Annotated in this window: 32 protein-coding genes and 3 pseudogenes; 15 read left to right on the top strand and 20 right to left on the bottom strand. The window is 40.4% G+C overall.

The window, feature by feature from the left end:
• Nucleotides 1-549: 549 nt before the first annotated feature.
• The 3 genes from A4S05_RS10440 to A4S05_RS10430 all read right to left on the bottom strand — a co-directional run bounded on the left by A4S05_RS10440 (nt 550) and on the right by A4S05_RS10430 (nt 2,945).
• On the bottom strand, nt 550-1,080 hold the full coding sequence (locus A4S05_RS10440) for a hypothetical protein (protein WP_069069762.1): 531 nt from the start codon (nt 1,078-1,080) through the stop codon (nt 550-552).
• A 944-nt stretch (nt 1,081-2,024) separates the two neighbouring features.
• A complete protein-coding gene (locus A4S05_RS10435) occupies nt 2,025-2,447 on the bottom strand; it encodes a hypothetical protein (RefSeq protein ID WP_069069761.1) in 423 nt (140 codons plus the stop codon).
• 165 nt (nt 2,448-2,612) lie between these two features.
• On the bottom strand, nt 2,613-2,945 hold the full coding sequence (locus tag A4S05_RS10430; RefSeq protein WP_069069760.1) for a winged helix-turn-helix transcriptional regulator: 333 nt from the start codon (nt 2,943-2,945) through the stop codon (nt 2,613-2,615).
• A 102-nt stretch (nt 2,946-3,047) separates the two neighbouring features.
• On the opposite strand from A4S05_RS10430, the gene A4S05_RS10425 reads away from it, so the two are divergent.
• From A4S05_RS10425 to A4S05_RS10415, 3 genes are all read left to right on the top strand, one after another.
• Nucleotides 3,048-3,785 (top strand): SDR family oxidoreductase, encoded by a 738-nt coding sequence (locus tag A4S05_RS10425; protein WP_069069759.1) that lies wholly within the window; start codon nt 3,048-3,050, stop codon nt 3,783-3,785.
• Between the two features lie 110 nt (nt 3,786-3,895).
• Nucleotides 3,896-4,564, top strand: a complete 669-nt coding sequence (locus A4S05_RS10420; RefSeq protein WP_069069758.1) for a DUF1294 domain-containing protein — start codon at nt 3,896-3,898, stop codon at nt 4,562-4,564.
• Between the two features lie 181 nt (nt 4,565-4,745).
• Nucleotides 4,746-5,354, top strand: coding sequence for a Uma2 family endonuclease (locus tag A4S05_RS10415; protein WP_370684421.1), 609 nt, complete (start codon nt 4,746-4,748; stop codon nt 5,352-5,354).
• Between the two features lie 82 nt (nt 5,355-5,436).
• Here A4S05_RS10415 and A4S05_RS10410 read toward each other — a convergent pair.
• Nucleotides 5,437-6,537 (bottom strand): annotated as a pseudogene (locus tag A4S05_RS10410) (nickel-dependent hydrogenase large subunit); the annotation flags it as partial.
• Between the two features lie 115 nt (nt 6,538-6,652).
• On the opposite strand from A4S05_RS10410, the gene A4S05_RS10405 reads away from it, so the two are divergent.
• From A4S05_RS10405 to A4S05_RS10385, 4 genes are all read left to right on the top strand, one after another.
• Entirely contained in the window at nt 6,653-8,140 is a 1,488-nt protein-coding gene (locus A4S05_RS10405) for a site-specific integrase (protein ID WP_069069757.1), read from the top strand.
• Between the two features lie 339 nt (nt 8,141-8,479).
• Nucleotides 8,480-8,953 (top strand): RICIN domain-containing protein, encoded by a 474-nt coding sequence (locus tag A4S05_RS10395; protein ID WP_069069755.1) that lies wholly within the window; start codon nt 8,480-8,482, stop codon nt 8,951-8,953.
• A gap of 282 nt (nt 8,954-9,235) precedes the next feature.
• The gene (locus A4S05_RS10390; protein WP_256090917.1) at nt 9,236-9,568 is read left to right on the top strand and encodes a DUF5674 family protein; all 333 of its coding nucleotides are present in this window, start codon (nt 9,236-9,238) and stop codon (nt 9,566-9,568) included.
• Nucleotides 9,565-9,912, top strand: coding sequence for a hypothetical protein (locus A4S05_RS10385; protein ID WP_069069754.1), 348 nt, complete (start codon nt 9,565-9,567; stop codon nt 9,910-9,912). The genes A4S05_RS10390 and A4S05_RS10385 overlap by 4 nt, the downstream gene beginning before the upstream one ends.
• Nucleotides 9,913-10,141: 229 nt before the next feature.
• Here the strand turns inward: A4S05_RS10385 and A4S05_RS10380 are convergent, their stop codons facing one another.
• Nucleotides 10,142-10,360, bottom strand: coding sequence for a hypothetical protein (locus A4S05_RS10380; protein WP_069069753.1), 219 nt, complete (start codon nt 10,358-10,360; stop codon nt 10,142-10,144).
• 576 nt (nt 10,361-10,936) lie between these two features.
• On the opposite strand from A4S05_RS10380, the gene A4S05_RS10375 reads away from it, so the two are divergent.
• The gene (locus tag A4S05_RS10375) at nt 10,937-11,794 is read left to right on the top strand and encodes a hypothetical protein (RefSeq protein ID WP_069069752.1); all 858 of its coding nucleotides are present in this window, start codon (nt 10,937-10,939) and stop codon (nt 11,792-11,794) included.
• A gap of 249 nt (nt 11,795-12,043) precedes the next feature.
• Here A4S05_RS10375 and A4S05_RS10370 read toward each other — a convergent pair whose 3' ends face one another.
• The 14 genes and pseudogenes from A4S05_RS10370 to A4S05_RS10305 all read right to left on the bottom strand — a co-directional run bounded on the left by A4S05_RS10370 (nt 12,044) and on the right by A4S05_RS10305 (nt 30,915).
• The gene (locus tag A4S05_RS10370) at nt 12,044-13,600 is read right to left on the bottom strand and encodes an ATP-binding protein (protein ID WP_069069751.1); all 1,557 of its coding nucleotides are present in this window, start codon (nt 13,598-13,600) and stop codon (nt 12,044-12,046) included.
• Nucleotides 13,601-14,121: 521 nt separating this feature from the next.
• Nucleotides 14,122-14,631, bottom strand: a pseudogene (locus tag A4S05_RS10365) (nickel-dependent hydrogenase large subunit); the annotation flags it as partial.
• A 197-nt stretch (nt 14,632-14,828) separates the two neighbouring features.
• On the bottom strand, nt 14,829-15,791 hold the full coding sequence (locus A4S05_RS10360; RefSeq protein ID WP_069069749.1) for a hydrogenase small subunit: 963 nt from the start codon (nt 15,789-15,791) through the stop codon (nt 14,829-14,831).
• 638 nt (nt 15,792-16,429) lie between these two features.
• Nucleotides 16,430-17,293 carry a DUF928 domain-containing protein gene (locus A4S05_RS10355; RefSeq protein WP_069069748.1) on the bottom strand — a complete coding sequence of 288 codons (864 nt, stop codon included), beginning with the start codon at nt 17,291-17,293 and terminating at the stop codon, nt 16,430-16,432.
• Nucleotides 17,294-17,465: 172 nt separating this feature from the next.
• Complete coding sequence (locus A4S05_RS10350) at nt 17,466-19,862, bottom strand: CHASE2 domain-containing protein (protein ID WP_069069747.1); 2,397 nt, start codon at nt 19,860-19,862, stop codon at nt 17,466-17,468.
• A 92-nt stretch (nt 19,863-19,954) separates the two neighbouring features.
• A pseudogene (locus A4S05_RS10345) lies at nt 19,955-20,838 on the bottom strand (Rpn family recombination-promoting nuclease/putative transposase).
• A gap of 18 nt (nt 20,839-20,856) precedes the next feature.
• Nucleotides 20,857-23,589: a two-partner secretion domain-containing protein gene (locus A4S05_RS10340; RefSeq protein ID WP_069069746.1), complete on the bottom strand. Its 2,733-nt coding sequence runs from the start codon at nt 23,587-23,589 to the stop codon at nt 20,857-20,859.
• Nucleotides 23,590-23,608: 19 nt separating this feature from the next.
• Nucleotides 23,609-24,376, bottom strand: a complete 768-nt coding sequence (locus A4S05_RS10335) for a hypothetical protein (protein ID WP_069069745.1) — start codon at nt 24,374-24,376, stop codon at nt 23,609-23,611.
• A 291-nt stretch (nt 24,377-24,667) separates the two neighbouring features.
• A complete protein-coding gene (locus A4S05_RS10330) occupies nt 24,668-26,170 on the bottom strand; it encodes a beta-barrel domain-containing protein (RefSeq protein ID WP_069069744.1) in 1,503 nt (500 codons plus the stop codon).
• A 20-nt stretch (nt 26,171-26,190) separates the two neighbouring features.
• Nucleotides 26,191-28,419: a peptidase domain-containing ABC transporter gene (locus tag A4S05_RS10325; RefSeq protein WP_069069743.1), complete on the bottom strand. Its 2,229-nt coding sequence runs from the start codon at nt 28,417-28,419 to the stop codon at nt 26,191-26,193.
• A 512-nt stretch (nt 28,420-28,931) separates the two neighbouring features.
• Complete coding sequence (locus tag A4S05_RS10320; protein WP_069069742.1) at nt 28,932-29,120, bottom strand: hypothetical protein; 189 nt, start codon at nt 29,118-29,120, stop codon at nt 28,932-28,934.
• Between the two features lie 115 nt (nt 29,121-29,235).
• Nucleotides 29,236-29,421, bottom strand: a complete 186-nt coding sequence (locus A4S05_RS10315; protein ID WP_069069741.1) for a hypothetical protein — start codon at nt 29,419-29,421, stop codon at nt 29,236-29,238.
• Nucleotides 29,422-29,478: 57 nt separating this feature from the next.
• Nucleotides 29,479-30,504, bottom strand: a complete 1,026-nt coding sequence (locus A4S05_RS10310; RefSeq protein ID WP_069069740.1) for a radical SAM protein — start codon at nt 30,502-30,504, stop codon at nt 29,479-29,481.
• 216 nt (nt 30,505-30,720) lie between these two features.
• Entirely contained in the window at nt 30,721-30,915 is a 195-nt protein-coding gene (locus A4S05_RS10305) for a hypothetical protein (protein ID WP_069069739.1), read from the bottom strand.
• 224 nt (nt 30,916-31,139) lie between these two features.
• Between A4S05_RS10305 and A4S05_RS10300 the strand changes: the two genes are divergently transcribed.
• Genes A4S05_RS10300 through A4S05_RS10290 form a run of 3 tightly spaced genes read left to right on the top strand, consistent with a single transcriptional unit; the run spans nt 31,140 to nt 36,120 of the window.
• Nucleotides 31,140-32,312 carry a sigma-70 family RNA polymerase sigma factor gene (locus tag A4S05_RS10300; protein WP_069069738.1) on the top strand — a complete coding sequence of 391 codons (1,173 nt, stop codon included), beginning with the start codon at nt 31,140-31,142 and terminating at the stop codon, nt 32,310-32,312.
• Nucleotides 32,313-32,331: 19 nt separating this feature from the next.
• Nucleotides 32,332-33,489 (top strand): DUF1822 family protein, encoded by a 1,158-nt coding sequence (locus tag A4S05_RS10295; protein ID WP_069069737.1) that lies wholly within the window; start codon nt 32,332-32,334, stop codon nt 33,487-33,489.
• A 51-nt stretch (nt 33,490-33,540) separates the two neighbouring features.
• On the top strand, nt 33,541-36,120 hold the full coding sequence (locus tag A4S05_RS10290) for a CHAT domain-containing protein (RefSeq protein WP_069069736.1): 2,580 nt from the start codon (nt 33,541-33,543) through the stop codon (nt 36,118-36,120).
• A 184-nt stretch (nt 36,121-36,304) separates the two neighbouring features.
• Here A4S05_RS10290 and A4S05_RS10285 read toward each other — a convergent pair whose 3' ends face one another.
• Nucleotides 36,305-37,678, bottom strand: a complete 1,374-nt coding sequence (locus A4S05_RS10285) for a hypothetical protein (protein WP_069069735.1) — start codon at nt 37,676-37,678, stop codon at nt 36,305-36,307.
• Between the two features lie 259 nt (nt 37,679-37,937).
• Between A4S05_RS10285 and A4S05_RS10280 the strand changes: the two genes are divergently transcribed.
• From A4S05_RS10280 to A4S05_RS44195, 4 genes are all read left to right on the top strand, one after another.
• A complete protein-coding gene (locus A4S05_RS10280; RefSeq protein ID WP_069069734.1) occupies nt 37,938-38,327 on the top strand; it encodes a hypothetical protein in 390 nt (129 codons plus the stop codon).
• 448 nt (nt 38,328-38,775) lie between these two features.
• On the top strand, nt 38,776-39,507 hold the full coding sequence (locus A4S05_RS10275) for a P-loop NTPase family protein (protein WP_256090915.1): 732 nt from the start codon (nt 38,776-38,778) through the stop codon (nt 39,505-39,507).
• Between the two features lie 371 nt (nt 39,508-39,878).
• Complete coding sequence (gene cobJ / locus A4S05_RS10270; protein WP_176726966.1) at nt 39,879-41,621, top strand: precorrin-3B C(17)-methyltransferase; 1,743 nt, start codon at nt 39,879-39,881, stop codon at nt 41,619-41,621.
• Between the two features lie 1,293 nt (nt 41,622-42,914).
• Nucleotides 42,915-43,064 (top strand): hypothetical protein, encoded by a 150-nt coding sequence (locus A4S05_RS44195; protein WP_176726965.1) that lies wholly within the window; start codon nt 42,915-42,917, stop codon nt 43,062-43,064.
• Nucleotides 43,065-43,119 lie beyond the last annotated feature (55 nt).

Below are 43,119 nucleotides of genomic sequence, written 5' to 3'. Positions count from 1 at the left end.
CTTCCCCTCCACAACTTCATGTGTCTCAAATCACTCTCTCTACTGCCTGATTTTTAAACCCCTACCCTTGAAAGCCCTAACCCCCCTTAAAAAGGCTACGGTGTGTACACAAGTCTGAAATAGCTGATTAACGAAGGTTTTACCCCACCCTAACCCTCCCCTTGCAAAGGGGCTACGGTGTACACACAAGTTGAAAAAAGATCAATTTCCCATTGTTCTTTCGTTTATCTCGTTCCTATGCTCTGCATAGGAATGCCTGTTTAGAGGCTCTGCCTCTAGTCAAATATTGAGTCAGAGACTCAATGAATGCATTCCCAGTCGGAGACTGGGAACGAGGAACGAGGAAATGCTTATCAAGCTAGGTTTTTAGGACTTGTGTGTACACCGTAGCTTATCCCCAGAGGGGGCCCCACCTTCCCCTTTTCCCTTTTTCGGTAAAAACTTTCAGTCCATAATATAGCCCAATAGCATAGTATGTACTGAAAAAATAATTATTCTTTGCCTGTGTTTGTTTACCGATTTACCCAAAGACTCTAATTACTATGGGTACTAAGCGAATGGATTTGAACCACCAGCAAATGGATTTGAACCACCAGCGAATGGATTTGAACCACCAGCGAATGGATTTTGACCACCTGCAAATGGATTTGAACCACCTGCAAGTGAGGTGATTACGTTATCACCCAGTTCCTCGTTAAGCCTTGAATTAATCTGGTCGTTAATAGTAACTCTCAAACCAAACCCATCTGTTATTTCACTTGTGCTGATACTATTGCTTTGGTTGCCAGCACCAGTCAAAGGGTCACGGACGCTAACTGCCGATGGATTTACACCGCCTGCAAAGATATTCCAGAAGTTATCATCAGCGAAAGGATTACCACCATAGGGGAAATCAGTTCCATTATTGCCACTACCACCGAATGGACTACCGCTACCTTGTCCATTACCAACACCGTTAAATATGTTGGAGAGGTCTTCATCACTCAGAACTTCACTCAGCCTACCGAAGGGTGAATTTATCAACGGATTGTTCCCACCATTAGAGAAGTTACCGCTATCGCTATTAATCAAATCTGTCATTAGAACTAATCCTCCTATTTTTAGCATGAAAATCTTTCTTGCATATAGGAATCCAACTTGAGTCTTGCGAGGTATTGATAAGAACCAAAACTTTATCAGGCAAGCTTTAAAGCAGATTGGCTTTTCAAAAAAAGTATGGAATTCCTATAGCTATCTGAACAGACAAAGTTAAGTCTGCTTCATGAGTTTTTTGTTTTTTTTAGCCAAATAGTTATTAGTTCTTAGTTTGTAATTTATGCTAATTACATCCACAATCTATTTGATTTAGCTTCTCAAGACAATAAAAAATATTTTGATAATTTTGTCAAATCTTTAGATATTTTAATGCAATGATTTAGAAAAAGCGATTATAGCGGTTCTTGACCCAGCTAAGTACAATTTTGACCTCTCTCTAAACCTCTTTCCTAAAAGGAGAGAGGCTTTGAATTCTTTCCCCTTCAGGAATGGGGTTAGGTTTATTTGCATACCCGTACCTCACCGGATTGAAAATGGGTATAAAATACTTGATAATAAAATTAAATTTCCGTTAAATATGATATTGCAATAAACAATGTTTTGATAAATTTGCTAAATTTTTAGATATTTAGCATCCTAACTCTGGTTTTGTTCGTCCGAGACGCTGTAATTACTTTGAGTAGTTGCCGTAATTTGCAAAATACGCGTTTATATCAGAGGCTCTGACTAAATAATATAGACAAAGCCTCTGAAAAATAATTTATCAAACAGAATTCAGTTGGGTATTCTGTATGACTGGTGGATAGCGTAGCGGTAGCAAGTCAGACGCTCCTACGTCACTAACGCTGCGCTATCGAGCGTCGCGAGCGTCTGAATAACCGAGTTTAATACCCCCACAAAATCTACGATTTTGTGGTGCAACAATTCAGTTGCAAGTCTGAATCCGCGACTGATTAGATTCTTCTGAATTTTTCTTCAACAGCAGAAAACTATAACTCTACACCATGTTTCTTGGCAACTTCAGTCAGTTTCTCATACTGATCTTGTGACACTTTAGTTAATATCTCTTCAGCCTGTTCTTTAGTACTTCCTTCTTTAGGAATTAAATACTTGACATAAAGAGATACAAAATCAGCAGCGATCGCTAAACCAGATAAAGCGTGTTTGTCAGCTTCCTTACCTGCGATCGCAGCTACTAAACCAGCTTTAATTGGGTCTGGTTTAACTTTCATGAACTGCTCGACAAGTTTAGGAACATAGTCTTCTGGTGGCAAATTATCTAACTTACTTCTATCAGGAGTAAAGTTACATTCTGCGGCTTGAGCTTGCTCTAAAACACACCATTCTATGTATTCTTGCAATGCTGCATCGGGAACGCGAGGGAGATAATTATGTAGCGCTAAATCAGACACAAGCTTACCGTGTAAATTGCTGTTTTATGCAAATGCATTAACGCAAGCCTAACCCACTATTTCTATAAGTTTTAGTGTGTTACGCTACGAGTTTTGAATATCAGGCATTGGGAATAGGACATTGGGAATAGGGCATTAGAAAATCTCTGCTCCACTTCCTAATTTCTATTCCCTAATAACTCGCTTTAGATGTTCTTGTCCCCAGTCGCAAAGAGCTTTTAATACAGGTATAAGAGTTCTGCCATAATCTGTAAAAGAATATTGCACTTTTAAAGGTAAATTTGAGTACACTTTTCGGTTAACAATTCCATCATTTTCTAGTTCACGAAGTTGTTGAATCAGCATTTTTTCAGTAATTTCAGGAATCAATTGTTTCAATTGGCTGTATCGTTTGGCTTCATCCTTCAAGTGCCAGAGAATCAAAATCTTCCATTTGCCACCTAAAATTTTTAGTGTTGCTTGCACAAATGATGTGCCTTCAGTTTGCTTTTCTGACATATATTATGCGAACTTACAAAAAAGTAAGTACTTCCCAAAAAGTAAGTATAAGTATATTTTTGGATTAGAGTAATTCCTATTTCAACGGTATAAAGGAAAAGCATGGAAGTTTTAGGTGCAACTGCCCTGGTAACTGGCGCAAATGGAGGTCTAGGGAAGTACTTTGTAGAGGGATTGAGAGCGCAAGGTGTAGCCAAAATTTATGCTGGCGCTCGCAAGATGGATGCTTTAGCTGAAATTGTTGCAACTGATCCGCAGCGAATTATCCCGATTCAGCTAGAAATTACCGATGAAGAATCTGTTCGCCAAGCTGCACTAAAATGCCAAGATGTCAACTTGTTGATTAACAATGCTGGTGTGGGCTTGAACCAGGGATTGATTGCTGCACCTGATTTGTCTTCCGCTAGGGCAGAAATGGAAGTTAATTATTTTGGGACGTTGATTATGTGCCGTGCTTTTGCTCCCATCTTGAAACAAAATGGAGGTGGAGCGATCGCTAATATGGTTTCAATGGTGGCGCGGGTGAATCTTCCTTTTAATGGGAGCTATGGCGCTTCTAAAGCAGCAGTTTTGTCATTGACTCAGGCGGTTCGGGCAGAGTTAGCGGCTCAAAAAACGCTGGTGGTAGCAGTGTTACCAGGAGCGATCGATATTGGTATGGGCAAGTCTTTCCCCGATCCAAAAGTACCTCCAGAAGAAGTAGTTCTGGATGCGCTGCAAGCTGTAGTTGATGGCATAGAAGAAGTTTACCCAGGTGAGCAGGCCAAGCAACTCAATGAGCAACTAATGCAAGATCCTAAAGGAGTTGAAAAGTTTATTGCGACATTTTTACCAGGGTAAAGAGTTGATGGAGCGATGTCTCCGACGGGCTACGCCTACGCATTTTTGGTGTTATCTATTTGTGTAAATTAGGGCATACTGTAAAGCAGGTATAAACATATAATTTGTTCATGAAACCTGCTTTACATAAAGGGCAACTAATCACATGGAAGGACGATCGCGGGTTTGGTTTCATACAACCTAATGATGGTAGTCAAGAAGTCTTTCTACACATTACAGGATTTAAAGACGTTAACCGTCGTCCTCAAGCTGGTGATTTCATTTGTTATCAATTAACAGTTAGTAAAGATGGCAAAGTACGCGCTTGTAATGCTTTTATTGAAGAAGTTAAATCAAAATCCTTATCTTCTACCGCACCAAATAAGTCTGTATCCAGAACTGTAGATAAATCTTTATCATTAGCATTAAATACATTACTTCTATCTTTACTACCAGGGTTGGGTTCAATTCATCTTGCACTAACAACTGGCAACCCAATTCCGCTAATTCTTTATCCTGTCATGAGTTTAATTACTTTTGGACTATATGCCGATGATAAGTTTCGCGCACAAGAAGGACGATGGAGAAGGCAAGAAAATACTTTGCATCTGTGCGAATTTATGGGTGGTTGGTTAGGTGCATTTGTTACTCAACAGAAGCTACATCACAAAAGCAGCAAAGTTTCTTATCAAGTTGTATTTTGGGTGATAGCAATTCTTCACATTATATTTTGGTTAGATTGGCTATTTTTTGGTAAAGCGTTGATAAATCTGTTTTTTGGTATTACTTCTAGGGGGTAATTAAGTTTAGTCTGATTGTCATAGATCGCTCACTTCGATGACCAATCCAGTAAGCTGTAAAGTGAGTGTTGTTTAGGAATCTATAAACTACAGAAATTTCGATGCCTTACCCTATGACTAACGCACCTGATAATTAAATTAAGCGCGTAAGTCCTAGAGATATTGTGATAATAGTAAGCTAATGATGTTTTTACCAGAAGGTAAGGTGATTATGGCAATCACATTAGATAAAGCTGCATCTGGGAATATGACTCTTGAGGAGTTCTTTAATTATGACGATGGTACAGATGCAATGTATGAGTTTGAAGATGGAGAATTGCTTCTGATGACGGCCGAGAGTGAGATAAATCGACGAATTGCCATGTTTATCCTTGTCTGCTTTGTGCAACTGGGTATACCTGCTTATCGGCTGTCGATGAAAACGGAAATTATGACTACTGGCTCACGGGTGCGCGTTCCTGATTTAGTGGTGTTTTCTGAGGAGTTGGCGACAGCGATGGAGGGGGCTAAACGATCTACGGTAATGCCAGAAATGCCACCGCCGTTATTAGTGGTTGAAGTGGTAAGTCCAAATCAGAGTAGTCGTGATTATCGCTATAAGCGATCTGAGTATGCCGCACGGGGTATTTTTGAGTATTGGATTGTTGATCCGATACAACAGCGAGTGACAGTTCTGGAATGGGTAGAGGGTTTTTATGAGGAGAAGGTGTATTTAGGAGATAGTGCGATCGCTTCGCTTGTATTTGCTGATCTAAAGTTGACTGCTGTCCAAGTTTTGCAGTGCCATTAACGACGACTGCATGAGTCTTGAACAGCTACAAGAACTGATGGATTGAAGAAACGGTGATAGAAAGCTGGAAGAATTTTGAGAATTAAGCTGTCCGAAAACGTGCCAACTCCTCACCAGTCTTCGCATCATGGGCGTGGACTGTACACACCAAACATGAATCAAACGATCGCGCCACATGACCAACTTCCACCGGATCGCTAGAATCGTAAATGGGTGTCCCAATTAACGCTTCTTCAATGGGGCCGCGGATTCCTTCACCGTCACGAGGCCCAATATTCCAAGTACCAGGGGCAATCACTTGGTAATTCTTAATTTTACCGCCCTCTACTTCAACCCAGTGAGATAAGGAACCTCGCGCCGCTTCCGTTGCACCCCAACCACGACCATCTTTTTCTGTAGGTTTAATATACCAAGGGTCGTTTAATTTGAATTCGCGCAAACAGTGTTCAGCTTGGCGATATAACTTGACAATTTCGTGAACTCGTGCTAGCTGACGCACATGAATACTAGGGCCACCCATCCGTTTGAAGACATCAAGGATGAAGGGGTCGTAGTGTTGCCAAGATTCGCCATGTTTACCGCCAGCTACTAATTGCCGCGCTAAGGGGCCAGTTTCCAAGCGTCCGAAGTCTTTGTGCAGGACTGCACTCGACCAAGAGTAGGCGTTATCGAAGTCTTTGGTATTGATTGCAGTGGGTTTAGTGGTGCGATCGCTAGGATGAATGTCTTCTGTCCCTTCATCGTACCAGGAGTGAGTTGTATTCTCGCGGATAAATGACTGATCCATTAAAACGTGAGTGTCTGCGAAGCTGTCATACACTCCACTTTTCATAATCATCGCCGCATTTCGCCCTTCGATAGTCGGCTTTTGGTATTTATCTTCATGGGCTAAATATCCCCAAGTGACATATTTACCAACACCAGCGCCATATCTATCTAGACCGATATCCAAACCCATCCGCCAATAAAAACCTAAGTCGGAATCTCGATGATTGCGGTCTTCATCCAGCCAATCTCTGAAGTCATCATAACTTTGGATTTGTTCGTAGCGTTCTAAAGAACAACCCAACCACACAGGTTCTAACCAATTGGTGCGGAAATATTCGAGAAGCGCCCAAGCGCGGGTAATGTCTGTTAGTGTTGGGGCGCACATCACGCCACCAGGCACCATATAACTGCTGTGGCAACTGGTGATATGCTAAAAATGTTGCTGAGTAACTTATTAATAAAGTAATTTTGCTCGGCAATAACATTTTATTTTCACCATTTCAGCTTATAAATAAGGGAATATTTAGGGAATGAGCGGACAAAATCAAAATCAGGGTAATTGCAATCAGCCAAACTTAATATCGGAGACATATCCCCAATCTACAGATGAGAATGCAAATGCAGACTCAAGGGACTGGTTCGCCGATATGTTTGCAGATTTTGAGCCGCAGAACACCACAGACGGTAGCTACAGAGGAACAATGGCGAAAATTAAAGCAACAGAATTACAGTATCAAGAAGTTTTTGAGCAGAAGTTAATCGAAGCTAATACTAATTTAAAGAGGGATAGAATTAGAGTTAGCATTAAACAAACTGGGAATTCTCTTCAGTTACGAGCTACCTTACCGTTAAAACCAAGCGATGCCTACGGCGGGCAAAGCCAACGCAGCTTAGGTAAAGAAAAAAAGCAGTATGACTTGTCTCTAGGGATACCAGCAAATTTAGAGGGACTGAAAACTGCGATCGAGGAAAGTTACGAGTTGGGTAAATTAATTGCTCGTCATACTTTCGAGTGGGATGAGAAGTATTTAGGAATTAAATCTAGAGAAAAGCAAGAGATAAAAACTATTGGGGAATTATTAGATACATTTGATGAAAAATATTATCAAACCCGTCAGAAAACTATAACTAGTCAAAATACCTTTGCTAACTATATATCTGTTATTAAAAGAAACTTTCCTTTAACAACTTTAGCAACAAAAAATAATCTTGAAGAAATTATTAAGTCATTTCAGGGAAATAAAAAAAATGAATTAATAGCGGTAACTTCTGTTTTGATCAAAACCTTTAAGTTGGGATTTATACTTGATGTGACACGGGATCATGTCACTCCTGCCCATCGAGAAATACCTGACAATGATAAAATAGTATCTTCTTTTGAACTATTTGAAAAATTCGCCCTCAATCGCAAAAATACAAACATCACTGATGAAATAGACACCTGGGAAATGTGGCGTTGGGTATATGGGATGTTGGCAACTTTTGGGTTAAGACCAAGGGAATTATTTGTCGAACCAGATATTAATTGGTGGATGTGTCCCCAAAATATAGACCATACTTGGAAAGTCAATAAAAATACAAAAACTGGATATCGAGAAGTTATCCCCTTTGTACCGGAATGGATAGAATTATTTGATTTACAAAATCCCAAACCATTAAAGATTTTAGAAAAAAAGGTGACAAAAATTGCATCTGTGCAAAATATTAATTGGATGCGGAGAGATATATCCAGATGGTTTAGAAAAGTGGGAATTGAGTTTCAACCCTACGATTTGCGTCATGCTTGCGCCATTCGAGCGCATCTTCAGGGAATACCAATTAAAGCCGCAGCAGATAATTTAGGTCATACTGTTGATGAACATACAAAAACCTATCAGCGTTGGTTTGGGATTGAAAACCGGAAAAAAGCTTTTGGTGAGGTAATTAGTCAAAAGTCGTTAATTGAGTTGCAGAAGAATGAAATATTGGCGTTAAGGATGGAGAATGAAAGGTTGAGAGGATGTTTTAAAAGTCCTTAGTTATGTATCAAAAACTTTTAGATCCCCCTAAATCCCCGGACTTTGACTCCAGTTCCCCCCTCTTAATAAGGGGGGTTAGGGGGGATCTGCAAGTGCTTGGTATAACACGAAAAAGTTTTCAAACACCCTCTAAGGTTGGAGGTGGAAAAGTTGAAATTATTGGAGAATGTTTAAAAAACCAGAGTTCCGTCTATCAGCCGGAAAAGGATGATAGCCAGAAAAATTCGGTGTAATAGATGGGTATTGACGATATCAAGAAAAGTTCTTGATATACGGAAACGACGGAAACTTTCCTTATATAGTTAGACAGCAAAAATATTCGTAAAAACGTGAAAAACGATGAAACGACTTTTGATTTCTCTAGTAACCTCTAGTAGCTTATTAGTTCTTGCTCTCAGCGCTCATTCTGCTCCAGCACCTTCCAGAGTGATTGGTTTCACGGGCAAGTGTTTAGATGCCGACTCTAATCAAGGTGGGCGCAGTGGTTCTACCATACAGATATGGGATTGCTTGAACCCTGGACTGAATCAAAAGTGGATATTTGATGGGAGTCTAATTAAGTCTGCTACTTATCCAAATATGTGTTTAGATGCTGACTCCAATCAGGATGGTGCCGATGGTTCCAAAGTGCAGCTTTATAGCTGTACCAATGGAGGAAATCAAAGATGGAAATTTGATGGTCGTTTAATTGAGTCAGTTGCCTATCCTGGCAAGTGTTTAGATGCTGACTCTAATCAGAATGGTGCCAATGGTTCTAAAGTGCAGCTTTATAGCTGTAACAATGGAGCAAATCAAAGATGGAAAATTCAGTAGATACTTATAGTGCGATCGCTGATCTTGTAGTGTGATCGCTAATCTTGTAGTGCGATCGCTGATCTTGTAGTAGCGTGACAAGGCTAAAGTAGTGCATTAGATTTATGGTTAAGAAGGTGCTGAAGCGCAACTACGAACCTTTTTTATTGCAACATTTTAGTCTTGTCACGCCAGTAGGGTGCGTTACATTTCATTAACGCACCTTTTTGAATTAAAAGAGTTCCTTTCAAGCCTTCTAGTCAGCTAGAATGATTTAATAAATTTGTTCCTATTTTACCCTTGATCATTCATATTTTACAAGAACCTGCAACACTTAACCAAATCAACGAGATGCTTCAAGCCAATCGTTTCTATATTAAAACAGCCGTAGATATACGTCATCAAATTTTGGCAGGTGGAGGTGAAATGCACTCGGACTGCGAAACTATTTTACTTGATAATGGAAGTCAACAGCAGGATGTTTGGGGCGCGAGTTGGAATCCTATTTCTCAAGAGATTTTTTATGAATCAATGGTAAATCTCCGGCCACGTCAAAATAGAGCGATGGAAATTTTAGATCCGACGATTCGTGAACAGGTAAAACAAATCATCCACAAATTATTAGGAGGCGTATGAATAACTGGACTGTAGAACAAATTGCCTTTCGGTGCGATCGCCTTTCTGTACGTCTGGAAAGATTAGCACAGAACTTTCTGCAAATGGCATCTCTCAGTTTGGATGGGGTTAATGGGGAAGCGGTACTTGGGATTGTTAGAGAAAGTAAAGTATTTTTAGAACTGACAGCGATTGATTTAGATGTGGACAGTGCCTTTGAACTGGCTCAAATGCAACGTCAATTGTCTCGATGGCATATTCATTGGTGGTCAACTTGGGCAAGTGATTCTAGTCGTCTGGAAATTTCAACCTTGTCTCAAACCTGGGCAAATCGAATTAGGCAGATGGCAAGAGTTCTGGTTTAAATTCCCATCTCTTAACCCTGATATAGTTAGTGTGATCGCTAATCTTGTAGGGTGCGTTTTTTACGACAACGCCTAATTACTCCGCCGGTAAATTCCTGGGAACGTACCAAGATTGTGGACTTGAAGCAAGCGATCGCAGTTTAGAGGTGTTAGATTTGCGGTTAAACATCTTTGAGAAAAGCGATCGCCAAACTCAAACAAGAATTGAACATCAATATCGAATTGGCTTCTATACAGGATTTCTTACCTCTTGGCTATCCTGAATCATTTGCATCAGAATGTTTGCAGCTTCCGTTGCATCGTAGGGCGACCAAATCGGGTACTCTGATGCAGAAAAGATGACTTGTAGTTCAGCGTCTGGGATTTGTGTGGCTAGGAGTTTGAAGAGTGATAATTTGTCTGACTGACTCAGATTGTTGACCAAAGGAATTAACTCAGCGAGTGACATGGTTTAAACTCCCAGATATGCAAGAATACATTGATCGTAAGATATCTATAAGGTACGGTCTAACAATCCCGTTGCACACCGACCGTATCAGGTTGGTCGGTGAATCTGAGAGATTACTTGGGGCTGTTAAACATCTTTGAGAACAGCGATGCCTCCGGCACGCTGCGCGATCGCTCAATATCCAAACAAATAAATCAATACTTCTATACTTAAGCTAAAACGTAATCATTCAAGATTAATATATTAATATTTACGTATTTAGACTTAGAAAAACCGCGCTTTATATTTTAGTAATAAAAAAAATTATACTTAAAAACTTGTCTCGTGCATCCTTAAACTGCGATCGCTAGGTTAAAATGAGAGGGCGATCGCAAAGATTAGGAATTGAGAAGCGATCGCAGCATAACAAATCATTGGAGCAGGCAAATATGATATTTTAGTTTTGAGTTGGGAGCGATATCTGCGGTAAGCTACGCTAACGCCTAGCCGCTCAATTCAACCGTTATGCAGCTTGAATTCTTGTTAACAGCAACAGCTTGAAAAATATCACATTAACCTCAGCTTAAAATTTCAAAGATGAATTTATCTAAAGACTTGTTCCGCAAAGGTTTGCCAGTTAGTTTTTCTCTTGTCGTCATCATGACTTTCCTTGCGCCGAAAGCAAAAGCTGAATATGCTTGCGGTGGCGCAGGGCCCGGAGAGATAGTGGTTGGGGAAACCCAAGGTGGGAATGGTGTTGCATCTGTTCTCCTTTGTGACAGAGACCCGAATTATCAAGAGGAACCAGAAGATCGAGGAAGTGATAATTCTCGTTCTCGTTATTACGACCCTGAGTTTGCAGCTCTACAGTTTCAAGCCGCTGCTGCTCTACTCAATTTGCAACAACAAGCTCAATTATTGCAAGATCCAACGTATCTGAAATATCTATCGGGCAGTTGGAAGCTTTTTCCTACTTCAAGGTTAGAGGGGGTAAAATCAGGTAGCTATTGTGTTGCATCTTTTTTCAAGGCATCAATGGATCCAGAAGCTAAAGACGCCCCAGTAATGATCAATTTGTCGGGACCGGGTGGCGACTACAAGGGCGCTCTCCTGACATTTGCAACCGAAAGGATTCCTAGACCTAAAACGATACAAACAATCACGGTTACTTTGATTCAAAACAATGACCCTCCTGCTACTGTCAAGGCATACAATTACACAATGCCAAATCTGCCATTTGGGGTGATTGCTTTTGCTGTACCGACAATTGATGCAGCTTTAGCGGGGATAGAAGATGTCCAGCATTTTGATGTAAAAATAGATGGTAAGTCTGTTGCTAAGACCATGTGGCATAGTGGGCTAAAGGTAAAGGATGAATTTCGTAAGTGCTTGAATGGTAAACCTTATTCGGTAACAGAGATTGACATAGTGCCGGAGCGTTTGAAAAAACCATAACTCAGAATGATAGGAATTGCGGCTAATGCTTCATCATCAATCTGAGTGGGAAAATAGACTGTACGGCGTTGCGTGATTACAGCAATTTTCGGGTACATGAACTACATTTTATGTCTCACGCTTGCGGTAGGCGCAAACGCGAATAGCGCCTCGTAGAGAAGATCGCAAAGGTAAGAGTTTTAAAGGTTCAATTTGGGAATTTCATACCTCAATTCAGCAACACCCAAAATGTCTAATCATTCAAAATACTCACGCCCGAATCACAGTAATCGCACGTTGATTTTCCGTCACCACAACCTGAGTTGATAAACGTTCTTCCATTGGTAGCGCATTTTTACGCCTGTCAAACACAAATAACCAACCAAAATCTAACCCCAAACGCCCTAAATAGGATTCTAATTGCTCAATACCCTCAGTTTGAGGATCACGCTTTTTCTCCCGCCATACCTTTAACTCAATGCCTAACGTTACATCTTTGTAACGCAGACATAAATCCATTCTGTCACTACCAATTGCATATTCCCTCTCCAGGGTTCCACCACCGTTAACAACACGATGCAAGAAAGCCATTAATACGATATGCGGTGCGATTTCATGGTAGCCAGTACTACCTAATAACGGTTCCCCGTGCTGTCGCCAAAACTTGAGAAATGCTGCAAGTAACGCATCTATATTTAACTCTCCTTCTGGGGTTAACCAAGTTGGTGCAATCACTGGTAGGGAAGCCATTGGTGTCACAGTTAATACCCTGGGTAAAACTTCCCGATAAATTGGATTAGCAATGGTTAATCCACCCTGGGGATGCATTTTACACAAACCCAAATCAATCACAAATTGAATATCATCGTTGGGTATATCCCCCAATTCCAAACCTGCTAACATCGGCTCGATAATTGCTTTTATCCTTGGTTCCCGTAGGCGTTCAGCTAAACTATCGAGATGAGTATCTTGACGGGCAATTAATATTTCCTGTGCCTGTAAAATATGTTCTTTTGTAATAGAAATACTTCTATCTTTAACCATTTTTTCCACAACTTCTTTAGCAAGAGCATTAACTAACCAAGGTTGTCCCTGGGTTAAATCAAAAGCTGTGGCTGTGGCTTCTAGAGTGAAAATTTGTCCTGTCGCTTCGGTATGTTGTTGGTATAGTTCTTGTACCTCTGCGGCATTAAAATTTCTCAGGGTAATGGAAGTGACTTTAATATTAAAAGGACTGGATGTGTTTAATCTGTCACTACCACCCGATGCAACCTTATAATCCCGCACATCGCGTAAACCAATTAATCCTACGGACGAGGGAAAATTTTCTGGACGATTGGGAAAACCATCTCGTAATTGGCGTAAAACTGAAATTAGTGTTTGGTCTTGTAGGGAGTCAATTTCATCAATAAATAATACCAAAGGTCGGGGGGAAGACTGTGCCCAAGTCTGCAAAAAAGCCCTAATTCTCCGTCCTGGTTCTTCTTTTTGCCCTTGTCTAACAGGTGGTTGCAATTCATTGGGTAATCGGATCGAAATTGTATCGTACCAAGTTCCCAAAATCGCCAATTCTGCTGCACCTGGGTCATGATTAAAAGCACTTCCCACCTCTACCGATACCAATACTGCTGCATAACTTCCAGTTGCGGTAAGTTGCTGTGCTAGGGCTAACATTGCCGTTGTTTTCCCCGTTTGTCGCGGTGCATGAACGACAAAATAACTTTCTTGTTCAATCAGCATCGGCAAGTCGGGGAGACGACTTGTTGCTGAGAGGGTATAGTGTTTGTCAGCTTTACATGGACCTGCAATATTGAACCAGCGAGACATGGGACGTTGGCAGTTGGCGGACACTTTGAGTTTAGACGATTTTGGGGTTGTCTTATCGCATTTGAGATTCTCTGCGGCGGGTGATTTGAAGCGTTAAACATCTTTGAGAAAAACGATCGCTCAATATCCAAATAAATCAATACTTCTATACATAAATTTATATGTAATTATTTAAACGTAAATATTGCTATTTACGTATTTATGCTGAGAAAATTCCGGCTTTATACTTCAACAGCAAGAAAATAATTATACTTAACTACTTGCCTTGGACTTCCTTAAGTGCGTAGACGCGGAGCGGCTTGTCGCTAGACATCGCTAATCTAGGGTTAGGGAAAAATTAGGTAACGTCTGAGAAAAGCAAATAACTTTTAGCAGAGAAAAATAAATGGATTTACTGCTTGCTATCTTTGCTTATGGTGTAGCTGACCGTCGGTTTATCGCCTAATTTAAGGAAAAACCAGGGAATCATGACACATATCCTGGGAAATCCTTACTATATAAGCAATTCCCTAATTTATTTCCATATAACTGCTGTGAGGCCATTGTCCGCCTAATAGTGCATAAATTTCTACGGGTTTCGCGGAAATTGTGATGCCTAGTTCATAAGATTTGCCTGTGAAAGCAGCAAAGCGTCTCACAGCTTCCTCATAAAAGCGACTATGGCGGTATTTTTTATTGGTTAAATCAATGGCAAACAAACCATAAAAGTAGCGGGGAATGCTTTGAATGGTTTCGACGATTTGTCCAAGATTTCTTGCCAAAATTGCATTGCGGGGAACTTCTGTTTCCCAAGCTGTATCTAATGCCCAAGATGCACAAGTCAGGTGAGAACCGCCGCAAATTCCGCAAATGCGAGGCGTAACAATTAAGCCGGCTTGGGGGTCTTTACCACGCAGGATAACTTCAAAGCCGCGAAATAATTCAGCATGTGTCCAAGCATTGACTACTCTTCCATGTTCAATATCAACTCGGACATCTAAATCGCCTTCAACTCTACCAACGGGCGAAATGTCTAATGATTGAATTGTCATTTGTTATTTGTCCTTTGTCATTGGTCATTGGTCATTTGTCATTGGTCATTTGTCATTGGTCATTTTCATTCACGTTCTGCAAAATTGTCGAAACCCTTGATTTATCATTGAAAGGTAGAGGGGAGTGTGAAAGGTTACAGTCATTGGTCAAATCACAAAGAACAAATGACTAATGACAAAGGACAAATAACAAATGACTAAACTGTAAAAAAGTCTTCTTCTGCCCAAGGTGGTGCTGCATCTTTAGCCACCATTGTGAGTAAGGCGTAGTCTTTTTTGTTCACCCCTGGCGGTAATTCTTTAGGAACTCCCATTACTGTTTGGGTTTTAAATACGGTTCCTGGTTTGAGGTCAAAAAAGGGAAATTCTGGTTCTGTGCAACCTAAACAAGGCATTCCGGCACGGGTTTTAGATGAGACGCGGTTCCATAAGATGCGGTTGCAGGAAGAATGAGTCATAGGCCCCCGACAACCCAAGTCATAAAATAGACAGCCTTTGCGCTGACCAAATTCGGCGGTTGATGCTTTGTAGGCAAAGTGGACGTTGCGGGTACAACCTGTTTGGGTATAGGTGTTGAAGAAGGTTTGGGGACGATTTAGTTCATCGAAAGCAATGTCTGCTATCCGTCCAGTAGCGATCGCAACTAATATCTGCGTAATCCAGTCGGGATGAGCGGGACATCCAGGTATATTAATTACAGGTAATCCGGCTTGCGAGAGAAAATCTTTCCCTAAAAAACCGCCTTCTTGACGCTTGAGAAATTGCAAACCTTCCGATTCGCTGGGGTTGGGTGACATAGCAGGAATTCCTCCCCAGGTTGCACAGTCTCCCACAGCGACGATAAATTTAGCAACTTTGGCGAGGTCTGCTAACCAATCTTTCATGGCGCGATCGGCAAACCGATTCCATTCGCCAGTACCGTTGGGGGCGTTGACAACACTGCCTTCAAATACCAAGATATCTAGGGGAATTGTGCCAGAAATGCAATCCCGCAGCAGTTTTTGTAAATTGTTGCCTAGTTCCACTCCCAAGGAGGGATGCCAAAGTAAGTTGATACCAAAATCGGCAATCAAATCACATACTGTCGGTTCTTCAGCGTTGAGAAATGACATGGTGTTGCCTGAACAAGCACCACCTTGTAGCCATAGTACGTTAGTCATCGGCTATGCGTTTTTCTATTGTTTCCCATGCATGATGTAGGTGATAATGCTTGTCGAGTTTCACCTGTTTATCAATATTTGTTTTTCAATACTAAGATATTTTTTTCTTTAATTCGCTTTCATTAAAAAAGAATTAATCATTAACAATAACTGAAATTCCATCAATATTAATTTAAAGGTTTATGTCTGCTAAATGTGTTACAAAATTAGCAGATAGAACAACCACAAGCTTGGAATAATGCTGTACTTTCTGCGCTAACACACCCTACGTATATTCCAAAAGTCCAACAGGAGTTTTAGAGGATATTTGAAAAGTCCTCTTGTCGGTATCAAATATTTTCGATCCCCCTAAATCCCCTGATAAATTGAGGGACTTTGATTCCGGTTTTCACCTTTTGAAGCTACGGTGACACAAGTTGACTTACCCCCCTTAATCCCCCCAATGCATTGGGGGGAAACAAGAAATCCAGTTCCCTCCCCTTTGCAAGGGGAGGGTTAGGGTGGGGTAAAACCCTTGTTAATCAGCTATTTCAGACTTGTGTGCCTTTTGAAGGGGGGTTAGGGGGGATCGAAAAGTGCCTAAATATTACACCAAACCACTTTTCTACTATGATTCGTTGGATTGATGAAATTATTGCTTACTTTGATGATGGCACTGTGGGAAGAAAACTTTGCGATTTACTGAAATTCTTATTATTCAAAATGGGTTCGCAACAATTAATCACTGGTTGATTAGCTATTGCTTCTAAGCCAACTGAATGAAGCAAAGTTGTCCAGTTTGCTAGTAAAGTCTCATTTTGGGGATTTTTATTGCGTAATTCTGCCAAACTCACGATAGCATCGTACCAAACACCATTTGCAGTATATAGCGTTGCTTTTTGTTGGGGTGTTGCTTGTTTTAGTTGTTCTGTTAATGTTGAATTTTGGTTAACTCTTTGCACCCAGCCATCTGCATAATCCAGTCTCGTCGGTTGTTTTTGGTCGCATTGAACCCGCACTTTAAAAAACCAGTGATACATTTTTCCTACCTGCAATGAACCTTGATTTTGGGGATAATGAACGGTAATAATTCCTGGTGATTTTGGTGGTGTCAAATAAGTTCGGTATAAAGTTTGGCTTTTGTTATTAGTTTCCTCTTGCAAAACAAACTCTATGTTGGCTATAGATGATGCATTATAGGGAACAAAAAATAAGAAATAAGGATGTTCAGCGCTTGTTAAACCCCAAACTTGAGTGATGGAAACATCCGCTTCCTTAGCTTGTTTAAGAGTTTGTTGATAGGTCGGTACTAAGGCTGTTACCGTTTGATTAGCTGCATCGCATCCACGGCTTGCAGCCCCACCTCTAGAACCGGCTGCACTTCGGTCTGGTGGTGGTGGCGGTGGGATAAATTTGACTGAGGACAGATGATTATTAACTGGTAACGCCTGGAGTTGTAGAGGGTAGGATATATTACTAGTGAATGCTATCACCAAGGCTATGGTTAATTGAAGGTTTTTCATAATTCGTTGTTAAGCAAAAAGATATTTTTATCGAAACAGAATTCAGGAGTCAGGAGCCAGAATGGGCTAAACCTTAGCTATCCGCTAACAGAATGAATTTTGTACGAGTGGGTGACGAATATTGGTTAAAAGCGAGTGGAATAGTGGGCGAAAAAATTAAAATATTCTCACCTTAAAACTCTATCTCTTTATGGGTAGAGTATTCTGAATTCTGAATTCTGAATTCTGACTCCTGTTTTATAACAGCTAAGAAGATAACAGCACTACCTCCTAAAGCGATCGCCGCAGGTACAAAGGGAAGCCAATAACTGTATAGTATTAATAATATCAGGCAAGAACTGTATAAACTCAGGAATGCCACCCCCATTGCCAAGGCTAAATAAGCGAGTTGTCGCAGATAAGCTGCAAGCAAACCCCCCGTAATCGCCCAACCCCAAAGCCAAATCACTTCACCCCATACATCCCAAGTCGATAAAAGAGGCCGCCCATCTAAAGCCGCACTCAATAACTGACTTACCATCTGTGCTTGTAAAAAAACTCCTGCTATTTCCTGTGGTTTGCCTTGAGAGGAAGCGTAGGGAGTAAATGAATAATCACGAAAACTTTCGGCTGTTGTACCAATTAAAACTATCCGGTCTTTGATTGCATCGGCTTTGAGTTTACCAGCCAATGCTTCTTGTAGGGTAATACGAGGTGCGATCGCTTCTAAGTTCACAAAAGAGCGATAATTGAGTAAAATTTGGTGTCCCAATGCGTCAATACCTTGGTAGCCTCCGGTATGAGCCTCAATTGGTTTTAAGGTCAGCTTACCTAATTGCCAAGCACCATCAGGGCTAAATTGTAACTTAATTCCATTAGTATATAAATAACGTAATGTCAACTGCACATTTAAGGCATAAGGTGCAGTACAGGGAGATGAGGGAGGGGGAGTTAACGCCAACAGATGCCGCCGCACCACATTATCAGCATCGATGACGATATCACTAAAGCCGAGAGCGTTGGGAGAAATTTCTGGTGGTGGTTTGATGCCTGGTTTGCTAGTTTGGGGGTTACTAACTTGACATACTGCCACAAAGCGATCGCTATTTCTCATTCTTGCTGCCAACTTTGGATAAGCTGGCTGTACAGCATAATCTCGGTATATATCCAAACCAATCACCCGTGGTTGATATGCCTCTAATTTTGCCAATAACTTATCTAGAGCCTCATCTGATAAAGACCCTCGTCGATTGGGAGATTGGGCTTGTACATCTTCTTCGGTAACTGTAATTACCAGTATGCGAGAATCTGGTTTTTCCTGGGGACGCAGACGTAGCAGATGGTCAAACGCCATTAACTCCCATGATTGCAGTAAACCAAAATACCGTACTCCCATTAACAATGGTGTGGTAACTATGCTAGCAAGCATAAACGCAGACAAAGCTTGTCGTAGATTGATACCTCCCCTAGTTGGGGTTTTGGGTACGGATGTTATCTGCTGACTATTCTGGCTGAGGTGCAATTCTCGCCACAGCAGAGGTATAGTTGCGGGATTTTGATAAATTACAGGTAACCAAGTAGCACAGGGAAATTGAGTTTCTAGTCCTTGCAACCGTTCCCGCGCTTCTCTGACTGCTATATATAAAGATTTACCACAAGCAAAAGCTTCTAAAAAATACTTCAGGAATTCTTGCGCCACCCTATCAGGAACAGGTTCTCGCATGACGATGATTTGAGGTATATGCAAATCTGCAAACTCCCGCGCCAAACCCAAACCATCACAGGAGTTAAAAATGGCCAAATGTAAACCTCGTTCTACCGCTTTTCGCAAGCCATACTTTAATTGACTAATTGTCAAGCTTTCTGTTTGATTAATATAAATTTTCCCTTCATTACCGCTTCCATCAGTAGCACTATGTCCGGCGAAAAACAAAATCTGCCAGTCTTGTTCCCATAGCTGGTCAGTGAGGTCTTTACCTGATGGCTCGACTAGAAAGGTAGTATTGGCATGAGGTAATTCTTTCAAAAGCTGACTGTCTGTTTGGATATCAATTCCTTGACTATTACCCAAAATTGCTAAAACCTTTACCTGCGATTGAGGAGGTGAGTTGCGGCTAACTTGTTCATAACTAGGCGCACTCAAAGCGATTTCGGCTTTGGGATAACGTTCTAATAAATCCCACAAATGCCAAGGAAGTTTTTGCAATCTCAGGTCATTAGTTTGGAGGAGTACGCGGATATGGTCTTCCGGTAGCAGTTTTTCCAGCCATTTTTCGCGGATAGTCCGAAAAGTAGTGGATGATAGCCAGCTATTTAAGTGAAATCTCAAAGTATCCGCCGCTTTTTCGCAATCTTCCAAAGAAGGAGTTTGTGTTGATTGCTTAGGAATGCCGATAGGGCGACCAGAAAATTTGAGTTTACAGTAAATAGACTGCCATTGATGGTAGCAAAGGACAATTTCTGGGTCTGGTGGTAGTTCGCCACTAATTTCTACAATTGGTCGAACATTTTCATCACCAATTTGCAGTGTTACAGGAAATCCTGCCTCAAAACTACCTGTGCCTAACTTTAAAACTACTAACTTGCCCAACCTCAGTACTCCAGATAACGTAACTTACTTTAGTACAAGATGTTACGCTACTATATACGACTGTTATCAGGGTCTATGCAGTGAATGAGCCGTCAACAAGCTTCTAACCACGACTGCAAATCAGCCATACTGGTAAAATCTAACAGTGCTTCACTCAAATCTTCAAGAATAGGCAAAGGTAAACCAGAGATTACGGAGCGCATTTCTGGGGAAATTTCTCCAAATCGCTTCGTTATCTGTCGCACAATTAAATTGACTGTTGCTTCTTCGCGTCCTTTTTCACGTCCTTCTTCGCGCCCTTCTTCACGTCCTTCTTCACGTCCTTCTTCTTTAATTTCTCGGTAAACTCGCGTTTCCTTGAGAGTTATCCCCAGCATTGTTTCCACCTCTGTTCTACTTAATTCTTCAAACTTGTACACCATGATTGTGGTGATTATCTCTATTATGGCGCGACTGGTGGGTGATGATACTTCCTGACGATTCTAGTTAACAAATACCTTGCTGCTTCTGGTGCTTCTTCTTCCTGCACTGTAGTTAATACCATCAGTGCTACCCAAACAGGTAAGGTACGAATATCGCCCAATTCATCCAAATAAACTCGATGTAATTGTCCGCCATTCAGGAATGAGCGATGGGGATTAATATCACTCTGTTCGATACTGCGGGATGGGTAAATTATCACTGCTTGCCAATCGCTAAATCTGTCACGGTTGCGATAAAAATACAGTGAGGACTCAGCCAATACCCGTTCATATAGCCTTTCATCTTTTTGAAATTGGACTTCGCAGAAATACACAACTCCTGCACCTGCATTTTCCGGTGGAATAAATACGCCGTCAATTTCAAATTTGGGTTCTTTGACTGCTACTGAATCAAATCGATAGGTGGATGCATTTGTTGGCGGATTTGTCAATAATTCAAATAAAAGAGTGGGATATTGTTGAAATAGTTTGTAAAAAATCGAGTCTCGCCGCATGAAAAATTCCCATTTTACTTAGAAACAACTACTACTAGAGATAGACAAAGCACGAGGGTTAATATTTGGGACTTCAGCTACTAGAGATACATTACCGTTTTTATCGATAATCCAGCCTTGCGCCTCGACTATTTTAGCTGGGGAAGATGGCAGAATTTCATTAATCACATTACTATTTTGATCAGTATTTATTGCATCTAATGTTATCCATCGTGCTGTAGATACTTCACCTTGAAATGGTTCTATCGGACTGCGGGCAATTCCTCCCCGTCCTGTTACGGTGAAAGAACTACGTCTAGCGGAACTACCGGGGTTACAACTAGAGACAATTTGTTGTGACGCATCCGTTAAATTGTCAGGTAATTGTACCAAACCGCGACTAGGGTCTACATCAGGTGTATTAACTGTGACTGTACCTGTTAAGCCAAACTGGGAACTAGCATCAATGTCGTTGGTATTATTAGGCGGAGTTGATGGGCGTTGTACTAGACCAAAAATACTCTGAGCATTAATGTTAATATTGCCACCTTGCCCTTGAAAAGCATTAGCGACAATATCATTATTTTGATTGGCCGTGGCGACGATAAAACCATCCGGTGCATCAATGGCGATGTTACCACCGTTGGCATTATTAAAAGCTTGAGCAGAAATGAGACTTTGATTTTGCAACAGCAACAGTTTTAAATCTTCCAGTCTGATATTTGCACCTGCACCTGCATTAGTTTCTGCTGTGAGTTTACCCTGGTTGAGCCGAATGGTGTTCGCCCTAGCTGTTAAGTTACCTGCTTCGCCAGTGCCTATTGCGCTCACAGTGACCACTGCGCCATTACTAACTTTAAAAGTTGGTGTAGTGATAGTTAGATTTCCGGCTTTCCCACTGTCTTGAGCTTGGGAGAATAAGGTACTGGGAGTTTCTTGTCCGTTAATGTTACCAATACCAACCACATCTACAGATTCGGTAGCATTTACATTCAAAGTTCCACCATCACCTTGACTAAAAGAGCCAGCTCTTACTTCTCCGCCATTGCGAATCAGCAATTGTTTGACATCTAAAGTTGCAGTTCCTCCCTTACCTGAACCGAAGTTGTCTGCTGAAATTCTACCTCCATTTTCCACGGTCAAGGTATTAGTAGTTATTTGCAATTCTCCCGCATCACGGGTAGCTCCTCGTTCAGCGGAAACGAGAATGTTACTTCTACTAAAATTATCTGCGATCGCAGCTGTTCCACTCACTAAAATAGAATCAGTAGCATTAATAGTTAAAACTCCCCCTTTTCCACCACTCCTCGCCGACGTGGAAATCTGCGCCCCACCCAAAACATTTAACTTTTGAGTGTTAATAATTAAATTGCCACCATCACCTGTAGCACCTTCTTCAACTTGAGCAAATAAACCACTACTTCTTGTATCATCTGGCCTTCTGCTCTCCACTGTTATGGACTCAGAGGCTATAACCCTTAATTCCCCAGCATTACCCGCACCAAAAGTAGCAGTTGAAACTTGTGCACCTCCTTGAACCAATAACTTTGCAGTCTCAAGGGTTAATACTCCACCATTACCTATAGCTCCTGGTGCTACTGCGGCAAATAAACCACTTGGTACATTAAAAATAGTTGAGTTTCCTGCAAGTTGAATAGACTCCGAAGCTCTGACGGATAAATCTATACCTCGACCTGTACCGTAAGTAGTAGTTGATATCTGTGCGCCTCCTTGTACAATTAAACTCCCAGTTTCAATTGTGAGAGTCTTTCCTTCACCTGAAACATCTCCAGCGATTTCATTAAAAATACCTGTTGTGAAAAAGTCTTCTGGCGTTCCAATTACCTCTAATTGTTGTGAAGCACGTATCTTGACATTAGCTGCTTGTCCATCAAAATCAGTTACAGAACTCACCTGACTACCTTCAGTGATGGTAATACGCCTTCCCTGCATCTGAATATCAGCACCGAGAAAATCACTCGAACCTACGAAGGCTGCTTGAGAGAGGGTGATGTCTTGAAAGTTCTGCACATCCTCATAACCTAAAACCCAACCTTTATCTACGGGTGTCAGGTTGACAAAACTGTTACCGGAGACACTTCCTAACTCAATTCTTCCTCCTGGTGTTGTCAAAAATCCCCCCTCTATAGCTACTTCACCGCCAATCAGTGCTAAGGTTTTAACTGAGGGTACTTGCAGACCAACAAGATTGTCAGATGAGTCTAATGCGATCGCTTGATTAATAATTTTTGCTGGTACTTCTGCAAAACCTAAACCTACAGGCACACTGATAGTTAGTAAAGGGTTACTCTGGGTTGATGTCGTTAAAAATTCAGAACCATCAGCAAATTTAATTCTATTGGCTGTAGTCGCAATAAATGAGCCACCAACATTGAGAGAAGCGTTATTACCAAAAACAATTCCATTTGGGTTTATTAAGAATAAGTTAGCTGTATCATTAGCACGGATTAATCCATCAATGATAGATTGAGATTTACCTGTGACACGGCTAATAATATTCTGAATATTTGCGACGTTTTGAAAATATGCTGCACCATCTGTGGGGATGGAAAATTCCTCAAAGCTATGAAACAGGTTATTGCCAATTGTTGTACCACCAGTAATTTCACAATTAATGCAATCATTAGGAACAATGGAGTTACTAGGCAATGTTTGATCTGGGATGATTTGTGCTCTTACTGGTGCAGTCGCAAATAAATAAAATGGGACAATCCCACTCAATATGCACAAGCAGGTCAGAAAATAATACATAACTTTGAGGTTTTGATCCTTAGTCTGTGTAACGGCGAATCTGACGCTTGAGCAACGAAACTGCTCCCAAAAATCCTAATATCATCACACCATTTGTTGCTTGAGATTCTGGTACATTTCTAATGTCTTCTTCAAAAGTATTTTGGAGAAGAACATCGGAAATTCCTAGCACATTTTCGTCAAAGTTACTGAATACTCTGACTTTACTGAATAAATTTTGCTCTAGAATGTATGATAAATCATTAATAGCTTGATCTTGATTAAAATCAAAAGCAGAGAAGTCTAGTCTGTAACGCTGAATAGGCTCAGTTTCTCCTAATCTAAAAATACTATAAGCGATAGTATTAGGTGTACCTGGAAACAGGGGATCGTTGATAATTAATTCAGCCTTCAAATCTCCATCTACTGGAATGATCGAAGAGGTATCAAACTCTTCTAAAAGAATCAAAAACCCAGAATCATCAAGCACATATCTTCCGTTAACTGAACCAGAAGTACAAATCGGTTCTACATCAAAAGAAAGACAAGCTCTTGCCAAGTTACCTTGCTTGTAATTTTCTATTGCTCCTGGAAAAAATCCTACAAAATCATCAGTTTCAGTACCACTTTCATTGATAATTTTCCCATCTCTATCTTTATCTACTAAATTAAATTGAACGCCTACAAATGTTTCGTCTTCTCCGGTTCCTGAATAACCGTTACCTGTTCTTCTTTGAGCTACAGCTGGCTGCATAAAAGCTGATGTTACAATCATACTAGCTGTAGCTAAGGCTATCATTAATTTCATCAGGCTATCTCCAATAGTTGTGTTAATTATTTTTTTCAGTTACTACTTAAGGCAATATCAAATTTTTCAAACTAATTGAAATTGATAATGTTTTATCTTATAAATTCACATTAGCTTAGTTAAATATTGTCGTAGGTTTATTAATTTAAATTAAATTAAACCACAAAATACCCTATTTTATAGTGTCCACATGATTTTTTGATAGAAAATTTAAACTAATTATGAAGATTTGTAGAGTTTATTAGATGCATATTTTTCCCAGTTTCCACAAATATACGTAAATTAATTGTGTTACCAGTCTGCAATTAACCTCGCTTTCCTGAGCAAGAATTTCAGGACTGTCTCTTCACGGGAAATAATATCAGCCCTTCCCTGCATTCCCGGTTGAATAGTACACTGATGGTTGCTCTTACCTAAGAACAAGCTTTCTGGAAGGATCGTCACTTCGTAGAAAGAACTCGCGCCACCCTGCATAGAAATAGAAGCATTGGCGACTGTGGACACATTGCCTTGAGATTTGATCGTATCTTCAGAAATTTGACTGACAATACCTTTAAGAGTACCGTAGTCGGGATAGGGACAGGCAGAAACCCGCATTTGTACTTTTTGACCTTTTGCCAACTTACTAACATCATCAGGGGAGACGGCGGCTTTAATTACTAAGGGAGCATTGCTAGGGACAATTTGAGCAATTTCCTCACCCAGACGCACTGATTGACCGGAGTTTCGGAGATTTAGTTGAGAGAGAATCCCGTCTTCGGTGACTAGAATCTTAGTTTGGCTAAGATCGCTTTCTACTTGTTGTAGTTCCCTGGTGTCGCGCTGGATCTGATTTTTCATTTGAATCCTTTGTTGGAACAAAGCTTCCCATTCTCGATTGAGGATGGCGAGAGTGGCTTGACCGCTAGCACTTTCTTGGGCAATAGTCTCTTTAGCGATCGCAACTTCAGCATTACTGGGATTGAGAGCAGCTTGAGCGTGTTGTAATTTTGCCCGCACTGCTGCTACAGTTTGTTCTTGCTGGGCAATAATTTGCTGTTGCGCTTCAACATTAGCCCGTCGCACCTCAACCGCTTGTTTCTGTTGGACGACATCTAACTGCACTTCTTCTAATTGATTCAGAGATAAAGCTCCCGCTTGAACCACCTTTTGATAGCGATCGCGTTTGGCTTGAGCGGCGCTCATCGCCGCCTCTGTTGACTGGAGGTTAGCATGAGATGAACGCAAATCCACTTGTGCTTGATACCATTCATTTTGCGCTCTTTTTAAGTTCGCTTCGGCTTCTTCTACTTCCGCTTTGGCAGTAATTTGCTGATCTCGATAATTGCGTTGGGCGCGATTGAGTGAAGCTTGAGCCGAAGTCACCACACGGTTTTTCCGCTCGGTTTCCGCTTTAATTTGACGATTCAAAGCTTGAACTTGAGCATCGATTTGCAATAGTTGCAGTTGCGTCTGCTGGATGTTGCTTTGCAGTTGGCTTTTTTGAGTTTGCAGACGGGAATCATCGATAGTAGCCAGCACGTCTCCCTTTTTCACTGCTTGATTTTCTTTAAAAAAGACGTTTGTTACCTGACCTTCCGTAGCTGCTTGTACGAGCCGTAATTCTCCCGTAGGGCGGACACTAGCCTGTCCTTTAACGGTTACTTTATATTCGATCAGAGAAGATAGTGCGATCGCTCCCCCAACACCAGCGACGAGTACCAAACTGCCTAATCTCGCCCAATTACCAATCGGCGGGAGAAATTCATTGCTTTCAACTGGGGGCAGAGAGTCTGCGTTAATCTGGTTAAGCATGACAGTTTTTTTGGTAAAGATTAGCGAATGCTAGTTGCAGAACTTCCATTCAGATGAAAGTTGGCAAGATTTTTAGCGAAACCATTGACTTTCGATAAATCAACACCGTCGATAAAGTCTAAATGCTCGCCAGGTTGATGACACAGAACTTCTGGAGAACCTTGAATTTTCAGTTGTCCTTTTTCCAGCATGACAATCCAATCAGCTTGCTGGATGACTTTGGGACGGTGGCTGATTAAAATAGTGGTTTGGCCTTGGCGGTGAGTGAGCAACTGGGTTAAAACTTGGGCTTCACTAACTGGGTCGAGAGCGCCGGTAGATTCATCTAAAATCAGCACTGGCGGGTTATTAACAATCGCTCTCGCAATAGCTAATCTCTGCCGTTGTCCACCAGAAAGATTAGCACCAAATTCTCCTAAGACCGTTTGATATTTGTCAGGAAGGTTGCTAATAAACTCATCAGCCCCAGCAATTTGGCAAGCTTGCACAATCTGCTCAAAGGTAATGTGAGGCGAACCTAAATGGAAGTTTTCCATAATCGACCGACTCCAAAAGTGCGCGTCTTGAGGAACTAAAACCACTTGTTGGCGGAAGCAATCTAGAGAAAGGTCTTCTAGGTTATAAATACCAAAGCGAATATTGCCTGACTGAAGCTGATATAAACCTGCAATCAATTTAGCCAGAGTGCTTTTACCGCAGCCAGATTTGCCGATTAGGGCAATCACTTGGCCACCAGGAATAGTTAGAGAAAAATCTTGCAACAGTTCAACTCTGCCCGGATGATGGAAGTTGAGGTTAGTACAAGTGATATCTGCGTTGCTCTGAATTTTTGCCCAAGGCTTTTGGCTATTATCTAAACTTTCTGGGGTAGCATCAATAACTTCGGTGAGGCGTTGGGTAGCAGTTTTGGCACGAGTGAATTCATCCACAAAGTTAATAGTGGTTTCAATAAAGCTAGTAAAGTTGCCATTCATGCTATTAAATGCCAGAAGCATCCCAATAGATAATTCCTGACTAATCACTAGAGTGCTGCCAAACCAGAGCAAAGCAATACTACCGATGCTGGATACTAAGTTTGAGAAGATGCCGTTGACAATACCAATTTGAATAGTACGGAAGGTAAGGTTAGCAAGGCGACTAAATCGACTCTGAAATTCTTCCCAGAATTGCGGAGCGGCAGCAGTAGTTTTTAGGGTGATAGCACCTTTGAAAGTTTCCACCAAAACACCTTGATTTTCGGCTGACAAGACCAAAACACCGCGAATTTTTTGCTGGAGGGTGGGTAAGAAAATTACTGTAGAGAGAGTCATTAAAAGAGCGATCGCACCAGCTAATACTGTGAGTTTTATACTATAAAACAGCATCAAGCTTAAGGAAACTAAAGCGATAAACAACTGGCTGGGCAGATTCACAACAGCTTGAGAAATTAACTGGTTAATTTGTTGAATATCTTCTAAGCGACTGACAATTTCGCCACTGCGACGGGATTCATAGTAACTTAAAGGTAAGCGGAGAATTTGTCGTCCGAATTCAAAAATTAGTCCTAGTTGTAGACGTTGTGCAAAGTGAGCGACGAGATTTGATTGTGCTAGTCGCAGGCTACTGCTAACTAGGTGCATGACGATGACGGCAATGGCAACACTAGTCAGAAGTTGGGTGTCTCCACGAACTAGCACGTCATCGGTGAGAATTTGTAACAGGAAGGGAGAGGCGAGGGAAAGTAAACCTAAAACCGAGTTGAGTAATAAAGTTTGAGCAAGAATGGCACGATAAGGCCAAACACGCCGCAGAAAGCCTCCAAAACCACCAATTTTCTCTTGTTCATCTTCCTGAGTAAAAAAGCGGACTGGATCTGGTTCTAGGATGAGCATTACCCCGTTTGTCCATGCTTCTAAAAACCACTTTTTTTCCAGATAACGAATACCTGAACCAGGATCAGCAACAACATATTTATTGCCCTGTTTGCCATATAAAACTACCCAATGATAACCTTTCCAGTGGATGATTGCTGGGAGAGAAATGGCTTTTTTATTAATGGCTTCTAGAGTTACTTTTACTGCCCGTGTATTGAAACCAAGGGCTTCAGCCCCTCGCTTCAAACCTAGTAATGTGGTTCCTTGTTGTCCGGTTCCTACAGTTTCTCTAATACGATTAATGGTGAAGGTTTTGCCGTAATATTTGCTAATCGTTGCTAGACTGGCAGCACCACAGTCTTCCTCACTATGTTGTTTAACAATTTGATAACTCATTTTATCTATCAGAGAGGAGGAAATAAAGCCCAGTTAAGAGCCTGGGCTTAATGGAGTAACTAAAACTAATACCGTTTATTTATGAAGCTGCGGTGTAAACACAAGTCTGGAGTAGTTTACGAATCTGGTTTTTACCCCACCCTAACCCTCCCCTTGCAAAGGGGAGGGAACTGGATTTATTTCCCCCCTTTCCAAGGCTACGGTGTACACACAAGTCCTAAAAACCTAGCTTGATAAGACTTTCCTCGTTCCCAGTCTCCGACTGGAAATGCATTCATTGAGTCNNACCAGGAGCATTCCCATGTAGACATGGGAACGAGATAAAAACGAGATAAACGAGAGAAGAATGGAAAATCAAGCTTTTTTCGACTTGTGTGTACACCGTAGCCTTTCCAAGGGGGGATTAAGGGGGGTAACTTGTGTATACACTGCCTTACCAAGAGGGGTTCATAAGGCGCATCTTCATACAGAATTGGTATAACTTGATTTACAGTTTTTCGCTAGGAAATATTCTAGTCGCCAACAACTGCATCATATACTTCGTAAGCGGCTAAAGCAATTGTTGTTTTGTTCTTCCAAGCCCATTTAGCACCTTTGATAATTCCCCCAACAATTCCTCCGCCTTGAATCATTTCCTGCTCTACTAAAGTTAGTTCTTCGATTGCAAAATTATCTGAAGCCATTACGTTGTAGTTAGACATGATTATTTTCCTTGTTTTTCTGAGTTGAACTAGATTTATTTTCTGGGTAATTATAGAACTAATTCGATAGTTAGCTAATTAGAACTACTAATCAATTAGAATTAGCTATGAGTTATTAATCCAATGCTGCTTGAACTGCCTTGTAACCTGCTATAGCAGCACCTATTCCAGCAGCAGTGATTGCTCCAATAGCTTTGACAGCAAACTTAATCTTTCCACCACCTTGAATATATTGTTGTTTTTCAGGGCTTAGTTCTTCAATCGCAAACCTTTCAGCGTTAATGACATCATACTTAGACATGATTTTCTCCTAATTTAGTGTTGGTTGAAAGATGTATTTTTGACTTTGTGTTCGTTTCTATGAAGCAAGAACAGGGATGTCAAATTTTTCTGCATGGCGCACCATTGCTTCATGCCAGTTAATCACCGGAAATTCAGTAGGAATTGTCTCTTTTTCGTAAACTTGCTGGCACAGTTTTATAAAATCATCTGATTTTTCTCGATACCATTGATGAGCAAGTTCAGTTAATGATGCTTCCTTCAAATTTCCTAAAGCGTATTTTCTGGCAAATCCATGTTGAACAGGAATGAGCATCCCATCTGCTTCAATAATCAGTGGCGAAACAATTTCTGCTAGGGAAAAATCATCTTGATTCTTGGATATACTATCCACAAAAAAGCTGCTGGGATTTAAACGCAAGGCTTCTTGGTGAACTAAATCAATTTGAACATAAAGTTGATCGCCTAACTTTTTGCGAAGCTTCATGACTTCTAAATAAACATAGGCTGAGATGCTTGCACTTGGTATCATTCCAGCTAAATTTTGTTTGGCACGTCCTACCGCTTCTAAAGGATGAATCTGTAATAACGAAGCTCCTTGTTCTAAGGCAAAATTAGCTACCCAGTCTAAATGACGAAAGTTTTCATGGCTGATAGTGAAAATAAACCCAAAAGGAATGCCAGATTGACGGATTCCTTCTAGTCTTCCATTCATCATCTCGAAAGCCTGTTTATTTCCTCTCATTTGATTATGAAAGTCAGGCATCCCATCTAAACTAATAGCTAGAATATCAAGCACACCCTTAAACTTTTCAATTGTTTGCTCGTTTATGAGCATTCCATTAGAAGCAATGGCTGTGTTCATTTTGCACTGATGAGCATGGTTGAGTAGCTCTAACAAAGGTTGATAGAGAATAGGTTCACCCCCAGAAAAACTGACGGTTTTATATCCTTCCATGCTGGCATCGGTGATTGCCTGTCGAAGAAGTGCAACATCGAGTTGATCTTTTTCGTTAGGACTAGAAGCCGAATAACAGTGGAGACAGCGTAAATTACACCGCCTAGTTGGATGAATTTGTAAAATAGGATTTGTATTTAGTGTCATCTCACGCTACTCCAATAACTTAAAAAGAAACAAAACCTGGTTTAACTCCGAAAGTTCAGCATCATAAATATGTTCAATAGTTTTAATTACAATACGGTTCGGTTAACCCAAAATATCAATTTTTAGAATTATCAAAGCTTGATAATTACATTCTAGTTTTGAGAATAATGTCAATTATCAACCTGAACCGAACCGTATTAGTTTTAATCAGACTATTTATTTACTAAATTTCTTGAAGTCCGGAGCGACAATACCGATAGTCGGAGGCCAGACAATACCGATTGTGGGAGGGAATAGAATGGTGAATTTTTTCAGAACATCATTTGGAAGTGCCTGAAATCCACCTTTAACATTTTCTAATTCTTCAGGGGTTAATTCTTGCAAGAATTTGTTTTCGTTAAGATTATCCATCTTGTGTTTTTCCTTGATTTAAGTGATGTTTTTCAGAAACAAACCTTGGCTTTCAGAAATTTAACTGTGCTTTGGTTGCTCTGTACCTCTCTACGATGGCTTTGAATGTTTATGCAACCTAGTGGGAAAATTTTTTACAAAATCTGGAAAATGCCTGGAACGCTATGTATTACAATTAGTTAGCAATTTGTAAACTTTAAATTTTTTATACTCACAAAGTTTTTATGCAACCTCGACAGGGCATTATTGAAATCTTCTCGACCTTTGTGCAGTTTGATGCAGATAGGTTCAATGTTTGGGCAACAGATAGCAAACTACAGCGAAGTATCAAAAAATGCTTAGAACAATACCCGCAACAGACATCTGAGAGTTTTTGGGTGCTTTACTGGTACAAAATCTGGCAAATAGAATCTAGCCCTCTAGCAGTGGGGCACATTTCGGCTTATTTGCAAGAGGTATGCTACTGGGCTGCTAGAAAAATAGCCGTAAACTTTATCAGTCAATTTTCTATTGCTGATTGTTTTCAGATTGCGATTCCCTGTGTTTATAAAATTCTCAAAAATTTTAATCCTGAATACAGTACAAATTTAAAAACCTATGCAGAATATGCTTTTGAACGTTTCCTCAAAGATTCATTACGTCTCAGAAAGGAAGCAGATATATGCACAGATTGGGCGTTACTGCATAAAATTAGCCGGAAGCGGTTGGTAAATTCCTTAGAAAATGCTGGTCTTAATAGTCAAGTTATCAATAATTACGTCTTAGCTTGGGAATGTTTTAAGGAACTCTACACCAGTGACAGCAAAACTATTCGTCAGTTGGGAAAACCTAATACCATCACATGGCAAGCTATTACTCAGCTTTACAATAGACAAACCTTGAGCCAACTGACTTCAGAAACTTTGCAAAAATGGCTGAGTACCTGCGCTAAAGCGGTACGAGACTTTCTTTACCCCAAGTTTGTGTCTGTAGATGCTCCTATTAATGGACAAGAATCAGGTAATTTGTTGGATATATTACCCGCAGATTTACCAGCATCCTTACTTACCGAAATTATCGCCGAAGAAGAATCCACAACTAGACAAACACAACAAGACCAATTAAATCAAGTTTTGATGGATGCTTTAGCAGCATTAGATATTCAGGCTCAAAAATTAATCCAAGCTTATTATCAGCAAAAGCTGACTCAACAACAAATCGCCCAACAGCTAGAAATGAAGCAATATACAGTCTCTCGCCGCCTTACCAGTATCAAACGCTCATTACTCACTACCCTATCGCAGTGGAGTATTGATAGTTTGCATATCTCCCCTACACCCGTCGTACTGGATGCCATTAGTAAAAGTCTAGAAGAATGGCTTAACAATTACTATACCCACCCCCACCTCCACCTTTAAAGTAGAAACTCTTGAGATTATGTTTGATGCTTCCCTTGCTTTCGCTGTTGATAATGATTTGGTGCTAGAAATGATTCAGACATTGCCAAATATAGAATATAACTACTCTACCTCTGGTGGTTATCAGCGTGCTTGGCTCAATCAAATCTGTTTGAGTACATTTTTAGCTTGGTTGCAAGAGGAAATTACACCGAATGTTAGAGTGCATCCCAACACAGCAGCCTTACCGAGTTTTTGGGAAGTAGTTAATGGTACAGCTATGAGTTTTGATAACTCTCGTTTGGTTTTACTTCCTACCTTAGCGATGGATGTGGATGAGTTGCGTGTACCTCAAGAATGGGTGGATATTCCAGAATGGGTGGCGGATTATTACTTAGCGGTGCAAGTAAATCCTGATGAGGAGTGGATTAGAATTTTGGGCTATGCAACTCATCAACAATTAAAAACTTTAGGGGTTTATGATGAGAGCGATCGCACTTACAGTTTAGAATCTGATCATTTAATTGCAGACTTGAATGTACTTTGGGTAACTCGCCAATTGTATCCGGAAGAAATCAGACGTGCGTCGATTCCTCCCCTACCACCTTTACCCCAAACTCAAGCAGCCAATTTACTCCAAAGATTAAGTAACGCAGATATCAAATTCCCCCGCTTAGAAATCCCCTTTTCCCTTTGGGGAGCATTAATCGCTCATGGCGGTTGGCGACAACGCTTGTATGAATTACGCCAAGGAATTGTCCAACCAGCATCAATCGGGGAATGGCTGCAAGAAGGTGTATCAAATTTTGCTCAACAACTCGGCTGGGAACGACGACAATTTACAGCCTTACCTTCAGGGATGAGGAGTCTAGAAAACCAAGGGTCTATTCTCGGTTTATCTCGACAAATCTTAGTAGCTGGTAATACTTATGAATTACGAGTTTTCCCTAAAAGCAACCCAGAAGAACAAATTTGGCGCTTTGAATTACGCAATACAAACCCAGAAGATATGATTCCTGTCGGGTTTCAACTCAGACTGCTGACGGAAGACTTACAGCCATTTCCTAATAATGAAGATATAGCAGCAACGCCTGTAGAAGAATTGTATGTGGAGGTGATGTTAGAACCCGGTGAAGGGTTAGTTTGGGAAGTCACACCTTTACCAGCAGAATATGAGCGCGAAATTTTACGTTTTTAGTTGCAAGGGGCTTGTTCTGTGTGACTCCGTGGTTTAATTAACGACGGAGGCATGGAGACACAGAAAAAAGTGAAGAAGATTATTAATTTTTGTTTACTGCTTGTGTTAACTGTACTCTTATGTGTTGTGCTGAGTCCAGCGATCGCAAACATTTCTCAAACGAGAATAATTAATCAAGATTCACAATCACAAATTCTCAAAAGCCAAACATTATATGAAACTGGTAGATTTGCTGAGGCGGTGCAAGTTTTACAGCAAGCAGTCCAAGCATATCAACAGCAGGGAGATACTTTAAAACAATCCGTGGCTTTGAGTAATCTATCTCTGGCTTATCAACAACTTGGTAATTGGCAACAAGCTCAAATTGCTATTACCAATAGTTTAGATTTACAAGGCTTTCAATCACAAGGTAAAACTAATAAAAATTTAGCAGTTTTAGCTCAAAGTTTAGATATTCAAGGACGCTTACAACTCTTGACAGGTAAGCCAGAATTAGCTCTGACTACTTGGGAAAAAACTGAAGATATTTACACCAAGCTAGGAGATAAAAACGGTATTGCCTTGGCACTACTTTATCAAGCTCAAGCATTAAGAAATCGAGGTTTTAATAAGCAAGCTCTTAAAAAACTAGAAGAGGTAAATCAAACCTTAGCATCTCAAGGTGATTCTTTAGCAAAGGCAGCAGTTTTACTTTCTCTTGGTGATACATTAGAAAATGTAGGGGAATCAGAAAAATCTCGGCTGGCTTTAGAACAAAGTTTAGCAATTTATCAAAGTTTAAAGTTACCAGAAAATATTGCTTCAAGTCTGCTTAGTTTAGGTAATAATGCTCGGAATCAACAAAAAATTCCTCAAGCGATCGCATTTTATCAACAAACATTTGATACATCACCTTCACCCCTCATAAAAATTCAAGCAAAACTTAATCATCTCAATTTACTAATTGAGGAAAAACAATTCACAACAACACAAACCTTAATTCCAGAAATTCAATCTCTACTTGCACAACTTCCACCCTCACGCCCATCGATTTACGCCCAGATTAACTTTGCTCACAGTTTGTCTATTTTAAATACTCCCAAATCCCAAATTGCTCAACTTCTGGCTACAGCTGTACAACAAGCCCGGAGTTTGGATGATATCCGAGCCGAAGCCTATGCTTTAGGGAATTTGGGTAATTTGTATGAAAAAAACCAACAATTTGCTGAGGCCATAAACCTCACACAACAAGCTTTGATATTGGCGCAAACCAGTAACGCACCGGAAATTACTTATTTGTGGCAATGGCAAATGGGCAGATTATTAAAAGCCCAAGGTAATTTTACCGGAGCGATCGCAGCTTATGATGCAACTGTAGAAACATTAGAGTCACTGCGTACTGACTTAGTAGCAGTCAATCAGGATATACAGTTTAATTTCCGAGATAATGTAGAGCCAGTTTATCGTGAGTCGGTGGTTTTGTTGCTGCAAAATTCTGGAGAAAAACCCGACATTAAAACATTAGATAAAGCTAGAACACGTATAGAGGCGTTACAGTTAGCAGAACTAGATAACTTTTTCCGAGAAGCTTGTTTAGAAGGACAAAAGGTACTTTTAGATCAAGTAGTAGACAAAGAAAATCCCAACACTGCCATACTTTATCCAATTATTCTGCCAGAACAACTACAAGTAATTGTTAAAATTCCTCAGCAACCACTGCGTCATTATACAGTTAACAAATCTCAGGTTGATGTTGAGCGTACCTTGGCAGAAATGCGGGAATATATTTTAGAACCAGATAGAACGGAAGAAGTACAAACCCTTTCCCAAGAAGTCTATAACTGGTTAATTAAACCTATTGAATCTGATTTAGCTACAAGTAAAGTTAATACTCTGGTATTCGTGCTAGATGGAGCCTTAAAAAATATACCCTTAGCTGCTCTTTACGATGGGGAGAAATATTTAGTAGAAAAATATGCTGTTGCTCTCAGTTTAGGGCTTCAGCTATTAGCACCCAGACCTCTAGCTCAAACACCATTGACAGTACTTGCTGCTGGTTTAGTGCAACCCCCGGCGGAGTTTCCAAAATTCTCACCCTTACCAGGAGTCAAGTTAGAGTTCGACCTGATTTCTCAAACCGGAGCATCTACCAAAACATTATTAGATAAAGATTTTACCAGTAGCACTCTAGAAAAAAATGTAAATACTGTTCCTTTTAATGTCTTACATTTGGCAACTCACGGACAATTTAGTTCTCGCCCAGAAGATACTTTCATTTTAGCCAATGATGGTTCTATCAATGTTTTACAGTTCGATAACTTACTCCGCAGTCAGAGTGACACTAGTAGCCAAATTTTAGAATTATTAGTTTTGAGTGCTTGTCAAACTGCCACAGGTGACAACCGCGCTACATTAGGTTTGGCAGGCGCAGCTATCAAAGCAGGCGCACGTAGTACAGTAGCTTCCCTGTGGCATATCAATGATCAATCTACTGCCATTTTAATTGGTGAATTTTACAATGAATTAGTCAATAGTAAAGTGACTAAAGCAGAAGCATTGCGTCGCGCTCAAGTAAAACTATTAACGAAGTATCCTAATTACAGTCGCCCTGGTTACTGGGCTGCCTATGTATTAGTGGGTAATTGGTTTTAAAGATAAAGATATAGCCGTAGCCACATAGNNGTAATACTTTTACCTCCTGCCTCCTGCCTCCTGCCTTCTGCCTCCTGCCTCCTGCCTTCTGCCTCCTGCCTCCTGCCTCCTGCCTCCTGCCTCCTGCTATATCAGCGTGGAATGGCACTAAAGACCTCTTGCAAAAGTCCCTAACACTTAATTTTTACCAAAAAGCTTTGGCTGTAGGGCCTTGTAAGACATCAGGGTTATGAGAGCTTTTCCGTCTTATTTGACGGGAAGTAATTAGAGCGATCGCCAGAAAATTCACGTTTTTAATAATAGTGGATAAATTAATTTTCCTATGACCTATTAATACTCGTAAAAAATCTAGTGATTTTGTGATGGTAAACCAAGGAAATCCATCATCTACTATTGGACTAATATTGTGTTTGCCGTAACATAACTCTAAACCTTTACAGCCAGAATTCCATCTATAAATTTGCTCCATCCAAGCACTTTTGAGGGAACTATTCGTAGTCATCTCACCTATCTTAGGACATCTATTTATAGAGATAACTTTCAATAATATATCAGAGCTAAAACCAGCATGATGAGCTAATATGCTGAGATGTACATCTTCAACTCGTATTCCTGGATATCTTTCACTAATTATCACTAACAAGCTAATTATTGCATCTGTTCTAGCAACAATACCACCTCCAGGGTTCCACTTATAACCAGAAAATCTACCATGTACAACATTTAGAAAGAACTGGATAGGAGGTACTTCTTGACTATAATCAGGTAAGAGAATTTCCATGTTATCCAGCGTAGATTTTTGATAAACCACAAATTTATTGCGTGTACTTAAAATATCGATTTGTGGACTTTTTTTTAGCTCATTAACTATTAGCATCAAGCTATTAGTATCTAAATTTGACTCCATTGCTTGAGATTTGGTTTCCAGTAAAAACTGAGTTTCAGCATCGAAAGTTACTACAAACTCAGGAGGCGTCCATCCCTTTTCTATACTCTTTAACAGTAATGAGCCATAAATATCACCTAAAACTCTGATCTTCCCTGATGAATGTAAACTAACCTTCTGGTGAACAATAAATATTCTATGCTGAGAAGATTCAGGAGAAATATTATCTAAAAAATAAGGTTCGCCTATGCATTTTACATTGTCAAATATCTTAGCTGAGATATTATTTTCTGGCTTGGGTTCGGTATATAAGTGAGTAATTTTGACATTTGGCAATAAGTTAAAATATTCAATTACTTTTGGACATTCAAAACCATGATTCAGCCCAATAATCATATCTGCTTTCATTCCCATATCAGCAATTTGTTGAATGATTTTGGGAATGGTGTAAGGTAAAAAGCTGTCGGCTTTATTAGCAGCAGCTACTACTCCTAGTACTCTTGTATTGTCAAAAGTATTTTTGGTTTGAGAGATAATCCATTCTCGACAATTCTTTACAGCTTGAATATCTGAATTCAAGACGCTATCTTGTGTATTTTTTAATGAAATAGTTTTCTTTTTTAAAGATGGAATTTGCCGGACAGAGATTTTCCGAAATGTATCTAGAAACATATCTTGAAAAAATTCTATAAAAATGTTTAGACTTCATTATTTCTAGCCGTTTTCTTAATCCAGAACAGTAGTTGTCCTAACATTTTATGAATATAGCGGTTAAATGATTCTATAAAATGGCATGATGACTTCGCATCTGACACAGATGAATAAGTCTTTGATAAGTTTTTACGTACAATTATTTAACGAATTATAAAATACTATCTTTGGTAACTTGAGATCAGCGATACACTGAGGGAAATTCCTTGAGGAAGCGTTGATGGCACGAGCAAACGGGGTTACAAGTGAAACGTCTGTAGAGGAATTACCTACAGTTTCAGACAAAGATACGGTAACAATAGAAGATTCGTCTGAGCCAGTGGAGGATGTCCAGGATATTGACGATATATTAAACTCACTAAAAACTTTACTGAGTACCCTAGAAAAACTCCAAAAAGTCCGGCAGGAAGTGGGCGATATCAAACCGTTGATTGGGCGGATGCTTGATGGTGAACTGGTTGCTGGTGAGGAACTTGAGCAACTTAAGGCAGGTGTGAGCAGTCTTTCTCGCCTTGTTCGTGCTTATAATGACCATCAAGTAGCGTTGGCTAAAGCACAACCTGCTAGAAGCTTGCTAGATCAAGTGCTGAAAGAGCGTAAAGCTAATTGAATTGGGGATTGGGGATTGGGGAAGAAATTCTTTCGAGATTTGGTTAGAGTCCCAATCCTAATTTTAGAAGCGATCGCCTCTTTTTAGGAAATGCGATCGCCTTTAAGTATTGTCAACCATCATCAATAAGGGCAGTTTTAATGTATTAGTTAATACCTAGTAATAGAACCCTATAGATTTTATTGTCTTCTTTTCTTAGGCTGCGCCAACGCGTTAGCGTCTCCCTGTGGGAGAAGGTACAGAGCTTACGGGTTAGGCAGCAATCGGGTTTTTAGACAGGTTCATTACCCTGACTGTATGGCTAAATAATATCCATATAATGTTAGATTATGGCAAGTAAAAATAAGAATGACAGTTAGAGAAGATCACGGGGATTAAAATCCTCCGTGTAGCTTCTATCTCAGGGAACCAAGCCTCTGAGTTTTACGCTTACCGGGTAGTCCTATAAGTGGATAAGTATTTAGAGGTTGCTGTAATGCCGACGATTCATTTGGTAGATGGTGAAAAAGGTGGGGTAGGGAAATCTCTCTTTACCAGGACAATGATTCAGTATTGTCTGGATAAGAAAATCCCGTTTGTACCAGTGGACACAGATAGGTCGAATCCAGATGTAGCAGAAGTGTATAAGAATATATGTAAATATGCTGTGTTTAGTGAGAATGAACGACAAGCAGATAAGGCAGATAAAATATTTGAGTGGGCGATAGAAAAGCCAGTAATTGTAAATTTACCCGCACAATCGCATAGAGCAGTTCAAGGATGGATTGATTCTAATCAATTAATTGAACTAGGGAGTTCACAGGGAGTAATGTTTTGCAAATGGTTTGTATCGACAGGAGGATACGACAGCATCAACCTGTTTGCTCAGTCAGTGAATACATACGGTGAGATAATCCCTCATATTCTGGTGAGGAATTTAGGACTGTGTGATGACTGGGAGCATATAGAGTCAGATTCAAACTTTCAGAAAATAGTAGATAAATATAAGATAAAAGTCATAGATTTCCCGAAGTTAGCATATAAAGAAAGAAACATAATTGACCAAAATCGACTGACGTTCGCGGAGGCGAGAGAGTATAAAGAATTTGGGATAATTGGGAGACAGAGAATAATGAATTTTCTGAAGCTTGCTTATGGTGCTTTTGAGAAAGTAGGTATCTGGTATGAAAAAGTTGAATAGCTTTGGAAATTTTTAATCTCAAATTAAACCACAAAACTTTTTGGTGAACTTAGTTAAATTTTAAAACCTAACCCTCTACTAAGAAAACAGAATATTTTCTTAGTAGAGGGTTAATTGATGACAAGTTTGATTCGTAGTACCATAATCCAGCGATTTTTAAATCATCATTTTGTGCAAATTTTATTCCTCAATTAGATGTGGCGACAGAAATATTTTATTTTTTGCTCCCAACCCCAATGCTTTGAAATATGATGATTTAATTGTCTCGATGATCTATCTCATAAATCATGTAGCGAAATTCATACCATGCCTTTTTCCAAGTTTTGTTCATAATTAATCTATTAAGTTACGAGATAAGTTGTAATTAAGTGATGATGAATGTTGCACCCGCCATTGTAGTACTAGGTCAAAATAGCGTCACAGTAGCACGCAAAATAATCAGCGTCCTACCAGGAGCGACGTTATACGGTTTAGAGGGTCGCACATCTGGGGTTGATGTCAGCTTCACGAATTTTGGCGAGACGTTGCGCGATTTATTTGTCCAGGGAAGGCCGCTGATTGGCATTTGTGCTGCCGGTATTTTAATTAGGACGCTAGCTCCTGTACTCTCCGATAAACGACAGGAACCACCAGTGCTAGCTGTGGCTGAAGATGGTAGCGCTGTTGTTCCCCTCTTGGGCGGACTTGGTGGGGTAAACGATTTGGCACGCTGCATTGCCAAAGCCCTTGATGTCAAAGCTGCAATTACCACCACAGGCGATTTACGTTTGGGCACAACCCTGTTGTCTCCTCCCCCTGGATACCATTTAGCAAACCCAGACGATGCGAAGAAATTTATCTCAGATTTGCTAGCGGGGGCGCAAGTCAAGCTAGAAGGAATAGCACCTTGGTTGAGCGATAGTAAACTGCCTATAGATCCAAAGGGAGATTTGACCATCCAAGTTACGGAACGTTTGGTGATTCCTACAGCCAACTGTCTTGTCTACCACCCAGCAACGATCGCGATCGCAATTAGTGACACTATTAGCTATAAAGATAATGCAGTCGCTTTAGTACAGCAGCTACTAGCTGATGCCGCACTCGAAAGAACATCAGTCGCCGGGATATTTGCACCCATCACCGCCGCTGCCGATCCGACAATCCATGCCCTAGCTAGCGCCTTCAAAGTGCCTGCCCGCTTTTTCACCTCAAATCAGCTAGAAAGTCTACTTTCACAAGGTTATAGCCCCGCCCAAGCCGCAGCGATCGCCGCCACAGGCACATCTCCCTTATCTCCCTTGTCTTCCCACATTGCGATCGCCATTGCCCCCCAACCAATTGACCCTAATACCATTGGTCAGGCACGCGGACGGTTAGCAATTATTGGCACGGGCCCCGGTGGTTCGCAATGGATGTCTCCAGAAGTGAAAGAGATACTCAAGTCGGCAACTGATCTAGTGGGTTATAAAACTTATTTAGATTTAGTGGGTTCTCTGGCTGATGGTAAGCAACGGCATGAGTCCGACAACCGCGAAGAAGAAGCACGGGCGAAGATGGCTCTTGATTTGGCCGCATCTGGGCGATATGTAGCTGTAGTTTCATCTGGCGACCCAGGTATCTATGCAATGGCAACAGCGGTTTTTGAAGTATGCGATCGCTATGCTAAACCCGAATGGGACAGTATCGACATTCATGTGGCACCAGGTATTTCCGCTATGCAAGCAGCAGCAGCAGCCATCGGTGCGCCCCTTGGACATGACTTTTGTGCTATTTCCCTGTCTGATATCTTGAAGCCTTGGTCTGCGATCGAACAACGAATTGCCGCTGCTGCTGAGGCTGATTTCGTCATTGCTTTCTACAATCCTGTTTCCAAAGAGCGTACCTGGCAACTAGCTGAAGCGAGAAATATTTTGCTGCGACATAGGACACCGGATACACCAGTAGTATTGGCACGGAATCTCGGCAGACCAGGACAGACAGTAAAAGCGATCGCACTTGACCAGTTAGCCCCAGAAATCGCTGATATGCGGACAATTATTCTTGTTGGTTCCACAAAAACCCGAACCATCAGGCGCAACGATGGTAGTATCTGGGTTTATACGCCACGTCGCTATACCAATTTAAATCCACTTTAAGCGATCGCATAATAAAACCCCAGGATTGGGAATTCCTTCCTGGGGCTGTTATACCTGACCACCTTTACCTTTTTAATGTAAAAATCTTGTAAATACTGAAGTTTCAAAAGACATATATATATCTCTTTTGTCCAAAAAAAATTGTATAAGTTAGTAAGTTGATGTTAGTCTGAACCTCTTTTCTCTAGACAAATCATAAAAAATATGATGATACAATTTCACATGAAAATTTTTAAAACTTATTAAATGAAGATATAATTCAAGTATTTAAGTCTATTAAAATAGCTTCAAGGGCTTGCTTCTTTGGGATTAATAATCAATAATAAAAACATCATGATTCATACATGATTGTAGCCGAGAAAAGTGACAGAAGCCCTTACTTAAGTCCGTGAAAGCGGACTTTTTTGTATTTATATGTGATTGCGAATTTAAAACATGTGTAATAATTGAGTCTGAATTCTGGCTTCTAAATTCAGACTCAATTATTAGGAGATTCAAACCCGCCACGAATTATATTTACTAGGGCTAAACATCAATACAATACTTCTCGGTTAAAAATTTTCAAAAGAGGGATTTGGTTTGGGGAAAGGGTGAAAGGTTTGTTCTTTCCCTTTGCCTCTTTACCAAAAAGTATTGGGCTAAACATATTTGTATAAAAGTGAGCCGAGCTAATTTATGTGGCTACAGACTTAAGTATTACTATAGGATTGCTATATTATGGGCAGATAAATAAAGTTAGCGCTACAATGAACTATTTAAAATTTCCAGTCCCTAAGATTTTACTAATTTTTAAACTTATTCAAGCTACTAAATAATAAACATAAATATAAGAATTATGTCCAAGTATTTAATATTAGATAACTAATTGTCTAATGTTGCTTAAAAATTGACTTCTTACAAACTCTCAAAGTGCTGTTTATTTTTGCGAGAGAAAGTGGAGGGCGATCGCTGGAAAATTTCTAGTAAGTTTCGGCAGTAATATATTGACAAAAATACACTATTGTTATAAGGCTAACTTTCACAACAAGAGACATAGGAAATTAACTCACAATCTGACTTTTCACGGTATCTGGAAAACCTCACTTCTATTTCTCTCTCCTAAAAGGCTACGGTGTACACACAAGTCGAAAAAAGATCAATTTCCCATTTTTTTATCGTTTATCTCGTTTTATCTCGTTTTATCTCGTTCCTATGCTCTGCATAGGAATGCCTGATTAGAGGCTCTGCCTCTAGTCAGATATTGAGTCAGAGACTCAATGAATGCATTCCCAGTCGGAGACTGGGAACGAGGAAATGCTTATCAAGCTGGGTTTTTGGGATTTGTGTGTACACCGTAGCCTACTAACTCACTTTCGGCTTGATGTAAGCGATCGCTTGTTTCCAAACAGTGCTTTGCTGACTGTTTTCATCTGCATTACAGTTACACTGTGGGTCTTGTCATAAACCCTTTCCTGTCAACACATCACCAGTTAGCAGCTTTAATTCAACTGGCGTTGTT

The organism is Nostoc sp. KVJ20 (assembly GCF_001712795.1).
In the GTDB taxonomy this organism is placed as follows: domain Bacteria; phylum Cyanobacteriota; class Cyanobacteriia; order Cyanobacteriales; family Nostocaceae; genus Nostoc.
The sequence above is the reverse complement of the archived record's forward strand: the minus strand, read 5'-3'. Positions and strand labels throughout refer to the sequence as shown.

What these genes read in the sequence shown, in the direction of transcription:
- A4S05_RS10440 (WP_069069762.1), bottom strand. Translation starts at nt 1,080, where the DNA reads ATGACAGATTTGATTAATAGCGATAGCGGTAACTTCTCTAATGGTGGG.
- A4S05_RS10430 (WP_069069760.1), bottom strand. Translation starts at nt 2,945, where the DNA reads ATGTCAGAAAAGCAAACTGAAGGCACATCATTTGTGCAAGCAACACTA.
- A4S05_RS10425 (WP_069069759.1), top strand. Translation starts at nt 3,048, where the DNA reads ATGGAAGTTTTAGGTGCAACTGCCCTGGTAACTGGCGCAAATGGAGGT.
- A4S05_RS10420 (WP_069069758.1), top strand. Translation starts at nt 3,896, where the DNA reads ATGAAACCTGCTTTACATAAAGGGCAACTAATCACATGGAAGGACGAT.
- A4S05_RS10415 (WP_370684421.1), top strand. Translation starts at nt 4,746, where the DNA reads ATGATGTTTTTACCAGAAGGTAAGGTGATTATGGCAATCACATTAGAT.
- A4S05_RS10405 (WP_069069757.1), top strand. Translation starts at nt 6,653, where the DNA reads ATGAGCGGACAAAATCAAAATCAGGGTAATTGCAATCAGCCAAACTTA.
- A4S05_RS10395 (WP_069069755.1), top strand. Translation starts at nt 8,480, where the DNA reads ATGAAACGACTTTTGATTTCTCTAGTAACCTCTAGTAGCTTATTAGTT.
- A4S05_RS10385 (WP_069069754.1), top strand. Translation starts at nt 9,565, where the DNA reads ATGAATAACTGGACTGTAGAACAAATTGCCTTTCGGTGCGATCGCCTT.
- A4S05_RS10380 (WP_069069753.1), bottom strand. Translation starts at nt 10,360, where the DNA reads ATGTCACTCGCTGAGTTAATTCCTTTGGTCAACAATCTGAGTCAGTCA.
- A4S05_RS10375 (WP_069069752.1), top strand. Translation starts at nt 10,937, where the DNA reads ATGAATTTATCTAAAGACTTGTTCCGCAAAGGTTTGCCAGTTAGTTTT.
- A4S05_RS10370 (WP_069069751.1), bottom strand. Translation starts at nt 13,600, where the DNA reads ATGTCTCGCTGGTTCAATATTGCAGGTCCATGTAAAGCTGACAAACAC.
- A4S05_RS10360 (WP_069069749.1), bottom strand. Translation starts at nt 15,791, where the DNA reads ATGACTAACGTACTATGGCTACAAGGTGGTGCTTGTTCAGGCAACACC.
- A4S05_RS10355 (WP_069069748.1), bottom strand. Translation starts at nt 17,293, where the DNA reads ATGAAAAACCTTCAATTAACCATAGCCTTGGTGATAGCATTCACTAGT.
- A4S05_RS10340 (WP_069069746.1), bottom strand. Translation starts at nt 23,589, where the DNA reads ATGTATTATTTTCTGACCTGCTTGTGCATATTGAGTGGGATTGTCCCA.
- A4S05_RS10335 (WP_069069745.1), bottom strand. Translation starts at nt 24,376, where the DNA reads ATGAAATTAATGATAGCCTTAGCTACAGCTAGTATGATTGTAACATCA.
- A4S05_RS10330 (WP_069069744.1), bottom strand. Translation starts at nt 26,170, where the DNA reads ATGCTTAACCAGATTAACGCAGACTCTCTGCCCCCAGTTGAAAGCAAT.
- A4S05_RS10325 (WP_069069743.1), bottom strand. Translation starts at nt 28,419, where the DNA reads ATGAGTTATCAAATTGTTAAACAACATAGTGAGGAAGACTGTGGTGCT.
- A4S05_RS10320 (WP_069069742.1), bottom strand. Translation starts at nt 29,120, where the DNA reads ATGTCTAACTACAACGTAATGGCTTCAGATAATTTTGCAATCGAAGAA.
- A4S05_RS10315 (WP_069069741.1), bottom strand. Translation starts at nt 29,421, where the DNA reads ATGTCTAAGTATGATGTCATTAACGCTGAAAGGTTTGCGATTGAAGAA.
- A4S05_RS10310 (WP_069069740.1), bottom strand. Translation starts at nt 30,504, where the DNA reads ATGACACTAAATACAAATCCTATTTTACAAATTCATCCAACTAGGCGG.
- A4S05_RS10305 (WP_069069739.1), bottom strand. Translation starts at nt 30,915, where the DNA reads ATGGATAATCTTAACGAAAACAAATTCTTGCAAGAATTAACCCCTGAA.
- A4S05_RS10300 (WP_069069738.1), top strand. Translation starts at nt 31,140, where the DNA reads ATGCAACCTCGACAGGGCATTATTGAAATCTTCTCGACCTTTGTGCAG.
- A4S05_RS10295 (WP_069069737.1), top strand. Translation starts at nt 32,332, where the DNA reads ATGTTTGATGCTTCCCTTGCTTTCGCTGTTGATAATGATTTGGTGCTA.
- A4S05_RS10290 (WP_069069736.1), top strand. Translation starts at nt 33,541, where the DNA reads ATGGAGACACAGAAAAAAGTGAAGAAGATTATTAATTTTTGTTTACTG.
- A4S05_RS10285 (WP_069069735.1), bottom strand. Translation starts at nt 37,678, where the DNA reads ATGTTTCTAGATACATTTCGGAAAATCTCTGTCCGGCAAATTCCATCT.
- A4S05_RS10280 (WP_069069734.1), top strand. Translation starts at nt 37,938, where the DNA reads ATGGCACGAGCAAACGGGGTTACAAGTGAAACGTCTGTAGAGGAATTA.
- cobJ (WP_176726966.1), top strand. Translation starts at nt 39,879, where the DNA reads ATGATGAATGTTGCACCCGCCATTGTAGTACTAGGTCAAAATAGCGTC.
- A4S05_RS44195 (WP_176726965.1), top strand. Translation starts at nt 42,915, where the DNA reads ATGCTTATCAAGCTGGGTTTTTGGGATTTGTGTGTACACCGTAGCCTA.